51 protein-coding genes, 1 pseudogene and 1 riboswitch (2 of these 53 running past the window's edge) are annotated in these 57671 nt (G+C 46.5%); of the genes and pseudogenes, 11 read left to right on the top strand and 41 right to left on the bottom strand.

Annotated features, from left to right (window positions below; translation table 11 throughout):
- The 3 genes in view from EIZ58_RS20235 to EIZ58_RS20225 are tightly spaced (at most 51 nt apart) and all read right to left on the bottom strand, a layout consistent with a single transcriptional unit that may run on beyond the window.
- A protein-coding gene (locus EIZ58_RS20235) for a glycosyltransferase family 2 protein (RefSeq protein ID WP_134702923.1) crosses the window boundary here: on the bottom strand, positions 1-713 show its 5' portion. Its footprint begins 688 nt before the window's first position; 713 of the gene's 1401 nt are visible here — the first part of the coding sequence; it begins with the start codon at positions 711-713; its stop codon lies off the left edge, out of view.
- A gap of 51 nt (positions 714-764) precedes the next feature.
- The gene (locus tag EIZ58_RS20230; RefSeq protein WP_134702670.1) at positions 765-1913 is read right to left on the bottom strand and encodes a HEAT repeat domain-containing protein; all 1149 of its coding nucleotides are present in this window, start codon (positions 1911-1913) and stop codon (positions 765-767) included.
- A gap of 18 nt (positions 1914-1931) precedes the next feature.
- On the bottom strand, positions 1932-4088 hold the full coding sequence (locus EIZ58_RS20225) for a hypothetical protein (protein ID WP_134702921.1): 2157 nt from the start codon (positions 4086-4088) through the stop codon (positions 1932-1934).
- A gap of 330 nt (positions 4089-4418) precedes the next feature.
- On the opposite strand from EIZ58_RS20225, the gene EIZ58_RS33590 reads away from it, so the two are divergent.
- Positions 4419-4565, top strand: a complete 147-nt coding sequence (locus EIZ58_RS33590) for a hypothetical protein (RefSeq protein WP_167577822.1) — start codon at positions 4419-4421, stop codon at positions 4563-4565.
- Between the two features lie 21 nt (positions 4566-4586).
- Here the strand turns inward: EIZ58_RS33590 and EIZ58_RS20220 are convergent, their stop codons facing one another.
- The 7 genes from EIZ58_RS20220 to EIZ58_RS20190 all read right to left on the bottom strand — a co-directional run bounded on the left by EIZ58_RS20220 (position 4587) and on the right by EIZ58_RS20190 (position 16661).
- On the bottom strand, positions 4587-4895 hold the full coding sequence (locus EIZ58_RS20220) for a hypothetical protein (RefSeq protein ID WP_134702669.1): 309 nt from the start codon (positions 4893-4895) through the stop codon (positions 4587-4589).
- A gap of 135 nt (positions 4896-5030) precedes the next feature.
- Positions 5031-7622, bottom strand: coding sequence for a right-handed parallel beta-helix repeat-containing protein (locus tag EIZ58_RS20215; protein ID WP_134702668.1), 2592 nt, complete (start codon positions 7620-7622; stop codon positions 5031-5033).
- A 158-nt stretch (positions 7623-7780) separates the two neighbouring features.
- Positions 7781-9211: a sigma-54 interaction domain-containing protein gene (locus EIZ58_RS20210; protein WP_134702667.1), complete on the bottom strand. Its 1431-nt coding sequence runs from the start codon at positions 9209-9211 to the stop codon at positions 7781-7783.
- A 280-nt stretch (positions 9212-9491) separates the two neighbouring features.
- On the bottom strand, positions 9492-12671 hold the full coding sequence (locus EIZ58_RS20205; RefSeq protein WP_134702666.1) for a hypothetical protein: 3180 nt from the start codon (positions 12669-12671) through the stop codon (positions 9492-9494).
- Positions 12672-12686: 15 nt separating this feature from the next.
- On the bottom strand, positions 12687-14132 hold the full coding sequence (locus EIZ58_RS20200) for a glycosyltransferase family 2 protein (protein WP_134702665.1): 1446 nt from the start codon (positions 14130-14132) through the stop codon (positions 12687-12689).
- Positions 14125-15180: a hypothetical protein gene (locus EIZ58_RS20195; RefSeq protein WP_134702664.1), complete on the bottom strand. Its 1056-nt coding sequence runs from the start codon at positions 15178-15180 to the stop codon at positions 14125-14127. Before EIZ58_RS20195 ends, EIZ58_RS20200 begins: the two co-directional genes overlap by 8 nt.
- On the bottom strand, positions 15177-16661 hold the full coding sequence (locus tag EIZ58_RS20190) for a response regulator (RefSeq protein WP_167577821.1): 1485 nt from the start codon (positions 16659-16661) through the stop codon (positions 15177-15179). Before EIZ58_RS20190 ends, EIZ58_RS20195 begins: the two co-directional genes overlap by 4 nt.
- Positions 16662-16912: 251 nt before the next feature.
- Between EIZ58_RS20190 and EIZ58_RS20185 the strand changes: the two genes are divergently transcribed.
- Positions 16913-18010, top strand: a complete 1098-nt coding sequence (locus EIZ58_RS20185) for a type II asparaginase (protein ID WP_134702662.1) — start codon at positions 16913-16915, stop codon at positions 18008-18010.
- A gap of 65 nt (positions 18011-18075) precedes the next feature.
- Here the strand turns inward: EIZ58_RS20185 and EIZ58_RS20180 are convergent, their stop codons facing one another.
- The 6 genes from EIZ58_RS20180 to EIZ58_RS20155 all read right to left on the bottom strand — a co-directional run bounded on the left by EIZ58_RS20180 (position 18076) and on the right by EIZ58_RS20155 (position 24465).
- The gene (locus EIZ58_RS20180; protein WP_134702661.1) at positions 18076-18696 is read right to left on the bottom strand and encodes an HAD hydrolase-like protein; all 621 of its coding nucleotides are present in this window, start codon (positions 18694-18696) and stop codon (positions 18076-18078) included.
- A gap of 592 nt (positions 18697-19288) precedes the next feature.
- Positions 19289-20554 carry a peptidase gene (locus EIZ58_RS20175; protein WP_134702919.1) on the bottom strand — a complete coding sequence of 422 codons (1266 nt, stop codon included), beginning with the start codon at positions 20552-20554 and terminating at the stop codon, positions 19289-19291.
- Between the two features lies 1 nt (position 20555).
- Positions 20556-21737: a thiolase family protein gene (locus EIZ58_RS20170; RefSeq protein WP_134702660.1), complete on the bottom strand. Its 1182-nt coding sequence runs from the start codon at positions 21735-21737 to the stop codon at positions 20556-20558.
- Between the two features lie 18 nt (positions 21738-21755).
- Positions 21756-22418 carry a 3-oxoacid CoA-transferase subunit B gene (locus EIZ58_RS20165; RefSeq protein ID WP_134702659.1) on the bottom strand — a complete coding sequence of 221 codons (663 nt, stop codon included), beginning with the start codon at positions 22416-22418 and terminating at the stop codon, positions 21756-21758.
- A complete protein-coding gene (locus tag EIZ58_RS20160; protein ID WP_134702658.1) occupies positions 22403-23080 on the bottom strand; it encodes a CoA transferase subunit A in 678 nt (225 codons plus the stop codon). The genes EIZ58_RS20165 and EIZ58_RS20160 overlap by 16 nt, the downstream gene beginning before the upstream one ends.
- Positions 23081-23091: 11 nt before the next feature.
- Positions 23092-24465, bottom strand: coding sequence for an aspartate aminotransferase family protein (locus tag EIZ58_RS20155; protein ID WP_134702657.1), 1374 nt, complete (start codon positions 24463-24465; stop codon positions 23092-23094).
- Positions 24466-24675: 210 nt separating this feature from the next.
- On the opposite strand from EIZ58_RS20155, the gene EIZ58_RS20150 reads away from it, so the two are divergent.
- Positions 24676-25197, top strand: a complete 522-nt coding sequence (locus EIZ58_RS20150) for a hypothetical protein (protein ID WP_134702656.1) — start codon at positions 24676-24678, stop codon at positions 25195-25197.
- Between the two features lie 70 nt (positions 25198-25267).
- Positions 25268-26797 (top strand): PucR family transcriptional regulator, encoded by a 1530-nt coding sequence (locus EIZ58_RS20145; protein ID WP_134702655.1) that lies wholly within the window; start codon positions 25268-25270, stop codon positions 26795-26797.
- Here the strand turns inward: EIZ58_RS20145 and EIZ58_RS20140 are convergent.
- The 6 genes from EIZ58_RS20140 to EIZ58_RS20125 form a co-directional block, all read right to left on the bottom strand.
- A complete protein-coding gene (locus tag EIZ58_RS20140) occupies positions 26763-27725 on the bottom strand; it encodes a nuclease-related domain-containing protein (RefSeq protein ID WP_167577820.1) in 963 nt (320 codons plus the stop codon). The genes EIZ58_RS20145 and EIZ58_RS20140 overlap by 35 nt on opposite strands.
- A complete protein-coding gene (locus tag EIZ58_RS33585) occupies positions 27722-27934 on the bottom strand; it encodes a hypothetical protein (RefSeq protein WP_167577819.1) in 213 nt (70 codons plus the stop codon). The genes EIZ58_RS20140 and EIZ58_RS33585 overlap by 4 nt, the downstream gene beginning before the upstream one ends.
- Before the next feature lie 224 nt (positions 27935-28158).
- Positions 28159-28326 carry a hypothetical protein gene (locus tag EIZ58_RS33580; protein WP_167577818.1) on the bottom strand — a complete coding sequence of 56 codons (168 nt, stop codon included), beginning with the start codon at positions 28324-28326 and terminating at the stop codon, positions 28159-28161.
- 96 nt (positions 28327-28422) lie between these two features.
- Positions 28423-29145: an amino acid ABC transporter ATP-binding protein gene (locus tag EIZ58_RS20135; protein WP_134702653.1), complete on the bottom strand. Its 723-nt coding sequence runs from the start codon at positions 29143-29145 to the stop codon at positions 28423-28425.
- Positions 29142-29798 (bottom strand): amino acid ABC transporter permease, encoded by a 657-nt coding sequence (locus EIZ58_RS20130; RefSeq protein ID WP_134702652.1) that lies wholly within the window; start codon positions 29796-29798, stop codon positions 29142-29144. The genes EIZ58_RS20135 and EIZ58_RS20130 overlap by 4 nt, the downstream gene beginning before the upstream one ends.
- 67 nt (positions 29799-29865) lie before the next feature.
- A complete protein-coding gene (locus EIZ58_RS20125) occupies positions 29866-30666 on the bottom strand; it encodes a basic amino acid ABC transporter substrate-binding protein (protein WP_134702651.1) in 801 nt (266 codons plus the stop codon).
- 194 nt (positions 30667-30860) lie between these two features.
- Between EIZ58_RS20125 and EIZ58_RS20120 the strand changes: the two genes are divergently transcribed.
- Positions 30861-31505 carry a hypothetical protein gene (locus EIZ58_RS20120; RefSeq protein ID WP_134702650.1) on the top strand — a complete coding sequence of 215 codons (645 nt, stop codon included), beginning with the start codon at positions 30861-30863 and terminating at the stop codon, positions 31503-31505.
- A 114-nt stretch (positions 31506-31619) separates the two neighbouring features.
- The gene (locus tag EIZ58_RS33575) at positions 31620-31778 is read left to right on the top strand and encodes a hypothetical protein (protein ID WP_167577817.1); all 159 of its coding nucleotides are present in this window, start codon (positions 31620-31622) and stop codon (positions 31776-31778) included.
- A 20-nt stretch (positions 31779-31798) separates the two neighbouring features.
- Here EIZ58_RS33575 and EIZ58_RS20115 read toward each other — a convergent pair whose 3' ends face one another.
- Positions 31799-32272 carry a CBO0543 family protein gene (locus EIZ58_RS20115; RefSeq protein ID WP_134702649.1) on the bottom strand — a complete coding sequence of 158 codons (474 nt, stop codon included), beginning with the start codon at positions 32270-32272 and terminating at the stop codon, positions 31799-31801.
- 72 nt (positions 32273-32344) lie between these two features.
- Positions 32345-32659, bottom strand: a complete 315-nt coding sequence (locus EIZ58_RS20110; protein ID WP_134702648.1) for an IDEAL domain-containing protein — start codon at positions 32657-32659, stop codon at positions 32345-32347.
- Between the two features lie 328 nt (positions 32660-32987).
- Between EIZ58_RS20110 and EIZ58_RS20105 the strand changes: the two genes are divergently transcribed.
- Complete coding sequence (locus EIZ58_RS20105; protein WP_134702647.1) at positions 32988-33779, top strand: sulfite exporter TauE/SafE family protein; 792 nt, start codon at positions 32988-32990, stop codon at positions 33777-33779.
- A 142-nt stretch (positions 33780-33921) separates the two neighbouring features.
- On the opposite strand, the gene EIZ58_RS20100 is transcribed toward EIZ58_RS20105, so the two are convergent.
- The 9 genes from EIZ58_RS20100 to EIZ58_RS20065 form a co-directional block, all read right to left on the bottom strand.
- Complete coding sequence (locus tag EIZ58_RS20100; protein ID WP_134702646.1) at positions 33922-34056, bottom strand: anti-repressor SinI family protein; 135 nt, start codon at positions 34054-34056, stop codon at positions 33922-33924.
- 60 nt (positions 34057-34116) lie between these two features.
- A complete protein-coding gene (locus EIZ58_RS20095; protein WP_134702645.1) occupies positions 34117-34245 on the bottom strand; it encodes an anti-repressor SinI family protein in 129 nt (42 codons plus the stop codon).
- 16 nt (positions 34246-34261) lie between these two features.
- The gene (locus tag EIZ58_RS33570) at positions 34262-34435 is read right to left on the bottom strand and encodes a hypothetical protein (protein ID WP_167577816.1); all 174 of its coding nucleotides are present in this window, start codon (positions 34433-34435) and stop codon (positions 34262-34264) included.
- A 120-nt stretch (positions 34436-34555) separates the two neighbouring features.
- On the bottom strand, positions 34556-35323 hold the full coding sequence (locus tag EIZ58_RS20090) for an alpha/beta fold hydrolase (RefSeq protein WP_167577815.1): 768 nt from the start codon (positions 35321-35323) through the stop codon (positions 34556-34558).
- A gap of 20 nt (positions 35324-35343) precedes the next feature.
- Complete coding sequence (locus EIZ58_RS20085) at positions 35344-36348, bottom strand: branched-chain amino acid ABC transporter permease (protein WP_134702643.1); 1005 nt, start codon at positions 36346-36348, stop codon at positions 35344-35346.
- A gap of 7 nt (positions 36349-36355) precedes the next feature.
- A complete protein-coding gene (locus EIZ58_RS20080; RefSeq protein WP_134702642.1) occupies positions 36356-37216 on the bottom strand; it encodes a branched-chain amino acid ABC transporter permease in 861 nt (286 codons plus the stop codon).
- 15 nt (positions 37217-37231) lie between these two features.
- A complete protein-coding gene (locus EIZ58_RS20075; RefSeq protein WP_134702641.1) occupies positions 37232-37939 on the bottom strand; it encodes an ABC transporter ATP-binding protein in 708 nt (235 codons plus the stop codon).
- A complete protein-coding gene (locus EIZ58_RS20070; protein WP_134702640.1) occupies positions 37923-38690 on the bottom strand; it encodes an ABC transporter ATP-binding protein in 768 nt (255 codons plus the stop codon). The genes EIZ58_RS20075 and EIZ58_RS20070 overlap by 17 nt, the downstream gene beginning before the upstream one ends.
- Positions 38691-38791: 101 nt before the next feature.
- Positions 38792-42001: an AfsR/SARP family transcriptional regulator gene (locus EIZ58_RS20065; RefSeq protein ID WP_134702639.1), complete on the bottom strand. Its 3210-nt coding sequence runs from the start codon at positions 41999-42001 to the stop codon at positions 38792-38794.
- Positions 42002-42097: 96 nt separating this feature from the next.
- Here EIZ58_RS20065 and EIZ58_RS20060 point away from each other — a divergent pair, with 96 nt between their 5' ends.
- Positions 42098-43078 (top strand): phosphotransferase, encoded by a 981-nt coding sequence (locus EIZ58_RS20060; RefSeq protein ID WP_134702638.1) that lies wholly within the window; start codon positions 42098-42100, stop codon positions 43076-43078.
- 463 nt (positions 43079-43541) lie between these two features.
- Here the strand turns inward: EIZ58_RS20060 and EIZ58_RS20055 are convergent, their stop codons facing one another.
- The 6 genes from EIZ58_RS20055 to EIZ58_RS20030 all read right to left on the bottom strand — a co-directional run bounded on the left by EIZ58_RS20055 (position 43542) and on the right by EIZ58_RS20030 (position 50911).
- Positions 43542-44813 carry a substrate-binding domain-containing protein gene (locus tag EIZ58_RS20055; RefSeq protein ID WP_240689219.1) on the bottom strand — a complete coding sequence of 424 codons (1272 nt, stop codon included), beginning with the start codon at positions 44811-44813 and terminating at the stop codon, positions 43542-43544.
- 63 nt (positions 44814-44876) lie between these two features.
- Positions 44877-46349 carry a class I adenylate-forming enzyme family protein gene (locus EIZ58_RS20050; protein WP_134702637.1) on the bottom strand — a complete coding sequence of 491 codons (1473 nt, stop codon included), beginning with the start codon at positions 46347-46349 and terminating at the stop codon, positions 44877-44879.
- Between the two features lie 245 nt (positions 46350-46594).
- A complete protein-coding gene (locus EIZ58_RS20045; protein WP_167577814.1) occupies positions 46595-47224 on the bottom strand; it encodes a stalk domain-containing protein in 630 nt (209 codons plus the stop codon).
- A gap of 78 nt (positions 47225-47302) precedes the next feature.
- The gene (locus EIZ58_RS20040; RefSeq protein ID WP_134702635.1) at positions 47303-48283 is read right to left on the bottom strand and encodes an ABC transporter permease; all 981 of its coding nucleotides are present in this window, start codon (positions 48281-48283) and stop codon (positions 47303-47305) included.
- Between the two features lies 1 nt (position 48284).
- Positions 48285-49775, bottom strand: coding sequence for a sugar ABC transporter ATP-binding protein (locus EIZ58_RS20035; RefSeq protein ID WP_134702634.1), 1491 nt, complete (start codon positions 49773-49775; stop codon positions 48285-48287).
- Positions 49776-49843: 68 nt separating this feature from the next.
- Positions 49844-50911 carry a sugar ABC transporter substrate-binding protein gene (locus tag EIZ58_RS20030; protein WP_134702633.1) on the bottom strand — a complete coding sequence of 356 codons (1068 nt, stop codon included), beginning with the start codon at positions 50909-50911 and terminating at the stop codon, positions 49844-49846.
- Positions 50912-51179: 268 nt separating this feature from the next.
- A riboswitch (SAM riboswitch) is annotated at positions 51180-51289 on the bottom strand.
- 112 nt (positions 51290-51401) lie between these two features.
- Between EIZ58_RS20030 and EIZ58_RS20025 the strand changes: the two genes are divergently transcribed.
- Genes EIZ58_RS20025 through EIZ58_RS20015 form a run of 3 tightly spaced genes read left to right on the top strand, consistent with a single transcriptional unit; the run spans position 51402 to position 55023 of the window.
- Complete coding sequence (locus EIZ58_RS20025) at positions 51402-53099, top strand: acyl-CoA dehydrogenase family protein (protein ID WP_167577813.1); 1698 nt, start codon at positions 51402-51404, stop codon at positions 53097-53099.
- Between the two features lie 5 nt (positions 53100-53104).
- Positions 53105-54268 (top strand): SAM-dependent methyltransferase, encoded by a 1164-nt coding sequence (locus tag EIZ58_RS20020; protein WP_134702631.1) that lies wholly within the window; start codon positions 53105-53107, stop codon positions 54266-54268.
- Between the two features lie 56 nt (positions 54269-54324).
- On the top strand, positions 54325-55023 hold the full coding sequence (locus EIZ58_RS20015) for a hypothetical protein (protein ID WP_134702630.1): 699 nt from the start codon (positions 54325-54327) through the stop codon (positions 55021-55023).
- Between the two features lie 50 nt (positions 55024-55073).
- Here the strand turns inward: EIZ58_RS20015 and EIZ58_RS34510 are convergent, their stop codons facing one another.
- Together EIZ58_RS34510 and ggt are read right to left on the bottom strand one after the other, a co-directional pair.
- Positions 55074-55931, bottom strand: coding sequence for a cohesin domain-containing protein (locus EIZ58_RS34510; RefSeq protein WP_255438365.1), 858 nt, complete (start codon positions 55929-55931; stop codon positions 55074-55076).
- Positions 55932-55982: 51 nt separating this feature from the next.
- Positions 55983-57671 (bottom strand): annotated as a pseudogene (gene ggt / locus EIZ58_RS34505) (gamma-glutamyltransferase) (its annotated part continues 60 nt past the right edge of the window); the annotation flags it as partial.

The raw sequence follows: 57671 nt of genomic DNA, 5'->3' as shown, positions 1-57671 counted from the left end.
ATGCGTCCTCCCAAAAAGGCTTTGATGTACTCGACATTTTGCAGGGCAGGAAATAACTGTTTCGGAAATCGGACATCCTTGACGATACCGTCCTCGACGGTGCAACTATTAACGATCCGCACATTTCCTCCTACCGCTACCGTTTCTTCCGGGTTTTCCATATACACTCTAGCCATTCGGGTTAAAGCATCCTTCTCTAGCAGCGAGTCGGCATCAATCGTAGAGATTAAAGAATAGTGCGAAAGATTAATGCCGGCATTCAAAGAGTCGGCCTTCCCTCCATTCTCCTTATCAATGAAATAAAGCGTTGGGTAATCTGGATTGTGATAAATTCCTCTAACCTTCCCGGTTTTAATATGCTTGGATACAATCGGGTCGATCTTTTTCAAGTTGAATTCGTCCACCATCACCTTGAAGGTATCATCCTTCGAGCCATCATTTATCACAATCACCTCATACTCCGGATAGTTCAGGGCCAGAAGGGATCGAACATTCTCAATGATGGTCAACTCCTCGTTATACGCAGGAACTAATAAGGATACCGGAGGAACATGCCCGGATCCGGAAAGCTTAGGGATTCGGTTATACTGAATTCCTCTTTTAATAGGGAACGCATGGCGGATCGATAGGCTAAAGATGACAAAGTAAATCACGGTAATGGCCATAACGTAATAGATGGCAAAGGTGCCGTAGGCGAGTAAAAAGTCTCGCAAGGTATTGATGATCATATCTTTTTGAAGGTAGTACTCTATGATTCTCATATTTTACACCACACGATAGATTCGTTTATTTGTTGTCGTAAAGGTCTTCTCATACGTATACTTTAGGGCGTTATAGCGAGCTAAGCTGTCTAAATCGTGCAGCTGGGTAGACAATCGGTCGATTTCTTGCTGAATCCAGCTTTGTAAGCTTTCCCCCGCCCCCTCGCAAAGCGCCGAAACGCCAGCTTGTCCCATATGGGTCAAGCCAATCGCACTTGCATGGACCACCCTAGGTTCCCGGTCCTGCAAGGATTTTTTCAAAAAAGAGACGTACGTGCTGTTCTTGAACTCCGTGATCGTTGCAACGGTTTGAAGGCGGATGTCGGCATCGTCATGCTCAAGCAGTCTGGCCGCCACGTTCTTCGGCAAGAAGTGAGCCCCTTTCAGATACACTTCCGCTGCTTTCTTTTGAATTTCTTGATGATGAGCGTTCAACAAACGATAAACAGCAGAGGTGACCTTGGGATTCGTATACTCCTTGAGCCCGGTGAGCCCAATCCGGATAAAATCCGGATTTCGTTCTTGGATAAATTGCGCAAACAGCTCCGTCTGGTTAATCGGGGCTTCTTCCACCATGTCAACGATTAAATCGTAGAAGCCCTTCCCATGCTGCAACAGGATGTGAACCATTTCCTTTATATCCCGCTCATGACGAGCACACTTGGCCACCGCCCGAGCGATGACGAAAAGAGAGGAATCTAGTTTATGCTGGCGCAGCATGTCTAACATCCCAGGTATGGCTTCCGTTACCCTCATGCACCCTAGATGATAGGCCGCGTCGAGCTTGATCCGATAGGAACCGTTTTTCAATCGACTCATATGATCGGAAACGAAACCAAGGGCAACACACAACTCCATCAGTTTCTTTCTTTGCTCCCCGGTAAAAGACTCGATCATATCGTTTAATCGTTCCTGCAGGGCCTCCCGCTCCACCGGATTCATAGGGATGGGGGGCACCCGCAGCGGTTCCTCGCTGTCGAGATTCACTTGGATGTACGTGAGATAATCCTTGAACTTGAGTTGGAACTGGTTCCGTATGGCTGCTTTCCTAATATGGATCATCTTCAATCCGTAAATCACGAGAGCAAAGATGAGATTACTAGCCACGAGTCCTACTAAAAAATACTTGGCTATGTCAAGATTGATATACACACATGTAAGCTCCTTCCCTTACTCCACTTCTTGCATCGCTTCCTGCATAATAAAGTAGCTTTGCTTCAGCCGCTCCACATACTTTACATCGACGTCCTCCCATCCTTCCCAGGTATAGATCGGCAATTGGGATACAGGATATGGCGCTTCTCCCTCCATCCCTAGGACCACGCCCTGCTGGACCATCCAAGGAACAATTCTCACACCCTCCACCCGCGTTTTGTCAAACGAGTCATAGCTGATCACACTTCGCGAGCTGGGATCGCTGAACCCAAGCAGCATCCAAGGAATTCGGATTTCGAGGATATTTCCTTCAGCTTGCCACATCGTCTTCGAATGATAATCCGGATGATCCGGATTGCTGTTCCCGCGGAGCAAGTCCCCTACAACCACATCTCCAAAAGGATGATCGAACTTGGAATCCGGATGCTCCAGCTGATAGTTGACGACCAACTTCCAAGGAAGAAATGCCTCGGGTTCGGCCGGCGGCAGCCCTGCTTCACGAAACTTGCGGGTGTGAAAGTCATAGTCGGAGGCGATCATGATGCTGCTTTTGTTTTCATCCGCCAGTTCAATCAAGGTTTCCAGACCTTCATCCAAAATGATCCCTGGCAGCTGCGGCGCCTGGCGGCTCCCGCCTTTTAACGTATCCGCCCCTAGATAAATCTCCTGTTTCGCAGGATCAAATGGTTCTGTAAGCTTGGCCATCAGGTAAAGATACCCTTCATCATGAGCGGCCCATAGCTCCTCAAAACCATGGACAGGCGCCTCCAACTTCTGCTTTTGATCATTGCTTAGCTCGTCCCAATCCGAAGCGTCTCCATCAATGAAGAGGACATCATCTTTACTCGGAAACATCCCCAGCACCCCAAAAAACGATTCATTGGTCAACGTGTTGTACCAATAAGCCCGCCGGTCTGGGACATCATAGTGCAGCGTGTTCCAGGTCTTCTTGAACCACTCATCCTGCCATGTAAAGAGAATGGCGCCGGAATAGTCGGCTTCACGGATTTGCCGGAACATATCGGCATTGATTTCTCCTTGCTGCTTTTCATCATGCCCGCCTTGATGTCGCCCGAGCTGCCCTGTATGGGCAATTCCCTGCGACGCGGGAACTCCGAACTCCGTAATCATGATCGGGATCTCCTTGTGATATTCTTTTAGATCATGCAGATAGGTTTTATAGCTATCGATTTCTCCTCTATCATTGCTCATCCGTTGAAAGGTTTTATCATAAGTAAAGAAATCCGGATAGTAGGGATAAACATGATAAGAAGCAAAGGTCCCCGCTTCCCAACGGACGGGTTCCACATGCTGTGAATCTACACTGACCAGATCCTCCTCATAAAGCGGCTCACCAGGATGCTCCAATGGGTCTGTGGTCACCCAGTTGGAAAACGCAATTGGATGCTGCCAGCCATGCTTCGCCTCTTCTTCTGCCGTAATATCTAGCATTTCCGCTAACCACTTTTCAAAAGGGCTTGCCCCCGGCTTACTGCGAAAATAGTTTCCCTGGTAATCCGCTGTATGAGGATATTTATCGTTGGTTGCTTTGACCATCTTCGGATCCCATTCGGTGCCAATAATCCATCCCATTAGATACGGCCCGGCATTATAAAGGTAGGTTCCGCTTGCTTTACCGGAATGAGGTTCAGCCTCCAGCTTCGCCTGACCGTAAACGGCTCCCACGGCATCTCGTATTTCTTGCTGGAATCGCTGCTGGACTTCGGGGTCGAACGCATCCTGACCCTCAATCAATTCCTCTTCCGGACTCCACACCCCTTGGATAAAGAACAAGGGATCTTCCGGTCGCTTGGCATTATATTTCACAAGGGCTTCATAGAATTCAGGCTGTAAAATCGTATACACCCGAATGACATTGGCTCCCATTTCTTGAATCATTCCAAACCATCTTTCATAGTCTCCCTTCGAGATGGCCAACTCCCCCGGAAAATGCCCCGGCAAGGCCGCACCCATATTCACCCCTTTTGCAAAATAAGGCTTCCAGCCCTGGTTGTGACCGGCATACACTTCCATCTGGTTCCCATTGGCTCTGAACTTCACCTGCATCCCCTCGTCGAGCTCCGCGCTCTCTACTTTTGGCGTAGGAGGAGATAGCCAGTAAGCAACCCCACCGATGGTAACGGCTGCCGCTAAACTGATTTTCAGGAACATCTTCACCCTGCCCGCCCTCCTTTGAAAGCTATGATACGAAAAGAAAGGGTGGTTTGTCTGTTTTTAAACTTTTAACATTTATGATCGAAAGATGAATATTGTGAGGAATTTTAGACAAATATGAGGAATTTGCGACAAATATTAAAATTTGAGGAAAAAGCTGGACAGATAATATGACAATTGTTCCCAATCAAAGCCCCCATACCTGTATAGTAATACTCATCGAGGATGATGTTTTCCTCCACCTTCCTATTCCTTAGCCACCTTCTTTTCCGAAGGTGGTCTTTTTTTGGCAAGCAATGACCACACTACAAGTGGGAGGTGTTTATCATGCTAGAAAATGCTCATGCCGATAAAACGAAAGAAAGCCTCATGCTTGGGATTGCCGAGTCCCTCAAAATCATGGAACAAGCGCAAACCCTAGATGAGGCCAAGCAAAAGGTCAAAAACTTACTCCACAAAATTGAACAACAATAAAGGGTGCCCCAAGGACACCCTTTAACCAATCTTCTTCATGCTTGTCTGATTCACGAGCTGATATTCCAAATCATTTAATGCATTGCTCAAATTGCCTCGCATCCATCGGTAAGTTTGGCTTTGATAAAAGTACCGGAGGCTCATCACTAAATCTATTCTTTCATCGGTGGATAGATGGAGGATAGCAAATTGATCCACACTCGGTAATTGTTCAATCAAGTGATTCACACTGTTCGTCTGATATTCCGTCAAGTCAGCAAAGGAAACTTCAATCGCAATTCTCAAGGCAATCTTCAAGGAAACCGGGTCTGTGATTCGAACTTCAAACATCTGCTGACCTCCTTCATACTGGTTTGACAATATTCTATCATATTTTCCGACTATTTTGAACAAAAGCCTTTTGACACATCTTTACATAAATCGACGAAAAGAAACCGGAAGCAACGCCCCCGGTCCCTCAACCTTCTACTTTACTTTCTTGGTCAATCCAGGCGCAACATTTCGCACATGCAGATCATATTCCACCGTTAACCCTTGATAACGGACGGTAATCACCGTCTCCCCGCTCTTCACAGCTTGAACAAGACCCGCCGAATCCACTGTTGCTGTCTTCTCAAGGCTGCTGGAATACGAAACGCCAACGTTCACCACTTTTACTGATCCATCACTGTAGGAAGCTTTCACCGTCAACTGCCCGGATTCTCCTTCTTTAAGTGATTGGGCTCCATCCACCTCGATGGACTCCAACGCCGGAAGTGCTCCAGCAAAGCCACCCCCCACTGACCTCAAGACACTATCTGCAGAGATTCGGAGAAACTCGCCCCAAGCAATTTCGCCGTTTGGCTCTCTCTCAAATGAGGCTGGCATGTCCACACTAACAAAATCGCTAACAGTAACCTCCACGCCTTGGTTGTTTACGGTTTTTTCTCCATCAAAGAAGAAGTTGGTTTCATCTACATTTCCTGAGATGAAATCCTTCACCGTGCTATCTGTACGCGTTTTTAAGGAAACATTATTCTTAAAGACCCCTTGCTCGTCTGCCGTAAAGTAAGGATTGAGCCTAAAGATATAGTTGAATCGCTTATTGTTAAATGAAACATTGTTCTCAACGACAAGTTGTCCCGGGTTGAAATTATCCGTAAACCCATCCATATTGTTGTCAAAAGCGATATTGTTGCGAAGAATATGGGCTACAGGCAAGCCTTCGCCGCCAACCTTGAATCCATTTCCTGTGTTACCATCCTTATTAAAGCCATTGCTCAGCTTTCCGTTCGAATAGGCGATATTGCCCTCAAGGGTTACCGGCATATTTGCCCCTTCATTGGTGCGGTTGTATAGATCCCAACCATCATCAATATTATGATGGGCAATGTTGCCTCTAAAGACATTCCCAACCCCAACACCTAGCTTAGCCGCAAATCCGTCCGCATTGATATTGGAGTCATCTCGGTTATCATGAGATTCGCAATGTTGAATTAAATTATACTTTGGCCATAAATTCGGATCAGAACCACTTCCAGCAATGTGCAGCCCCGTATCCTTGTTATAGTTGAAGACCATCAGCTCGACGATATTGTGGTCTCCGTTCAATCGCATTCCCGTGGACGCAGCCTTTGTAATTTCTAATCCGACCACATGCCAGTAATCTGCATTCAGCTGAAGAACATTGCTTAACTTTTCTTGTCCGTCAATGATGACCTTCTCGCCGTTATAAGCGGCCAATGTCTTCATTCGGCCTGGTTCACCACTGTACTCCTTCTTAATATTAATCATAGAAGAAGGCTCGTACGTACCGCCGCGCATAAAAATGGTTTCTCCAGGCAGTACATATTGAATAGCCATCTCTAGATTCATTGGATCCTCAATGGTACCTGCTGCGGAAGTTGTCCCATTTGGAGATACATAAAGTCCTGCTCCGCTGTTGTAAATCTTTTTGGTCACATTTAACGTCTTTGTAATCGGTGTAGTTGTTGGCCCGCTATTTGGAGTATAAGTTACAGAGAAATCCGTAGTATCCCTTTCTAAAGTAGTCTTAAAGGAATACACCTCTCCCGCTTTCACTGCAGCATCATTGACAACCGATGCTCCATCCTGGGATACGGAGACAACGCCATCATAATTAGCCAACGCTTTCAATGTATAGTCGGATGAACCAGAAGTCGATGCCGACACTACATTCATGACCGCATCAGCTGACTTCACTTCAACTGGAGTTCTAGGAACCGTATTCGCTTCAGTGAGCGTAAGCTCTGCATTTTCGATGGCGATTTTTGCATTTCTCGCTGCATAAAACCCTACATGCATCTTAGTCGGATCAATGGATTGAACCCAATCGGCACCATCGACTTTTTTCTCAAAGGTTTTAGGCTCGCCCGCGTGAGTAAACGTCGCAGACATGATAAATTCCGTATCCGTTCTTTCTAACTTTACCCGTACTGGAGTGCCTATTGGCAACGTGTACGTCTTATCCGTAGTAAAAGCTGAAGCATTCAACTGGCTTCCCAAATTCCCCCACGGATACTCCACTCCTGTCCGATAAATCGGGCTGATTCCATGGCGCATCATACCAACACCAAAAATATTAGAGGCAGCTGGTACCTCCTCATACCCTAACATCATCGGATCTTGGCGGGCACCTCCATTCACGTCACGAACCATGATCCCTGCGCTGTCCTGTGAATTCGACGCCGCCCCTGTTTCCGGACCAAACTGCTCGACAATCAAGTCTGCCTCCAAAACAAAGTTATGCATTCTAGGATCTAGCGTCGTATAATAAAACGTTAATCCATCATGCCCCGGCGCTAGCTTTCCTCCGCGGCTTTCTACGACAATTCTCCCATCAATTGTTCCCGGAAACTCTGGAGCTACATAGTTCGTCCCCACCTTTTCTGGTAGAACATTAGAGGCAAAGTTCAAATCTGTAGACTGCCCGAAGGTGACTGACTCCCAGACTAAATTCGGAGCAGACTCTTCCTCTGCCAAGACGGCAAAAGAAAAAGAATTCATCACTAATAATAAAGAAAGAACTAAGACCATAGACCTAGTGAACGCTTTCAATAGTTCTCATCTCCTATTCCTAATATTTAGAACACATTGAATATTATAAGGAATAAAACCATGAAAGGGATTACATTATTTTTATGATTTAGTTTAAAATTTTTTCAGAAATAAAAATAACCGGATTTCTCCGGTTACTTTTAAAAAGCGGTCCCCACCTACTCCTTCTTAGCCAATCCATACTTATGCAGCTTATACTGCAAAGCCTGCCTCTTGAGCCCGAGGGCTTCGGCTGTTTTGCTAATATTACCCTTACACTCTTCGAGTACATTGACGATCGTATCTCGTTCGAACTCCTCGAGCATGTTGGGGAGGTCGATATTCCCTTTCGGGCGCTGGAGTCGATTAATCGCTGGCACTTCCTGTGGTCTGCCGTCCAATAAATGATGGGGAAGATGCTGGAGCTCGATCGTTTCAAATCCGATATCCATCATGTTAAAAGCCGATTCTATCGCGTGCCCTAATTCTCGGATGTTTCCGGGCCAACTATAATGCAGTAAACGCTCATATACTTGATCACTTACACCTTGGACATGTGAGCCAAATAAGGAGTTAAACTTTTGGATAAAATGGTCGACGAGGAGCGGGACATCCTCTTTGCGCTCTTGCAAGGAGGGCAGCTCGACCTGCACGACATTTAACCGGAAGAAAAGGTCGGAGCGAAGGATGTTTTGCTCTAATGCTTCATGAGCTGGAATATTCATCGCTGCCATTACCCGAACATCAATCTCCTGCTCGGAGGACGCACCGATTCGGCGGATCCTTCCTTCTTGTAGGACACGAAGGAGCTTCGCCTGCAAGGAAAGGTCCAGACTGTTCAGCTCATCCAAAAACAGCGTTCCGCCATTGGCTTGCTCAAAAATCCCCGGACGATCAATCGCACCGGTAAAAGCCCCCTTTGTCGTTCCAAAAAGAAGACCTTCCATCAGCTCCCTAGGCACTGCCGCACAGTTCTGTGCGATAAAAGGCTCGTCTCGGCGAATGCTGGCATTGTGGATGCTTTGTGCGACCAGCTCTTTTCCCGTTCCAGTAGGACCGCAAATCATGACGGGCGAATGTGTCCTGGCTGCTTTTTTCGCAATGGAAATAGCCTGCTGAAAAGCTGGGCTTTCCCCGATCATGTCACTAAAATGATAATTCGCCGTTCCGGAAAACGCCCGATTCTTTTTCCGCGATTCCATGAGCTGCTGGCGCAAATCGAGAATTTGGTCATACATGCTCATGACGTTGGTAATATCTTTGGCAATCTCGACAGCTCCGATAATCTCGTCCTCCTCGTAAAGAGGATACGTGCTGTTAATGGATGTGACCGTTTTTCCTTGAATATTGACATACGTTTGGATCGTCTCGGCGGTCTCCACTCCTTTATCCAAGGCTAGATGAAGTGTACTAGTTTCATCGGTCAGAGACGGATAAAGTTGAAAAATATTCCTCCCCAATACTTCCTCTCTTCTGAGCCCATCGATCCCCGCCATGGTTTCATTGTAGAACACCGTTTCACCCTGGCGGTCCACTACGTGCACCCCTACATTGATAATATTTAAAATCCACTCAAATTGAGTCGTCCATTGCTTCCAACCTAACTCCATGAGATCACCCTAATCTAGTATTATCTCTATTATAACGGAATGCGTTACCCCCTTGAGCGCAAAATATTTGGCAGCTTTTTCTGTATCTTCGGATAGACAAGGCGATCCGACTCCACTTTCGGGCGTCTCCCCCTCCGAATTGGGCGAACCTCCCTTAATCGAGATCGCGCTCCCCCTGATTGAAGCCATTACCGGCTTGGAAGAAATTTCCTTAGTTTCGTGAGCAGCCGCCTACGCAGTAAAAAGGACCACAACGAATCCCTCGTTGCGGCCCTCCCCTTTACGGTAGCGTCCCAAAATACTCTTGGATATAAGGATAGCTTTCCTTCAATCTTTCCCGATACCTCGGTATCCCCCACTCGTTCCATTGATAAGGCTGCGGCTCCTCAGCAGGAAAGACCTCTAGCACATCCGAATTATCGTTTAGCCAAATCGCTGATATGCGAATTCCTTCTGTCTTCTCCGTTCGCAGTTCATCTCTTTCCAGATCCCCGCCCAGCTCCGCTAAACTTCGGCTGTCATTGAGCACCTGTAAAGAGGTTGGATCGGTCACATTGATCCGTCCCCATGGCAGGCGTAGCTGAATTTTTTCGGCCGTCGCATTCCAGTGATAATAGTTGCCTACAAAAGATCCATATCGAAGCGTACTACCATCCGCGTAATGCTCGCCATACCTTGTTCCATCCTTGCGGACACCTGCTTTATTGATGAGTCGCCGTATCTCTTCAAACTGACCATCGCTGCCTATGGAAGAGGTAAAGCTTCCCTTGGCTATGTTGTAGCTAGGAATGACTAAAAGCTTAGCCTCTTGTTCGCTCTTGAGCTCGATGAGAAATTCCATCCCTGATGGAGAAATTACAGGGAGATCAGGTCGATAACGGAACTCTCCCTTTGTCCTATCAAATGTATCCAAACCAATTAAAATTTCATCCTTCGACCAATCTACCGGCCGGCTTGTGGTGATATCAATATGAAGAAAAGCCTCATCTGCGCTCATTTCGAGCTTACGGATCAATCCTTTTCCCTCTTGAACATAATCCGATACCAAACGCTTCTTAGGTTCCATAGCCAAAATTCCATAGTTCTGCTCTGGATCGATCGCATTGTGCCACATCACATGTCTTTCATAAGGGACCATAAAAGGTTCGGTGATCCAGGTTTTCTTGGCCCATTCATCCATCCATTCGAAAACTAAGCCGCCTGCGTACCCTTCCCTATGGATCGCCTTGGTCATGCGAACCACGCCTTTGCCTTGCTCTTCTTCGGACATCCCACCATGGTGGTACCCATCCGGACTGTGGTGGGCGTTGCCCATTCCCGTGGCCAGACCGTATTCGGCTACCACGGCTGGGAAGCCTTGATGAATCGCCATAAACTGCTGAAGATAGCCGCCGTAGCGAAGTCTTCCTTCCTCATCCTGATACTCATCATAGCTTGGTTCATTGTTCATAAAGTCTGGATAGTTGGGGTAAATATGGTAGGCTCCAAATAGACCTGCTTTCATCTTGGGACCGAATGAAAAGTTTCGTATATCCACAGTCGCCTTATCATTATATAGCTTAGATGGATCGCCTTCTTCATTCCACTCCGCATCATGCTTCAAGGCATCCAGCGTCGGCCAGCTCACAATGGCTACGGGATGCTGCCATCCGTAGGTCTTTTCCTCATAAGCCAAGACATAGTCACAGCTCCAAGCGAGCCAATTTTCAGAAGGGTTTCCTCCTTTAGCGGAAAGATATTCCCCCTCAATAGCGAACCCCGGATGGCGTCGATCGGTTTCCAACACTTCCTCAGGCTCTAGCTCCCGCCCTACTAAATATCCAGCTACATAAGCGGAGACATCGGCGGTATATTCCCCGTATGCTCGCCCCTTGCGCTCGGGAATCTTGGCCTTGCCATGAATGGCATCTATCACATATTCGATTTCTTGATGGAAGGTATCGTTATATTCTTTACCCAAGAAGTCATGGTTCTCCGGATGTTCTTCCGGCCAGATCTCTTGCATTAACCACAAAGGAGCTTCAGAGTGAACTTGATTATAGGCGGCTAATGCCCGGTAGAAAGAAGGCTCCATTAACGTGTAAACACGTATCGTGTTGCTATTCATTTCCCCGATCATCGTTAGCCATCTCAGATAGTCGGCTTCATCCTTAGGAAATTCGGTGAACCACTTGCCTGGGAGAGCCATGCCCATGTTCACCCCCTTGGCAAAGAAGGTTTCCCACTTTCCGTTTTGATAGATTTGCAAATCCATCCCCTGCGTGCGTGCCACCAGGTGTGTTCCTTCTTGGGTCGAAATCTCCGGCTGCTTGGCCTCGGGACGGTTTTCTTTTTCCTTTACGATGTCGGCCAAAATCCTCTCCATCATGGGCAAATAAATTCGCCAGAAAAAAGGCTCCAAGCTTTCGCGAGAGTCCCAGGAAATCCACGAGATGAACCGATCGAACCCTAAAAATTGAAAAAAGGAAGGGAGCTCATTGCTATCGGCATAATCTCCAGCAAAGTAATACGAGGTATAAACGCCTGTTGTATTTTTAATAACAGCCGGGAAGACGGATGGAATCCCGTGTTCATCCAGCTTTTTCTTTCCCTCTTCAGTTACATCCAGATGATACTCGGCCAGCACTGACGTTGAGTTTCCTGCTTCTACGATATCAAACCAATAGTTATAGCGCGTATCCCTAAGCGGACCAAAGAGAGCTTCTCCCTCTTGCGTCAGAGAAAATTTACTTCCTCCTTTGCCCGCCTCGGTTCCGGCTTCCAAGACAATGATGTCATCCTGCTCGTTCACAAAAATAAAGCCATACCCTTGAAAGCTCCACGCCGTTCCGTACTTTTTTTCATAGTTGGATACAGCCCACGCGGGAACCTCCTTCCCTTTAGAAAGATCCGCAAACGATCGGCCGATCCAACCCGTCCATTCGAGTCCCAAAATTTTATAGAGCGATTGCCTTACCGCTTCATCGGTAGGACTGCCGAAGGTATTAAATTCGGCAATGAGGGTTTTTCCATGATAGATCTCGGCTTTGATTTTCTCCAGGTCCAGGGGCCCAAAGCCTCCGTAGATCTTATCCGAGCGAACACCAAGACTATTGGAAGTATGGCCGTAGTAGTCTTCTTCATATACTCCATACGTGTCCGTCACATAGATGAGATCAGATTCGTTAGGCGCTATCTGTAGTTCTTTGACTTCATATTTCTCCTCTGTACGGGGAATGAAGCCGTAATAATCCTCTTGCACAGAATACTGGGCTTGATCTTGGCTTTTCACATATTTAAAGTGATTAAGCAGCCATACCAAACCCTTATGTTCTCGATAATCCTGAGTAGGAACGGTATTGTCGAGGATAACCACATCTAGCATTTGTTTATCTTTATATAACCAACTAAAATAGGGGAGTAGAAAAATACAAGCAAAAAGGAAAACGACCATCCCCCACTTTATCCAACCCTCTCGCAAAACTCTTCCTCCTGTCTAGGCAGAAATGCCCTTGCGCTTCATCTCTCCCCATCCATGCTGCTTTCCCCTAAGAATCTGCAGGAAAGCGATCACTCGCCAAAAAGTAAGTAATGGCCGATACCAGAAGGTCTCTGTCAACGCAAAGAAAATTAACCAATTCAATTCTTTTAAGGTTTGATGCTTGCCTAGCCTCCATTCCTCCAAGAGAACGGCTCCCATTGATAAAAAAGACCCATAAATCACCATCAGCATCATCAGCGCGATCGAATATTGTACATTAAGGCTGTCCATGAAAAAACCAAAAACCACCACGATGTACCCTAATAGCTCAATCACGGGGCCCAATAGTTCAACAAACAAAAAATAAGGCATAGCCACGAGGCCGATTCGCTTATACTTCGGATTAAACAGCATCGCCTTGTGGGTCCATAAGCTTTCAAATAAGCCTCGATGCCACCTTACTCTTTGCGTCCTTAGCACGGATAAGTCCTCCGGGGCTTCCGTATAGCAGATAGGATCAGCTACATAAACGATTTTGGCTCCCCATTGCTCCTCCAAATTTCTCTTATGAAGACGGACAACAAGCTCCATATCCTCTCCGATGGTGCCAACCTTATACCCACCTACCCGGATCACTCGTTCCGTCTTGAAGACTCCAAACGCTCCTGAGATAATCAGCAAAAGATTTTCTCGACTGAGTCCAATTCTTCCCGTTAAAAAAGCACGCATGTATTCGATCGTTTGCATGATGATCAGGGGGTTTCGAGATAATTTAAACTCCTTCAATTGCCCATGGGCAATAGTGCTCCCATTCGCTAATAGCACATTTCCCCCTGTAGCCAGAATCTCCTCATCGGTGTTTTCAATAATGGGCTTCATGATCTTCAGAAAAGAATCCGGCTCTAACACCGTATCCCCATCGATCGTAGCAAAATAAGGATATTTGCAGAAGTTGATGCCTGCATTTAAAGCGTCCGACTTTCCTCCATTGGCCTTATCAATGAGAAAGAGGTAGGGATAAGTTTCGGATTGGTAAATGGCCCTGATGGGTTGGGTAAAGATACCGTTCTTATGGCGGATCACTTTATTTTTTAAGGGAACCATCTTAAATCTGTGAATCACTTTTTCAAGCGTCGCATCTGTAGAGCCGTCATTCACCACAATCACTTCAAACTCCGGATAATCCAGCCGTCCGCTCCCTGTGACTAGCGATAGGATACTCCCGATGACACCTGCCTCTTCATTATAGGCAGGAACAATCACGGAAAGAGGAACCGTATAGGCCGATCTTTGCAGGCTCTTATAGGGCTCAATGTGATGAAGTCCCTTTTCCTTCTTTACTCGGCTATAGGCGAACAAGAACAAAGAGAGGTAAAAAAGGCAGACCACCACTAAGTAGAAAAAGACAAACTCGTTCACCACAATAAAGAGAAAGTTCAGGATGTCGGTTCCTTTATTCATATTCCACCCTCCGCTCCAACCACTCCCTCGCAATGGCCCGTGCAAAGGCATCTGAATGATTGGCGGCAATCCAGTTAAGCCTCTCGTTGCCGTTTCTGTATGTTTTCATAGATTTTGCCGCTTCGGCTCTTACCAGATAGCTTTCATCGCTCATGAACTGCTCCAGATACGGAATAAATCGGTCCTTTTTAATGCTCCCCATCAACCTGGCAAGCATCATTCTCTCTTCCGCAGCTAGGTTCTGCTTAACCAATGCCGTCACCATCTCGGGATCGGTAATATAGCCAAGGGTGGAAAGAGTCTTCATGGCCCTAATTCGTACTTCTCGGTTTGAACCATCGTCTTGCAATAAACCTTCCAGCAGATCTTGAACTTCCCCTGTCCTCAAGTTTTTCTCGCGTATGATATCTAGGATACTTAACTGCAAAGGCTCTGGGTGCTTAAAGAAAGTCTCTACATACCGATAAATGGTCTGTTCATGGATAACCCTGCCAAGCAGTTGATTTAATAAGTAAGGAGAAAGATCTTTCTCCTCTTTGATGTAATTCTCAATCCCAACGTATCCAAACTCCGCTAATAGAATGTAGACTTGATAAGCTTCTTCCGGCGTGCAGTTCCGGTGTTCCAGTAATCGGAGCAAATCTTCCTGCATCTCTTCAAGCTTGAACAGATCAATGAAATAAAGAGCGTTCATCCTTACGCTCCATTTTCGATGGAAGAGTTTTTGTCGATAACGCGGCACGAAGTGTTTTACTATAAATCTCTTAATGTGTTCAACTTGGCTGTCCATCTTGTAAAGGCTGAGATATTCACTAAAAAAATCCTCGAGCGCTTCAAATTGGTATTCACGTTCTGGAATAAAGGCTGCGGAATGATCACTGGTCACGATATAGTTCTTGATCTCTTCCCGATGTTGGTGTAGCCAAGCTTCTTTCCTTTTCGCCCATAAGGCGTTGGACATCTTACACCAGACCAAATACAGGTAAAGCATAAGAAGCGTTGCCGTGATCATCCCTGTAAGAAATAAGACAAAAGCGGTATTGATCATCGTATCCCCTGCACCAGTCGCTTCATTCTTACCGTTAATTCTTTTAAGCTAAAGGGCTTTGTCATATAATCATTCGCACCTCTTTGGATCGCCAACGTAATATCGCCTTCTTGATCCTTACTCGATAACATTAGAACTTGGTAGCGTCTTCTGTCGTACTCCTTGCGAATTTTCTGTAATACTTCTAACCCATCCATCTTGGGCATGATTCGATCTAGAATAAGAAGATACCGGCAGTTTTCCCGATGCCATGGATCCTGGAAAAACTCATCTCCGTCCGCGTAGCTTCGAAGTTCAATTTCATAGTTTTCTAAAACCATATTTCCAAGCTGATCTTTCAAAAACTCTCTTTGCATCCGGTTATCGTCAATAACAGCAATGCGTAACTTCGGCATAGCGCTCTGCTGCTTCTCCATGGAACCGTCGAGGACTGCAGCAACTTTCTTTTCCTGCTTACCAAGGGACAAGTAGGCCAAGCATTCTTCTAAGGTTTCTTTCGGATCCTTATATTCCATCACCTTCGCACAGAAGCTCATCTTCCATTCCTGCTCACGGAAATTGCCCAATAGCCTGTTCATAAGCTTCATGGCATCTTCTTTGTAGGTTTTCGGGAGAACAAGCACAAACTTATCTCCATGAAGTCGGGCCAAGGTATCCATAGGACGAATACTTCTCTGGATAAAGCTTACTAGCCCCTTCATCAATCCATCTCCCGCCGAATAACCATGGCAACGGTTAAAGCCAGCAAGATCGTTAATATCTACTAAAACTAAACAAAACGGTTCATGGGTCCTTTTCATCTCTTGGATCTGCCGGTTCACTTCCAATTTGAGATATGGATTATTGAAAGCCGCTGTCACTGGATCTCTCAGTAAGAGCTCTTCTATCCCTCTGCGTTTGGCCAGATGCTTGTCGATTCGCGAAAGTAAGAACCCCGGTTCTGCTGACATGAGCAAGACCTCATCAGCAAATGCCAAATCACTCGAGCATGCCTGATCCTGAAAAACAAGCATAGGAATCAAATCGTCCTTGCACTTCTCCTTCAATTCTTCTATACAGCTAAGGCTCCCCAAGCGGGCATGAAGGAGGACCGCACATGGATTAGCTTGGTAAAAATTTCCCAGCAGATTTGGGCTAGTCGAAGAGCTCGAAACCAATGTATAATCTTTATCTTTCAATAAGCGATGCAAATACGAATGAAAGTGAGGGGTATCATCCACAATCAAAAGACGCTCACTTTCCGTATTCGTGTCTATATGATTTTCCATAATAGAGTAAATAGGCATAAGAAGGTTTAATACCCCTCTGCCTAACCAAGTTCTGGTCCCGTTTGGCTGAAACTGCTCTAGTAATGTGGATACTTCCGCACATAAAGGGTCCAATCCCTTTTGGCCAGCAATACTCAGACAGTCGAGCAACCATTGGTACACCTGACTTTCCGTATAGTTTTCTTCAGGCAAAATATCGTAGCGTTGCCTCATCTTCCACCTCTCCGACTGACCTCCGTCATTCGACATAAAATGAGTTTAGTAGTTCTATTCTACTATACAGACCCGGTATATGGTGGTTTATCAACAAGATTTTAGAGTAACTTTAGGTAGTAAATATAACCACCTCCATTTCATTTTCAAGACAAAACTATGTCAGGTTTCCTTACACTTTCCAACATTTACATAAACTCTTCTAGTAGAATTTGTTATACAAAAACTAAACACCAAGGAGAGAAACCAAAATGAACATCAAAAAAATTCTAGCAGCTACTCTACTCACTAGTTCCCTACTAAGCGGAGCTTACATCGCCCCTGTTGGCGGTTTAGTCCCAGCAGCTCATGCTGAACAAGTCAAGCTTCCAAACGTCAAGATCCTCGCAACGGGAGGAACCATTGCCGGTTCAGCCGCATCTAATACGGCTACGACAGGATACACAGCTGGCGCTTTAGGAATCGATATTCTAATCAATGCCGTACCTGAGATGAAGGAGATTGCCAATGTTACGGGCGAACAAATTGCGAGTGTAGGCAGTCCCAACGTCAATAATGAAATTCTCTTAAAGCTAGGAAAAAGAGTGAATGAATTGCTCGCTTCCGACGAGGTAGATGGCATCGTAATTACCCATGGAACCGATACCCTTGAGGAAACAGCATACTTTTTGAATTTGGTCGTCAAAAGTGATAAGCCTGTCGTAGTGGTAGGAGCTATGAGACCCGCAACCGCCATTAGTGCGGACGGTCCTTTCAACTTATATAACGCGGTGAAATTAGCTGGAGACCCTGCTGCCAAAGGCAAAGGAACCATGATGCTGTTAAATGACCGCATTGGAGCGGCCCGTTTTACTAGCAAAACCAATACCACCATGTTAGATACCTTCAAGGCTCCAGAAGACGGATACATTGGGGCGATTGCTGGAGGGAAAAATTATTTCTATAGCGAAGTCATTCGTAAACATACGACCAAATCGGTGTTCGACATTTCCAAATTAAGCGAACTTCCTCAAGTAGACATCCTCTATGGCTATCAAAATGATAGTAGACTTCTATATGATGCCCTCGTGGCTGCAGGATCTAAAGGAATTGTTGTAGCCGGCTCTGGAAATGGATCTCTTTCTGGACAAGCTAGGGAAGGGGCAATCGATGCAGCTAAGAAAGGCGTTGCGGTCGTTCGTTCTTCTCGTGTGGGAAGTGGGATTGTCACCCGCTCAGCCACTGACGATACCAACAACTTTGTCGCTTCCGATTCCTTGAATCCACAAAAAGCCCGCATCCTTCTGATGCTAGCCTTAACCCAAACCAACGATCCAAAGAAGATTCAAGCGTTCTTTAACGAATATTAAAAAAGAAGAAGAGGGTGTCCTAGAAGCATAGGACGCCCTCTTTTCGTATCGTTTAATCACTAGCCCTACACGAGGGCTAGCAAATCATTTGGCGTGTGGGCCAGATGGTTCGGTGTGGCTTTTTCCAGAAGCTCTATTGAATCGTATCCCCAAGTCACGGCAACCACAGGGACCTTTGCTTCCTGACAGGCCACGATATCCCGATGCTCGTCCCCCACATATAAAACATCGCGAGGGCGAAGCCCATGCTTCTTCAAATAGCGCTCCAGCACTTTCGCCTTGCCAAAGATGCCTCTCGTCGTCTGCACGTCATGAAAAAGGGTCAGGCCGTGCAGATTCAGGAAGCTTTGGATGTTTTCCTTAGAATTAGAGGAAAGCACCGCAAGCGTATATCCCTGGTCTCTCAGCTCCTGGAGCACTCGCAGGATATCAGGAAAAGGCTTCATCTGATGGATGGACTGTCCCAGACCCTTCTTCACGTCCAAAGCAATAAACGGAAGCTTATAAAGCGGGATGCCCAAGTGGTTCAGCCTTTGCTTCATGGTCATATCCCTGAGCTCGGCGATCATCGCTGTCGACACCGGCGGGTAACCATGTTTTTTTCCTACCTGATTGAGTAAATCTATTAGAAAGTGAGATGAATCAGCGATGGTACCGTCAAAGTCAAACACGATATGCTTAGTCATGGTCCTCTCCTTCCGGTCGGTTTCTACTAGTACAGTATAGGAAAACTAGTGTTCTAGTTCAAGGAAGGAGAGGGGGGGAGGGGGCACCAAGTGGTTTCTAATTTCAATAGTCACTTAAATACTTTTAACCTGACTAACTAGATCCCCCGCCTCTAAGCTTGTAAAGTTAGTATTTTCCACGAAGTTGCCAGTATTTCAAGGTAAGTCGCCGGTTACACCTCCCAAGTTGCCGGTAGCGACCCAAAAGTCGCCAGAAGCTAAGCTACTTCAAAGTGCCGTTTGAATGAGAGCCCCACCTAGGGTGGTGGCAGGTCAGTAGATAATCGTAGATTTACGCTTAATCCACAAGAAGCGGAAATGGTGTAGTATTTAAGCGTAGATTTACGGCTCATCCCACTTAAATCCTCAAAAGATGACCCTGAGCACATCATTAACCGGATATCTACGACTATTCAGCTCCTCCCAAGGCCTCTTATCAAAAATAACCGGATTTCTCCGGTTATTTCTCTCGCCCACAATCAAGAGGACTAGGGCAGCCCACGGCCCCCTAGTCCCCTGACCCATGCCAACTACTAGCCTCCGCCCCGAGACTTCACTCCGCCGCCCCACACCAATCCATCAAGGTGAGCGCAATGATCTCCGCGGTTTCAAACACGCGGTCCAGCACTATATATTCATTCGGATAATGGGCCACCTCCGTCACTCCGGGCCCAAACACAATCGACGGCGTCTCTCCCACTTGGGTGAGAAGCCCCCCATCTGTTCCCCATGGCGAAGCTTCGATTATCGGCTGAGTGCCTGTCACTCCCCGAAATTTGTCGACGAGCACCTTCATCAGTTCATGCTCCGTATCGATCGACCCTGGCACCCAGCGCGCTCCGAACCACTCCAACGTGACCGGATGACTCTTGAACCATGGGTCAACATCCCCCAGCTTAGCGAGCCAATCCTTCATCTCGGACTTAGCCGCCTCCATCGTTTCCTCCGGAGATACGCCCATGCGCCCTTCCAACTTTACCAAGTCAGGTACCGAAGAAGGCCACGTTCCTCCTTCAATCGAACCCACATTAATGGGAATTGGAATCGGCGTACCCGCATACAACGGATCCACCACCCGCGCATTTCGCACCTCTTCTAGCTTCAACAGATGTTGTACGACCACCATCGATTTCTCGATCGCACTCACCCCTTGATAACGAGTCCCTCCATGCGCCGAGCGCCCCTTCACAAGCACCCGGAACCACATCGAGCCCTGCTGCTTGGGGAAAATCCGCATATTCGTCGGCTCCGGAATCAACGCCGCATCGGCCCGGTAGCCCCTCAAAATCGTCGCTAGCGTTCCCGCCCCGCCACTTTCCTCCTCAATCACACTTTGAAAAATCACATCGCCCTTCAACCGGACACCCAGCCCCTGCAAGGCCTCCATCGCTAGCAAGAGCGACACGTTTCCACCCTTCATATCCGTCACACCGCGGCCATACATCTTTCCATCCACGATGCGACCGCTGAACGGATCATCGTCCCACTGCGCCCGATCCCCATCTGGCACGACGTCAATATGACCATTCAGGATGATCGACCGAGAACCCTCTCCACCAGCACCCTTCATCACCCCAACCACATTCGGACTGCCCGAAAACTCCTTGCGCGGCGAATAAAAGTACTCATGCTTTTGCAGCTCTTCACCATCGGGCTCCCACACATCAATATCCAGGCCCATCTGCTCGAGCTTCTGGACCACCAGCTTTTGCACGCCCGCCTCATTCGTTTGCGTACTCCGCTCCTGCACCAACCTCTGCAGAAACGCGACACCTTCCTCCCGATGCTCCTCTAGCCAGCGATGAATCTGCTCCTTCATGCTATTCACCTACCCTCTCGTAAATCACCGACAGACCCATTCCTCCGGCCATGCAAAGCGTCACCATCCCGTACTTCACACCGGTTCGAAGCATTTCGTGCATCAGCGTTACCGTTAATTTTGCTCCCGTCGCTCCCACCGGATGCCCTAACGCAATCGCTCCTCCATTGACATTCACCCGATCCGGGTCGAGTCCTAGCTCCTTCACAACTGCCAAAGCCTGAGCCGCAAACGCCTCGTTCAATTCAATTAACCCGATGTCATCCAATGTTAACCCAGCCTTCTCTAAAGCTTTCCGCGTCGCCGGCACCGGTCCGATCCCCATCACACCAGGCTCCACTCCGGCACTCGCGAACGCTTTCACCTTTAGTAGCGGCCTCATTCCACACTGTTCTGCCTTTTCCCGTGACATCATCAACACCGCAGCCGCCCCATCATTCATCGGACAGGCGTTGCCCGCCGTGATGGTGCCGCCTTTTTGAAACACTGCGGATAACCGGGCAAGCTCCTCTAAACTTACGTCCGCACGAATCCCCTCATCCACGGAAAACACTTGGCGACCTTTTCGATCTTGCCATTCCAGCGGAATAATCTCCGACTCAAACTTTCCGGCCAGGTGTGCATCCAGGGCTTTACGATGACTATCCATTGCATACTGATCCTGCTCCTCGCGGGAAATGCCGTACTGTGCAGCAAGCCGTTCTGCTGTTACCCCCATATGCTCGTTGCCGAGAGAACAGATTAACCCATCCGCTAACAGGGCATCCTCCATCTCCAGGTTTCCGAACCGGCTTCCCCATCGATTTTTTACTATATAAGGAGCATTGCTCATGCTTTCCACGCCGCCCGCGACAATTACGTCCTCTTCTCCCGCACCGATGGCTAGAGCACCGCTCGTAATTGCTTTTAACCCAGAGCCGCACGCTTTAATAATGATATGACCGGGCACTGTCTGAGGAAACCCAGCCAACTGCGAACAAATTCGCGCCGAGTTCAAGCCTCCCCCATGGACATAGCCATGACCGAAGATCACTTCGCCCACTTCTTCTTTGCTCACCGCAGACCTTGTCATCAGCCCCTCAAGCACTTGACGCCCCATTTCTACCGCCGTAAGCCGGCGCAAAGACTTTCCAAAAGACCCCACTGCCGTCCTCACACCGCCTACAATGACCACTTCACGCACGTATCGTTCCTCCTCCCTCTACTCTATACGTCCCACAACCGAAGGTATTCGCAACGGAGCTTCCGTATGCGCGACCACCTCTTCCACTGTAAAAGGAGCCATGACCTCCTTCAAAAGCAATCCTTCTTCCGTCACTTCAATCACGGCCATCTCCGTAATAATCAAGTCCACACAAGCCTTTGCGGTCAAAGGAAGTGCACACTCTCGCAAAATCTTCGACTCGCCCTGCTTATTCACATGATTCATGAGCACGATGACCTTCTTTGCTTTTTGCGCCAGTTCCATCGCTCCGCCCATGCCTGGCACGCGTTTGCCGGGTACGATCCAATTGGCTAGATCCCCCTTTTCACTGACCTCCAAAGCTCCGAGAATTGTGATATCAAGATATCCCCGACGGATCATCCCAAACGCCAACGCACTGTCAAAGTAAGACGCACCCGGAATAATCGTCACGGGAAAGCCCCCTGCGTTACAGAGCGCTGGATCTTCCTCCCCCTTCTCCGGGCTTGGTCCGGTTCCCAGTATGCCGTTTTCCGCATGGAACATGACGTGAAGATCATCCGAAAGATGGTTGGCCACGAGCGTGGGAATGCCGATTCCCAAGTTGACAATCATGCCGTCCTTGACTTCCTGAGCCGCTCGCTTCGCAATGCGATTGCGGATATCTACTCCCATGCCCATTTCCAATTCACTCCTTCGCTCGCTATGATCATATCCACGAATATCCCTGGCGTCACAATACACTCCGGATCAAGTGTACCAGCGGGTACGATTTCATCGACTTCCGCAATCGTAAAGGTACCCGCCATCGCTACCAAAGGATTAAAATTCCTCGCACTCTTGTCATACACCAGGTTGCCAAGGGTGTCTGCTTTTTTCGCTTGGACAATGCTGACATCCGCGGTCAAAGCCGTTTCGACCAAATATTCCTTGCCCGCGATCATGATCTTCTCTTTACCTTCCTCCGCAATCGTGCCTAACCCCACATCGACAAAGATTCCGCCTAATCCAACACCACCCGCCCGAACACGTTCCGCCAAGGTTCCCTGAGGAGAAAACTCCACCTCCAGCTTTCCCTCGGTCATCAACCTTCCCGCATTGGGGTTGGACCCGATGTGGGAAGCGATCACTTTTCGGGCTCGGCCCGCAGTCACGAGACGGCCAATGCCGATGTCCGGAAAACCCGTATCATTGGCGATCAGAACGAGGTCCTTCACCCCTTTATCCAATATCCCCTGAATTAGGGTCGGAGGGTTGCCTACTCCTCCGAACCCTCCCACCATCAGCGTACACCCATCGTTAATTCGTTCCAGCGCCTTCTCTAGAGTAGAAATTTTATTCATCCTCTTTCCTCCTAAACCGCTTGGCTATGATCGAGCAATCCTTCCGCTTCCAGCTCCCGCTGGATCTCTAGGATGGTTTCTTCTAAAATAGAGACCAATCGGTCAATCTCTTCCTTTTTAATGGTAAGCGGAGGAGCCACAATAATCGCATCCCCAGCCACCCCATCGATCCCGCCCGTCGCAGGATAGACCAAGAGCCCTTTTGCAAAAGCACGCTCAATGATTCTCGAAGTAATCCCTTGAGATAAAAGGAAAGGGGCTTTCGTGAACGAATTTTTAACCAACTCCATCCCCAGAAGCAGCCCCTTGCCGCGGACGTCGCCGATAATGGAGTAAGACGGGGCCATATTGGCTAGTTGTTCATATAGATATGCTCCACTTTCTTCCGCATTCTTCACGAGCTGATGTCTTTCGATAAATTCAAGCACAGCTAACGAAACCGCTGCCGATTGAGGATTCGCACTGTAGGTGTGACCGGCCATGACCGACTTCGAGCCATTCAGAATCGGCTCCATGACCCGATCGGATACCAAGGTGGCGGCCATCGGCGTATAGCCTGCACTCATTCCTTTGCCTAAAGCAATAATGTCCGGCACGACATCCCAATGATCAACGCCAAACATTTTGCCGGTACGCCCGATACCTGTCATCACTTCATCCGCTATAAACAGAATCTCGTATTTATCGCAAATCTCTCGGATTTTTTGATAGTATCCATCTGGCGGGGTCACCGCTCCCCCCGAGGCTCCGATGATGGGCTCAACAATAAAGGCGGCTATATTTTCTGGACCTGTTCTTCGAATCGCCGTTTCCAGCTCATTCGCACAGGCTAACTGACAACTAGGATAGCTACTATTAAATGGGCAACGGTAGCAGTATGGAGCAGAGACCGCTGGAAAATCCTCCAGTAAAGGAATAAAACGCTTCCGGCGCAACACATGCCCCGACATGGACAAGGCCCCTAAGGTAATCCCGTGATAACTCATCCAGCGGGAGAGAATCCGGTTTTTGCCCTTGTACCCTTTTTCCTGCCAATGCTGAATCGCAATTTTCATGGCCGTCTCCGTCGCTTCCGATCCGCTGTTGACGAAAAACGACCAATTGAGGTCCCCTGGAGCCAGCTCTGCCAGCTTCTTGGCCAGCTTCTCCGCAGGTTCACTCGTAAATTGGGAACGATAGGCAAAGGATACTTTACCCGCCTGCTCCATCATCGCCTCAGCAATTTCCGGGACGCCGTGTCCAATAGAAGCCGTCACCGCACCCGATGCCCCATCAATATACTGCTTACCCTCCACATCGTATAAATATATTCCCTTTCCGTAAGAAATCACCGGATAGGAATGTTCTAGAACGGGCTTGATTAAGTGATCTCTTTTCTGTTCCATAAGCATTAACCCCCTTTGCTGCAATTCTTGTTATTACCATCATATTACACACCCTCCCCCGCGTGATATTGTCCCGTTCAACCGAAAATGGTGAGGGTCTTTTTGTACACCGTGTATAAGGCGGCTGTCCCTTTTCGTACACCAAAGGGTAGAGACATGCATATGATAGATTAATAGAATAAATTCTAATAGATTGGGGGGAGATATCCCATGAGTGAAGAGTATCTAGATAAAAGATCAATCAAACGAATTGAGAAATGGATCTCCAAAGTAAAAAAACGCGGGTATAGCACCAACAACTCCGATGCTTCCTTGGCGAGAAGGAAATTGAAATTATACTACCCCTTTATCGATGCAGGAAAAAATCGAATTGTATACGATATCAGCGACGACAAGGTGCTAAAGATCGCCATCTCCGTTAAAGGGATTGAAGACAACAACCAGGAAGCAAAGATTTATAAATCGGTCTCCTCTACCTTGAAAAGAAGGCTAGCTAAAGTCTATGAATCAGGCCACGGTTGGGTTATTATGGAGAAATTGGACAAAAAAGTACCTGAAACGAAGTCCTATGAGAAAAAGGTCATTAAGCTCCACAAAAAATTCAAGAAAAAACATATTGATCCAGGGGATATTGTCAAAGAAAGAAAAAGGTTAAAAGCAAAATGGAAAAACGTCCGCTTGAAAAAAGGAAAAATTCTAGTCATTGACTATGGAAACTTTAAGATCGATTAATGAAAAACCGTTGTCCCCAGAGGCGCTTTCATGATACAACTACTACAAAGAACCGAAAGGAGCGGTCAAGATGGGGATTACCATTCATGAAGCACTCCGTCTCCCCGTCATGGCGCAAACGAGGCTCATTGCCGGACAAGACGGCTTAGACAACGAGGTCAAATGGGTTACGATCGTAGAAGTCATCGATGACATTAGCCGTTTTCAGGAAGGAGAATTCCTCATCACCACAGGATTCGGGCTCCTTGACCAAGAACAAAAGCGAAAGCAATTTCAGTACTTACTCGCCAATAAACGATTGTCCGGCGTAGCCATCTATACAGGCTTTTATCTGCAGGAGATTCCCCCGAGCTTTATTGAGATCGCCAACGAAGCCAGCTTGCCCATGATCGAAATTCCTACAGACATCAATTTCTCCGCCCTGACTCGCGCGATTCTCGAACAAATCGTGAATAAGCAGCTCAAGCTTTATGAGTACTCCCTTAACATACACAAGGAATTTAATCGGCTGGTTCTAGGCAATCAAGGTTTAATGCCAATTACGCGTACACTATCCGAACTGATTAAAGGAAGTGTTTTGCTGCTAAACGAAGAGGACGGCGCCCTTGATACTCTCGTTATTCACGATGGCCTTGATTTGGACACGCTTCAGGTGACCGACCCCCGATTACGCGCGGAGATTTACCCTATCATCGCCAATGAAACCAACTATGGTTCCATCCTTGCCGTCAAGGAAACGGGAGCTTGGACCGATCTCGATGTCATTGCCATCGAGCACGCTGCAACCGTATACGCCATTGAGTTTTTAAAGCAAAAAGCGGTTGAGGACACCGAATTGCGCTTACAAGGTGACTTCTTGGACGAGATTCTTAACCAGAATTTCCAAAGTGCAGCCCATGCCAAGGAACGAGCAAAACGCCTAGGCTACGACCTCACACTTAACCAAGCGGTCATGCATATGCGAGTCGAGTTTGGTGAAGAAGAACGGCTTTATGCCCTCGTCCAGCACATCATGCGTCAACGTGGCCTACAATTTATTGTACGTTATAAATTTGACGGACTGATCGTGCTCACAGAGGTCGCAGAAAGCTCGCCTCGAAATGATTTAATAGAATTGGGCAAGGAAATGGAACGGGAGTGGAAATCGTCAGGAGACCTTCGTATTGGAATCGGACGAACTTACAAGGACATTCATCTCCTAGCTAACAGCGCTAAAGAAGCCCAGCACGCCGTTACCTTTGCCAAGCTCCTGTTGAAACCCAAAACCGTTGTCCACTACGATGATCTGGGTATGTATCATCTTCTCATTCAAATGAAAGAATTAGGTGTTGACCTTAGGGAATTTTACGAGAAGCATCTGGGGGAGTTACTGTACATGAAACGACAGGCGATGGACTTGATCCTCACCCTTGAAACCTACTTACAGAACAATCAAAGCATCCATACCACCGCAGCCGAGTTGTATATTCACCGACATACCTTAAAGTATCGTTTAAATCAGATCGAGAAAAAAACAGGTCTCGACCTCCAGTCCGCGGACGATCGAATGAAGCTGCAGCTCGCGATTATGGCTTATAAGCTGTTAAATGTGGGGGAGTAGCATAGGTGCGGCCTTTGGTGTTGTTTTGGGTGGGGAGGTTCATGTTGGCTAGAATGCGTTTCGCTTTATAGCGGCAATCGAGGAGAAGAAAATCGCGACATTGTTGGTTGGTTAAAGTGGAGTTGAATAAAAGGAAATAGTCCTCGATTGCTTGAACGTGAGCTTCCTTTGAGAGAGCCTTGCATTTCAGGCAATGCCACCCCCTTTGTTTCTTTAACATCGAAAAATGGCTACAAACTGGACACTGCAAGCCTTTGATTATTTCATTTGGACTAATGTTATATTTTTCATGCATAGTCGAGGGTTCCGGTTGGTGTCTTTCCCGGAGAAGCTCCGTTAACTTTTCTTGAAAGGAAGGCGTGATAAACCTTTCTTTATACTTAGCTTCCAATAGTTGAATTCGTTTGGGGAGATGGACAACGTGAATAAGATTGCTCTGAGGAGTGGAGGACTGTACTATGGTGGAGGGATTGGAGATGGCAACTAGAAACTCTATTGGGCCTGGTTTGATATTATTAAACTCGAGCCAACGTCGAAGTTGTCTGCATTGAATATCAGCTTGTTCGATAGGGTCGATGTATCCCGTTTCTTTTTCGTCCTTGATTCTCGTACACTGTGTTGGCGACTGGCTGAACTTCAAAATTCCACTAATGTTTTTCGATTCAATATTAAGCATGAAGGTAGGAGTAATGAGAAGGGTGTCAATCTGAAAGGTAGTATTGTGAAGCGGAAGGCGGAGAGCTTGTAAAAGAGTGTAGCTATTACTTTCAGGGAGCAGTTGAAGATAATAGTCTACTTGCGTCTCACCATGATAGCCTGCTAGCAGGTTATCTCGGTAGGTTGCAATCTCCTCTCTTTTAGGATGATCGAGAGGAATGCGACGCAACAAAGCCTCTAGCGCAAGAATTTTACGCGATTTTTTTCTCACTGGAACATGCATAGAATCACTCCTTTTATGGTATTAATGGATTCATTCGATACGATGATGGAGAATTCCTGCATGGTGGCCAAGTGGATTGGGCGACCGATTCCCACTTTTGGTCGTTCCCTAAGTGAGGGCGTTCGCACCCCACTTTTGGGCGTTCCCCACCATTTTTCGGGCGAGCCGACCTCCCTTTCGGGCGACCCACTTAGCATTGGGCGTTCGCACCCCACTTTTGGGCGATCCCCGCCATTTTTCGGGCGAGCCGACCTCCCTTTTGGGCGACCCACATAACATTGGGCGTTCGCACCCTACTTTTGGGCGATCCCCAACACTTTTCGGGCGAGCCGACTTCCCTTTTGGGCGACCCACTTAGCATTGGGCGTTTGCACCCCACTTTTGGGCGATCCCCGCCACTTTTCGGGCGAGCCAACAACCTTTACTTCCTCCACAACAACCGAAGGATATATACAATATACACGCCCAGCACCGCAAGGGCGAAAATATCCAAGAACCGGTTCTCCATGATTCTCATGGCATAACGCGTCACTTCTACGCCAATCAGGATACAAATAGCTCCTACAATGCCGATCGACCACCTGCTCATAGGCAATATCACTCCTTGCTTCATTTATATCGCTAAACAAGCAGTCGTATGTACAAAAAAAAGCAGCCTCCCACAAAGGAGACTGCTTCCACTTACTTATAGAACTTTGGACAAAAAAGCTTTCGTCCGTTCATGCTTAGGGTTATCGAAGATTTCCTTCGGCTCGGCTTCTTCCACAATATAGCCCCCGTCCATGAAAATCACGCGATCGCCTACTTCTCGGGCAAATCCCATTTCATGCGTGACCACGACCATCGTCATGCCTTCCTGAGCCAATTGCTTCATTACCGCAAGTACCTCGCCTACCATTTCCGGATCGAGCGCGGAGGTCGGCTCATCAAACAGCATGATCTTCGGTTCCATCGCCAACGCGCGCGCAATCGCGACACGCTGAGCCTGTCCACCGGATAAGGAATCAGGATAAACATGGGCCTTATCCCTCAACCCGACCTTCTCCAGAAGCTCCATCGCTTTCTTCTTTGCTTTGTCCGCCGGCCATTTACGAACCTTTATAGGAGAAAGCGTAATGTTGTCCAGCACGGTCATATGAGGGAAGAGGTTAAAGCGCTGAAACACCATCCCTACTTCCGTACGCACTTTATTGATATCCGTGTTTTTATCGGTTAAGTCAACCCCATCGATTAACACCTCTCCACCCGTAACCTCTTCTAGCAGGTTCAAGCAACGGAGAAACGTAGATTTTCCCGAACCAGAGGGACCAATCACCACCACGACTTCTTTTTCTTTAACATGTGCGTTGATGTTTTTTAGCACCTCAAGTTGACCAAACGACTTTTTCAGGTTTCTCACTTCGATCATTGCGTCGAGTACCTCTTTTCTAAGTAATTGAGCAGCTTACTAAGAGAAAGTGTCAGTACAAGGTAGAGAACAGCAACGGTTAAATAAGGTTCCCATACTCGGTAGTATTGTCCTTGTGCCGCCCGGCCCCAGTACATCAGCTCTGGTGCGGCAATAACGGCAGCCAGCGACGAGTCTTTAATTAACACAATAAATTCATTCCCAAATGGTGGAATCATCCGTTTGAGAGCTTGCGGTAAAATAATATTCCACATGGCTTGTGCATGAGTCATACCTAAGGAGCGTGCCGCTTCCATCTGACCTTTATCGATGGATTGAATTCCTGCGCGGAATATCTCCGCGATATACGCTGCAGCATTTAAAGAAAGAGAAACGGCAGCAGAAACAATGGGGTTAGGTTGTGTGGTGAATAAGGGAATTAAACCAAAGTGAATCAAGAGGATTTGCACAAAAAGCGGTGTTCCTCGAAAAAAATTGATATACCATTCAAACGGCATTCGGATCCACTTGTTGAGCGACATCTTTCCTAGACCAATCGCAAGTCCAAGTATAGAACCGACTACAATCGCAATGAGCGATAAGCCGATCGTCCACATGATTCCCTTTAAGAAAAAAGGAGCATATTCGACGACGATATCAAAACGAAAATCCACCTAAATCACTCCTCTATGTAAAATTGCGCAACGGACATTGATGCCCGTTACGCAACTCTTTTTCCTATTATTGCTTTAATGCCTCTACATTAGGCTCGACTCCAAACCACTTTTTGTAGATTTCCGTATATTTCCCGCTTTCGATCACTTTTTGTAATCCTGCATCCATTTGCGCCCTTAACTCACTGTCTTTGGGGAACAACATGCCATAGAACTCAGATTCAAAGACTTGCGTATCTTCAATCCCTTTAACCTTCTGGTTTGGATTGTTCTTCAAGTATTCATTAACTACAGTATTATCTGTAACCACTGCTTCTACTCCACCATTCAAAAGTTCCATTATCGCTACCACGTTATCTTCGAACTTTTTGATGTTTGGATTTTCCGCTCCAATCAGACCTTCTACAGCTGCTTGTCCTGTCGTGCCGTTCTGAACCCCAATCTTCTTATCTAATAGATCGTTGGCATTCGCAATCGTGCTACCCTCAGGAACAAGAATCATATGGGTAGATTCAAAGTATGGGCTGGAGAAATCATAGGTTTCCTTACGCTTTTCATTAATGGTAACCGCAGCGATCGCCATGTCTACTTCCTTCCCTTGAACAGCAGCAAGCATAGGATCCCATCCCATGTTTTTCACTTCATGCTCAAGTCCGGCTTCTTTCATGACTTCAGCCAACAAATCAATATCAAAACCAACGATTTGTCCTTTATCCATAAACTCAAATGGAGCAAAAGCCGCATTCGTACCTACTATAATTTTCTTTGCTGGTTGTGCTCCGGTTTCCGCCGGTTGGCTACCGCCTCCACAAGCCGTTATAGTTAGTGCAAGTGCACATATAATGCCCAATACAGAGAACTTTTTCATTTAGTTTAACCCCCTTATTTTTCTGATAATTCTTATCGAATAATGTCGAATACAATTCACTTTTTTGATAGTAACAGGGAATAAATATTTATGCAACTGTTTAATTGAATTATTTATTGGTAAACTTTATTTTATTTTCTCACAATGTGTTAAAATAGTGGGATAAACCCTTAATTAAGAAAGGTTGTAGAGTTGTGATAAAAAGCAAATGGCTTCTGGCCAGCACAGCGTTTCTGCTCCTGGCTGTGGTTTCTTATTCATTCCTATCTCCTGTAAAAAAGCCACAAGAGACGCCCCCCCCAGAGCAACCCTTAGTATTTTCCGAAGACAATGCCAATTTGGATTGGTTGGATAACCCGGAGATTCCAGCCGAGGTAGAAATTGAAGGAACTCAGACCGAAGAGATGGATTCTAAACCAGAGGTTCCCAAGGATTCCTCTCCGATACCTTCAGAACCACAACAACCTAAACCCCAAGAAGAGCGGCCAGCAGTGACTACTATCGTCGATAAATACAAACAAAAATTTCAGACACTAGAGAGATCGTACCAAGGAAAGCTAAAGGGTTTAATTCAGCAAGCGAAACAGGACTATCAAGCGGTCAAAAGTGGAGCCTCGGATCAGTCTGCCTTTGGTCTTGCTTCTGCCTATCTATCGAAAGTGAACCAAATGGAATCCCACGCGGACAAACAGTTTTATCAGCTACTTGGGAAAATGGAGCAGGAGCTTCTTGCTTCGGGACATCCTACGGACATCGTAAAGCAAGTAGAAAACGAGTATAAAGCGAGGAAAAAAACACAACGGTCGGCCCTGATGCAAAAGTTTACGGAAAAGTTATAAAGCAGCCTTCTTGGCTGCTTTATTTTTGTCTAGATTTTGATATAATTCGACTTAATACGACAAACCGTACGACGCAAAACTATAGGGGCTTACCCCTAAGGAGGAAGAAGTTCGATGTCATTTATTACAGGCGTCTACAAATTGGTTCAAAAGAAGAGACATCCCCACGAAGTCATCCGTTTATCAGCCGCTGAGAAAAACGCCATAGCAGCGGTGATTGGTTCCTGTGTGACTATTCTCATCGTAACCGGAATCCTAGTGGTCTTGAATTAATCGTAAGGTGGCAGCCAACCTTAAGAACGCATCTTTTTAGGGTCAGGCTCTCCTAACCATTTCAATACATAACGGGTGAAAATAAGAAAAATAATAATGCTGATAAACGTATGCATGAGATTCCAGCGATGGTAGACAATGAGCTCTGTCCGTTTCAAAAACCAAAACTCTGCTGCAGTAAGCAGCAAACTGTACAGGACCGCTTGTCCCATCGCCCTTTCTATCGTAGATCCAAACGTCGTGTAATTGTACAAAACACAGATGATCGGAAAAAAGACGAACTCATATAGAACGTTGGTGGAGAAGTACTCTGGCAAAAAGCGAACAGGAAAAGCAAACGACTTTTCTTCCACAAATATAACGGCAATAAAAATGGAAAAATAGCCAGTGGAGAAGAACACTAAAGCCCAATCCCGAAAAGGCGGGTGCTTAATCCAGTACAAAAACACCCCCAGGGATAAAAGTAAAAATAACCATTGAATGACCCATTCCATGCCCATTTTCCTTCCTTACACCATTATGTATTTAGGCAAAAAGATAAGGCGTACTCCGCCTCATCAAGAAGACTAAAAAATTTCTTTTCTTTTGCTCACCAATTCGTCAAACCAGTCTTTATCCCTCGTGTCCAGAGCAAGATCAATTAGCGAATCCAAATCCTTCAGTTGCTCCAAAATGAATGCCGGCAGCTTGTCGATTTTCTTATATACAACCGGATATCCATCATCTTGCCGCTTAAGGAAAGTGTCTTCCGAAATAGGCTTTGGCTCCCCCCAACGACCCAGCTTTGTTAAATATTCTTGACGGTAATAAAATCGCTTATCCCTGTACATCTCGCAAATATAGATGACCTTTTTGACGTTGTTCAGATGGTGTTCACTCATTGATGATCCTCCTCTCTGAACATCTCTTTCTATTAATTTATTCTGTCATGTTAGAAGATGTGAGCGTATGCAAAAAAACAAACAGTTGAGCAGGTACAGGGATTGAATTAGAATGATAGAATGAGAATTTAACAAATAAAGATTCGGGGTCCTTTTATGTATTATCTGTATCGTTGCGAATTTTGTGGAGGACACACTCCGTATGTTTTTGTTTCTTTTTATGGAAACTATATTTGCTCCTCCTGTATTCAAGACAAAAGAAATTGCGACCGGTTTGAATCACTAGAAGAAGATCAAGACAATCTCACCTACGAAGGATAGATTTCTAATGCTGGATTACTTATTGCTGGTACTCATTGGTACCTTCGCCGGACTGGCTGGTTCCCTCGTCGGCTTGGGCGGCGGATTTATTATCATTCCTTTCCTGTTATTCTTTTTCCCTTTAAATCCTCAACTGATTGTGGGAACTTCCATGGCTGTCTTGCTCATCAATTCACTTTCTAGCACCTATGCCTATCTGCGCCAAAAACGAATTGATGTCAAAAGCGGGATCGCCTTCGCGCTTGCGATGGTACCTGGATCCATTATTGGAGCTATATTGTCCAAATTCATTCTCACAGGAGAGGTCTTTCATTTTGCCTTTGGCTTGTTTCTGCTCTGTGTATCCTTGCTTATTTTATTTAAGCCAAGCAACCCTATAGACTTGCCTCTTCGCCCATCGGTAAGCCGTGAGTTCGAGGATCAGAGCGGAATGTCGTTTTCATACTCCTATCATCAAGGATTAGGACTGACGATTAGTTTTGCTACGGGATTCCTTTCTTCGTTCTTAGGCGTGGGAGGAGGATCCATTATGGTTCCCACCATGACGATCCTGTTGCACTTTCCACCTCATATTGCGGCCGCTACCTCCATGCTTACGATCTTCGTTTCTTCCATCAGTGGTACGATTGCCCATGGGGTGATGGGCCATATCGATTGGAGCTATGTATTATTCTTAGCGCCCGGGGCTTTTATCGGTGGTCAATTAGGAGCAAAGATCGCGTCAAAACTCCCTTCTAGGGCTCTCATGTACGTCTTAGGAACCTCCCTTATTCTCGTTGCTTTTCGTTTGCTAATATAAAAGAAGCGTTCCTACCTGTAGGGACGCTTCTTCTACGTAAAAAAAACTTGAAGGTTTTATCCTCCAAGTCAAAGGGGTGTCAGTCACTTAAACAGAACAAGGAGTGTTCTTTTTAAAGAACTAATGGACATAAAAAAATCGCTTACTCTCCTCGGGCAGCCCTTTCGCTTTTCTTAAATTCGAGATACTCTCGAAACTCTTCTTTGCTCACCCCTGAAGCCATTGCCTCTTGCACAAGCCTAATGGTTTCATCGTCAAGATTGCTGGGTAGAACCATAGATACGTTAGGCTCCTTTGAATGATTTGGCTATCATTATAATTATAGCAAACTCATACCCTATTTGACTATGGTGGATTGTCCTAAAAATTCCCTTATATCTTCACAAGATAGCCCCAATTCCTTCGCTTCTAATATCAAAGCTACCCACTCCATATCTAGTCCTTCGATATTGCCCTTCGCATCCATGCCAATTCCCTCCACTTTACTTTTTCTCCACAACCGCTGGGACCTTTACCTTCCAATTGTTAACCTCGAACCCCATTTTCTCCATCAGATTTAAAAGCATGGCGGTACTTTTTAAATCTGTACAATTCCATTCCTTTAAATGCTGTTTCAAATCCACTTCGTCAAACTTTGACTTGTTTATCTTAGTCATTAAGAACCACCTAGCAGGAGTATTTTACTACCTTCATTATAGAACAAGTCTAGTTCTTTTTAAAGAACAATTTTGTTCCTTGTCGAAAAGAATAAGCACCCCACCCTGGGATGCCCTCTCTTATCTCTCTAAAAACGCGAGAGTTTCTCGCAAAAACCACTCCGGGTCCTCCACTTGCGGAGAATGCCCCACCTCATGGTGAGTGACTAACTCACCATGAGGAAAATAAGACTGCATTTTTTTCATATCCTCTAGAGAAATCAATACATCCTGTTCGCCAAACAAGATGGAAACAGGCTGCTCGATCCTCCGTGCTGCCTCCCGATAATCCATCACACCAAGAGACCGTGCATTACTTATAGCTGTATGCGTACTGCTCCATGCATCTTCTACCAAATCAGCAAACAAAGGAAGATGGGCTCCTTTTGGAACAACAGCACTTAAAGCGGCTTGTAGAAGCTCACGATCCGTCGAGTACCTCTTGATCATGTCGTATTTCTCGTCACTCGTGACGTAGCCATAGATCGGTGCCGGGTTGAGCAACAACATTTTTTCGATTCGATCCCCCGCTTTAGAGGCGAGATCAACCGCAATGGCTCCCCCCATGGAGTGGCCAATTACAGAACAGCTCCGAATTCCTTTTAAATCCATAAAAGCAAGAACATCATCCCCATACTGAGGGAGCGAATAGCCATGGTTAGGCTTTTCTGACTCACCACATCCCCGCAGGTCAACCGAATACACCGTATACCGCTGGGCCAGCTCCTCCTTCACCAAGTTCCACCAGCGTTTACTCCCTAGATTTCCATGAATGAGGAGCAGCGTGCGATTCCCGTCCCCTAGCTTTTCGTAAGCCATCTGAAACCCGTTTACGAGCTCTTTACTCATTGATTCGCCCCCTGTTCCACTCATGACTTCGCCCCTCGGGCTTTCCACTTTTCCTGAATGGTGCCCACGATTCCCTTCGGAAAGAACATGACGATGAGGATATAGATGATACCAAACAGAATAAGCCAACGTTCAAAAATCCAGTGCACTTTCGCCAGCTCTGTCAAGGACTCATGGGCATATTGAATAATAACAGAACCTAAAAGGGGTCCAAACAGGGTTCCTACTCCACCCACAATCGTCATTAACAAAGCATCTACCGTTTTATCGACCGCAAGGACTGAGGTATTTACGAATTTAATCGACAACGCATACATAACCCCGGCCAAGGAAGCCGTTACCCCGGCTACGATGTTGGCAATGATTTTGTAATGAACCACCTGGTACCCAAGTGACTCTGTACGCTGTTCATTTTCCCGGACGGCAACCAAGACCTTTCCCACCGGAGATTCGATGAAACGCTTAAGGAACAAGTACATGACCACCATAAAAATACAAGCGACATAGTAAAAGGTCACACGGTCATTCAAGAGCTTAGGGATCGAAAAGCTAAACCCGTCATTTCCAAAGGTCAAGGACCTCCACTTTTCCGCTACGATAAAGAATAACTCAGCAAACGCCAAGGTGATCATGGCATAGAAAGTCGCTTTTAACCGCAGCGAGAGAATACCGATAAACAGGCTGATCACAAAAGCTAGTGCCACGGTAATGACTACGGCGACAAGCAACACCCCAAGCGTATTATCCCATTGCTTCATGAGTATGCCCGTGGCATAGGAGCCAAGACCAAAAAACATAGCATGACCAAAAGAGATAATTCCCGTATACCCGAGCAGGATGTCGTAAGACATCGCAAAAACACCGAAAATAAACATTTGAGAAACCATAATTAATGTACTTCTTGAATCAAACACCAATGGAAAAGCAAGCAAGAGGGCGAGTATCGTTAGTTGAACGACTAACGAACTTTTCCATAATGGATTTTTCTCTAGCGTGGATTGAAACACCTTGACTTCTGTTTTCATTCTTTTCTCACCCCTTGACCCCGAATAATCCAGAAGGCTTAATCAATAACACGGCAGCCATCAACAGGACGTTAACCGCTAGCGTTCCTTCCGGGAAGTAGTAAGCCATGAAGGCTCCCGATAGTCCTACTAAAACACCAGCCAAAGCGGAGCCTTTGATGCTGCCCATCCCACCGATCACGACCACGATAAAAGCTAACAGCATGTTCTCCATCCCAATAGAAGGATTAATAGAACCGGAATAGGGTCCCATCAGGACGCCTCCTAATGCTGCCAGACCTGCACCAAACATAAAGACAAGAGCAAATATCTTTTTAATATTAATTCCTAGCGCCTGCACCATTTCTTTGTTAATAACCCCTGCCCGTACAATTAAGCCGATCTTCGTGCGATTCATGACATACTCTAATCCAATCAAAACCGCTAATCCTACCGCGATGATAAATACACGATATTTAATAATAATCAGCTCACCCACCTGCCAGCTTCCATCCAAATAGGAAGGCACAGGCGTCATATGCTGGTTCGGTCCCCAGAAGACCTTAAGCAATTCGCTTAAAACAAGCATCGCGCCCATTGTAATCAAGATTTGCTGAATATGATTGCCGTAAACCGGACGAATGACAAAACGCTCCATCAGAAACCCAACCAATACTCCGACTAAAATCCCAAGCGCAATGCCTACAATAAAGCTACCGGAAATAAGATAAAACCACGCCCCTGCATAAGCTCCCCAAGCAAACAGGGCTCCATGGGCAAAATTCAACACATCCATCAAGCCGAAAATCAGCGTTAAACCTGCCGCAAGGAGGAAAATGAGCATTCCGGTGGCTAGGCCATTTAAACCTAATGTCAATATGAGATCCATACGTTCCCCTCTCTTCTAGGCAATCCCCAAATATTGTTTCTTCAGCTTTTCATCCTGCTTCAAGTCCTTCATCGATCCTGAATGCACCGTGTGTCCATCGTCGATGATGTAGTAGCTGTCACCGACGCCGCTCGCCATAATAAAGTTCTGCTCCACTAACACCACCGTCGTTTTTTCTTTGATCTGGTTGATGGAATCCATGACCTTCTCCACCACAATCGGGGCCAAGCCTTTACTCGGTTCATCAATAAGCAACAGCTCATTATTATTAACGTAGGCTCTAGCGATGGCCAGCATCTGCTTTTGCCCGCCGCTCAAGTGACCGCCTTTCTTTTTCCAGTAGGTCTTCAAGTCAGGGAACAATTCCAAGATATAATTCAGGCTTGCCAGCGTGCGCTCATCTTCCTTTTGCATGGCCACCTTCATGTTCTCTTCTACAGTGAGGTCACCGAAGATCGATTGGTCCTCCGGAACATAGCCGATTCCTCGCTTCGCAATCGTATGAGTTGGAAAGGCGCTGATCTCTTCTCCTTTAAAGATAATGCTTCCTTTACTAATCGGATTGAGGCCCATGATGGATCTTAAGGTCGTAGTCTTCCCTGCCCCATTTCTCCCCAGGAGAACCGTAACTCCCCCCTGCTTCACCTCAAACGAAACCCCTTGCAAAATATGATATTGTCCGATATACGTTTGGATCTGGTCCACTTTAAGAAGCGTCGTCATACAATCCTCCTAGATACGCGGTTTGAACGAGTTCATTGTTCATAATGTCTTGTGGGGTTCCATCGGCTAATAACTTGCCGTTAAACAGAACCGTTAAAGTATCAGAAAGGTCGAGAACCATATCCATCTTGTGCTCGATAAGGATAATGGTCCGATCCTTTTTCTCTTTGATCTTATGGATCACTTCTAGAATGGCGGGCACTTCCTCCAGCGACATCCCGGCCGTTGGCTCATCAAACAATAGAATCTCCGACTCCAGCGCGAGCAGCATGGCGATTTCAAGCTTTCGCTTTTCGCCGTGGGCTAAGTTCTTAGCCAACTGGTCGCTTTTCTTATCTAGTAAAACTGTTTCCAATAGATGATAGGCTTTTTCCTCAAATGTCTTAAACTTCTTAAAGTGTGAGAAAAAATTATACAGAATACCCGATTGAGCTTGAACCGCCAACCGGACATTTTCTAGTACTGTGAGCTGAGGAAAGATGTTGCTGATCTGAAAAGAACGCCCAATCCCTGCTCGCGCTCGCTCTGAAGGAGATTGTGAACTGACATCCTGCCCTTTAAATAGGACTTGCCCCTTAGTTGGTTTGAGCTGGCCGCTCAACAGATTAAAGAACGTCGTCTTTCCCGCGCCGTTCGGACCGATAATCGATTTGAACTCATAAGCCGGAACCTTTAAGCTCACTTCATTAACCGCTGTATGTCCGCCGAAGGAGATCGTGAGGTCCTTCGTCTCTAAAATAATCGAACTCATGGATTCACCTGCTTTTCTATATCATTTTCGAATGGGTTATGGTCATCTTACCTAGTTAAGGTTACATATAAGTTACACCCCAAAGAAAAAAGCCTGATCACTCAGGCTATAATTTCTTCGTACAGCTGCTGGGTAGCAAGCGAAGGCTTAATGGCCAGCTCCTGCTGCAGCTTATCTAAGCATTTTTGATAGTATTTTAAGGCCATGGAACGATTATTTTTCATCACATAGCTCTGCATGATATAGCGATAAGCTTCCTCCGCGCACGGATCGGTTTGAATCATCCTCTCGCAGCAGGCGATCGCTTCATCATATTCCCCATCCTGGATGAAGAGTTGAGCTAGTTGCTCGGCTGCTCGCAGATAAAGAACGCGCAGTCTTTCCTTTTCTTCAATGGACCAATCCTCATAGCGAGCTTCCGGGAGATAGTCTCCTTTGTACAGGGATACAGCCTTTCGCAAATATTCCTTACCTCTCGCTGGATGATCCATTCCCTTTTGCACCAGCACTTCAAACTCCTCTGCGTCCAGCTTATAGCCAGACGCTAGATTCATGCCATAAGAAGATCCATTCCGCTGGATATAAAAAGGATTCGTTCGTGCTTTTCGCTGCGGCTCTAAAGCTTTATTCAAGGCGTTCAGGGCGACTTTAAAATCACGTCCCGCCACCTCCTCATCCGCCTCCCCCCAGAGCAGGTGATAAATTTCTTCCTTAGGCAACAAGTGTTTTCGGCGCGTGATGAGCAACTGGAAAAGCTGCTTCGCTTTATCCCTTTGCCATCCTTTATCATCAATTTCCTTTTCCCCAAGCCATACTCTAAATTGCCCCAGGGTTTCAATGCGGAGCGTGTAGCCCGGATGTGTGGAGATCTTATCGAGCCCCATCTCCTGCAGCAAATGATGGACATAGTTGGTCTTCACCTTTCGCTTTTGAGCCTCTAGCAGCATCGGGGCTACTTTTTGAATGTCCTTGGGACTGAACAGCGTTCGGCGCTGAAGCAAGAAGTGGTAATCCCCTGCCTGCATCCTCTCCAAAAACTGTTGAACCGAAAGCGTAAACCCAGCCCAATCCTCCGTTGAATAATCAATATAGCTTAACCACAGTAAGGAAGCCGTACAGCCAAAGGAATCCCCCACTTCTACAAAACGCTGAAACGTTTGATTTAACATCTCTTTGCCTTTATCCCATTGCTCGGCGGTAATATAAGCGACCCCCATTCCTAGCATAACGAGGGTAGAGAACCAATGATCCTCTGCCGCTTCACTTTCCTTAAAGGCTGCCTCCCCATATTTCAGGGCCAGCTCTAGATTTCCTTCCAAACCATGCAGCAAGCATAAGCCCATGAGTGGCTCCGCTTTACCCCGGGAGATTTGCACATCCTCCATGAGCGCAAGCGCATTATTGTAGCATTGCTGAATTGTCTCAACCGGATACGGGGTCGTATGAATCAAGGAAGCGTGACCTAATCGCATCCAGCCTACGGCCTCTACAAAGGGCGACTTGGCCTCTGTCCCCTGCAGCAGACCTCGCTCCGCATAACGCTTCGCCTCTTCGGCTTCTCCCAAAAACGAAGTTACAATAGAAAGAAGGAGAGACGTTTCGCGGTGAGACTTGGATAAATGCTTGTGGGAGCTGGCTTCATTCTCCAGCTTCCGTTCAAGAATGCGTTTGCAAGTTCCCAGTTGACCCGTACGCAAATAAAATCTTGCTTGAAGCTCTCCATCCTCCAAACTTCGATGAAGCCGTTCAATTTCTTTAAAGGATTGCTCCGCTTCTTCCGGACAGCCTTTGTTAATCAAATTCTCCGCCAACAAATGAAGGACTCTCACCTTTTGCTCTGATGTGGTATCCCCTAGCAACTGAAGGGCTTCCCGGAGCAAATGGTCTGCCTTCCCCGGTTGGATCGTATCTAAGTATACCTTGGCCTGACCTTCCAACCCGCGCACTTGACCGATGGTTTCCCCTTTATCCTGAGCACATTGAGAGGAGCGTTGATAACTCGCAATAGCCTCCTGATAATTGCAACGGTATCGATTCATTTCCCCTTTATAGAACCACAGGGAGAAGTACTGGTCCATCACCTCTAGTGGAATCACCTTGAGCAGTTCAGCCAAGCTCTCAAATTCTCCATTTTGCACCTTCGTTTCTCCGAACTGAGCGAGAACCTCTCCCATATCCGAATAAGCCTGGATCGTCCGATAATGGTAGAGCGCTTGGTTATAAAGGGATTTGAGCTTATAAAAGTGGGCAGCCTTGCGATGCAGCCAGTCGAACTGGTCGAATTTTTTTTGAAGCTGTTGCTGAAGAAACTCTCGAAACAGGGCATGGTATCGATATTCTCCCGCCCCTAAGTAGCTGATAAAGACATTTCGCTGGATCAACTCCTGCAGAATCTTATTTGAGTTTGGAATGTTTAAAAGAAACTGACAGATCTCCCCATTCAGCTCGGTCAAAATTGAAGTTCGTACCAAGAAGCTCTGGATCTCGGGCGTTTGCTTGGACAGAACTTCTAGAGCCATAAAGTGAAAAAGATCTTCCATCTTGCTGTGGTTTTTTAATAGAAATGATAGATCTTCTCCCTCACGCAGCTTCTGCCAAATCATATTCAAGGAGATCGCCCAGCCTTCCGTCTTCTGGAATAAGAGCTCCACTTCAGCCGGAGGAAGCTCGATCTCAAACTGATCTAGAAACAGAACCTCAATTTCATCCTGCTGGAAGGATAAATCCTTCTGGCTTAACTCAAGTATCATGTCCTTTAGCTTCATGGAATATAAAAAATCCCAGTCCGGCTTGATTCGGCTGGACAGCACAAGATGCACATGTGGGGGCAGATTCTGTATGAATAGCTTCATCCATTCGTTAACAAGGTGGGAGTGAGATAGGTAGTGGAAATCATCCAATATGATGACAAAAGGCTCCGGTGAGAGCGTAAAAAGTTCATTCAGAATCATGCGAGAGAAATAATGAATCTCGTCATAATTAAAAAACCAATCCCCCTCATTCAACTGCTGCAAGAGCTCTTCTCCAAAGGAAGGAAAACGAGTTCGAACCGAATGAAGGAAGTGAGTTAAAAACGGAAACATATCATCGTCGTGTTCTGATATACTGTACCAACAAACGGGCAGCTTGGCCTCTCGGGCAAATACACTAAGCGCGGTGCTTTTTCCGTATCCTGGTCCAGAATATAGGAAAGTCAGAGAATAATCAGGAATCATCCGCAACTTCTTCTCTAAATCTACTCTTCTTAAAATATTGGATTTCACTAGAGGCGGTGTCAACTTCGACATTAAGACCGGGCTTCTCCAATTCATGTAAGACCTCCAGGAAGATTAGGGATTATTATCCATATCATATCGAGTGGGCATTGATTTGTAAATATAGGAAATGAAGGAGGACATACTAACCCTATGAATCTTAACATTATTCAATCACAATATCCTATTTGTCCAGATGCCAAGCTCCGTATCGGCAAGAGCGGGATGAACAACTCGACTTTCTATATACAAGATGGAGTATCCTCCTATGTACTAAGGCGCTATGAAGGCCATAAAGATGTAGATAAAGTAGGGTTTGAACATACGGTTCTCTTTGCCTTAGCGAGAGAATCCCTTCCCTTCCACACTCCCGTACCTATCCTAACCTGTGATGGGGCTTCCTACATGACCACGGAAGAGGAAAAACTAGTGAGCCTGTTCCCTTTCATCCCTGGTGATAATCCCACCTTCGCGGAGCCTGGGCAACTATTAGAATTTGGCCGAGGTACGGCTGTCTTGACGAAAGTTCTGTCCAGTGTAGAAGTAGACGCTAAGCCAGCTTATCCTCCCTATTATGAAATGGAAGTGACGAAAGAAGTACTAGAGTTTTGCAGCAACCCTCCCTTTCCTGAATTAGCTGGGGAGCTAGAGGAAATGGGCCGACAACTCCTAGATTTCTCCCGTCATGTTCCTACCCTGCGCTCACTGCCTCATCAGCTTATACATGGGGATTTGAACGCTTCTAATGTCTTGTATGACTCAGCTGGGAAGCTCACTGCCATTCTAGATTTTGAGTTTGTTACTTACGATCTTAGAGTCATGGAGCTGGCAGTTTGTCTATCGGACGTAACCAAGCCAGGAATGGATGATGAACTGCGTTGGTTGAAGATTGAGGCCTATCTACAAGGGTATGGGAGTGAACTGCGGCTTTCCCCGGAGGAAATCCAAGTCATTCCCTTGCTCATTCAGTTGCGACGACTCGACGTGTTTGTTCATTTTCTCGGCCGGTACTGGGATGGGGTGGATGAAATCGGCACCGTGAAAGCACAAATTCAGAGTACACGGGCGAGGACCCAATGGCTTGAGGCGAATCGGACTAAGTTGATGGAGATGTGCTATCGGTTGTTGGGCTAAGGGAAAACTTAACGCTGTTATTCCCTTATACCGAGTAAGTATCCGGGTAAGGGGCTCCGCCTACCTGGAATCATTATTGGTTTGGGAACAAGTGGCTGGGTTTCGTGATCAAAGTGGGCTGGGTATTTGGAATTGTACCAGGTACGTGACCAAACGGCATGTCTCCGTGACCATCGTCCCCTTTTCCGTGAGCAAAATCAAAATTTCGTGAGCATCTGATCCCAGACGCCAGTTATGGGGTTCAGGAACGGACAAGGATCATAAAAAAAAGCAGAATTTCTTAAAAAGGCAGCTTAAAATCAGAGATTCTAATCCCAAAGTTAGATTGCTCTTAGAAAAAGTAGACCTAAATCACTCCCAACCTCGAAAAACCTTCGCGAGGTCTTGGAATCATACGCGGACCCGGACCAAGCCCCTTGGAAAAAGAAGAAAGGCCCCCTTCCGGAGGCCTTTGCCTTTATTCCTACTTCTTATTCTGAATCGGCGGAACCGTCTCTTCTGGAGAAAGCTCGCGAATTAACGTTGGCACCAAGTAGTCTTTTCCTTCTTGCTTCTCAAGCTTAATGGCGTAAAGGGTTTGCAACGCTTGATGATCTTCTGCGCGGAACATCATTTTGCCTTTAGGTGTCTCAAATTCCATGCCTTCCATGGCGGAAATGAGTTTATCCGCTTCCGTAGAGCCCGCTTTCTTGATACCTTCTACGACGGCAATGGCAGAAGACATACCACCCGCGGTGAATAGGTCTGGCACACTGTTATATCGTTTCTGATGCTCTTCTTTTAAGAAATCATTGACCTTGTTGTTTGGCAACTCATGATAATAAACGGTGAAGCCTTCCATACCATCTAGGTTGTTCATCGTCTTCAACCCGGCAATATCAGGGGCCCCGGTAGAAATTTTGATTCCTTTTTCCGGAAGCTTCATGTCCATTAGGGTTTTCCAAGGTGCATTGGCACCAGACCAGATCACAAACACAAAGTCAGGTTTGGCCTCGACAATTTTTTGAACGTTCGCTGTAAAGTCCGTCGCTTTAGGATCAGCAAATTCTTCTAATACGATTTCTGCACCTAGCTCTTTGGCAATCTTAACAAAAGCAGCCGTTCCATCATGGCCAAACGCATAGTCTGGGGCTAAGGTTGCAATTTTTACCCCCGGCTTCGCGATCGCTGCTGCGCCAGCCGCTGCATCTTGAGAAGAGTTGCGCGCGGTGCGGAAGATGTGGCGGTTCCACTCCGATCCTGTAATACTATCGGCTACGGCCGGTTCAACGACCATGACCTTTTCAAATTCTTCAACCAGTGGCAAGATCGCTAACGTATCGGCTGAGCTCGCACTACCAACCAGGACATCCACGTTGTCTTGCTCCAATAACTTAGTCGCTTTCTGAACCGCGATATCCGGCTTCGTCTGCGTATCCTCTACCACAATTTCGATCTTGCGGCCGTCAATTTCTCGTGTTCCTCCTGTGGCGTAATCCAGACCAATCTCAAAACCGTTTAGCATCTGGTTGCCGTAGGCTTCCAATACACCTGTTTTGGAAGTTACGATCCCGATTTTAATCGGAGACTTATTTTCTGCTGCTGGTGCGCCCTGTTCCGCCGGTTTAGCATCCGTGGAACCGCTGCCGCCACTCGTGGTTTGACTTCCGCCTCCTCCGCATGCCGTTACCATCATCATGGATGTGGCTAAAATCCCAGTTAGAAAGCGATTTCTCATTTTCGAACGGATCATCATTTTTCTACCCCCACATAGAATTTGTTTGTTCCTACAGCTTATAGAATCCAAGTTACAGCCTAGTTACAGAAGCACTTGAAGATGATAGGCCATTTCCTTGCGGTCGATCTTGCCGATTGGCGTTTTCAGCAGCTCCTCCACAAAATAAACCTTTTTGGGAACCTTGTACTTTCCTAAGTGAGCAGAAACATAGTCCAGAACCTCACGCTCCAAAAGACTCATGCCCGCTTTCACCACAATCGCAGCCGTTACGACTTCCCCCCACTTCGGGTCAGGGAGTCCCAAAACCACCACTTCATGAACCGATGGATGCTGATCAAGCAAATGCTCGATTTCTTGGGGGTATACATTTTCCCCACCGGTAATAATCATATCCTTCTTCCGTCCCACGATATAATGGTAACCATCCTCATCCCGCTTGGCTAAATCTCCCGTTCTCAGCCAACCGTCCTGCTTCGCTTCTTGGGTCTCTTCTGGTTTATTAAAGTAGTGTTCAAACACATGATGACCCTGGATATACAGCTCTCCCACTTCATGAGGAGCTGCTTCCTCTCCGTTTTCTTTTACGATCTTCACCATAGAATGGAACATGGGCTTTCCGACTGAGCCTCTTTTCTTCTTAACATCCTCAGGATGGATAAAGAAATTATTGGGGCCCGCTTCCGTTAACCCATAGCCCTCCTTAAATCGGAGTCCTCGCTTCTCAAAAGGTTCATAGATGGAATGAGGACAAGGTGCTCCACCTGAGAGAAAGGTATGTACACTCTGAAAAGACGCCTTCTTAAAATCTTCTGTCGCAATCATCATATGATACATCGTGGGTACCAATAGGATAATGGTACATTGTTCTTTTTCAATGGTTTGTACGGCTTCTTCTGCTTGAAATTTACTTCCTATCACAACTTTACCACCCATATGTAAGATCGGGAGAGATAAAGCATTTAGGCCACCCGTGTGAAACATCGGGAGATACGTGACCGTAATATCATTCTCGGCTATGCCCCAGCTCACAATGGTGTTGACCGAATTCCAGAATACATTTTTATGGGAAAGCACGACTCCCTTCGGTCTTCCAGTCGTTCCCCCTGTGTAGATAATCAAATACGGATCTTGCAGGTCAATCGTTGCTCCGCTGAAGCCCGGTTCTCCTGAAAGATACGCTTCCACACTAACTATAGGAATCTTTGCTTGGATTCCTTCTTGTAACGAAGGATGGCAGAACAACAACTTTGGCTGACAATCTTCTAAAATATAATCGAGCTCCGAAGCCCCTAATCGGGTGTTCAGAGGTACAAACACCGCCCCTAATCTTCCACAAGCAAAAAGCAGCTCTAAACATGAAATATGATTAGGTGCGAGCAGCGCAACTCGTTCTCCTTTACCAATTCCATGATCTTGCAAAAAGCGCACCGCTTGCGCCACTCGCTGATCTAGCTCCCGATACGTCCAACGTCCCCCTGAATCCATCTCGACAACCGCTTCCTTATCAGGGGTCAAACGCGCCCTGCTGGATAGCCAATCCGTCTCCCAAATCATGATAGTCTCGCCCCACTTCTGAAAAAATTCGTCTGTATGATTAGTGTAAGGGAACGGAGTTTCAAGTGAGTTACAACGAAAAAAAGCCCACCACGAATGGCAGGCAAGACGAGAGAGAGGAGTTGAGAACTAAGTAATAGTTTCAACCATCTTATTTTTTCTTTATGCAACTTTAATGCCAAGTCAGACCCCTTGATCCTGCAAGCGTTTCACAGCAGAGTCTTCCACTTCCCCGGAATTCTTTCTCAAAACATGGAATCCACTTTCCCAGAATGCAAATCGACGTAATACCATCCTCGTGTGGCCGTATGGCTCCCCATAAGATCATAGACGTGAATCCCGTACTGAGTCCCCTCGAGATGATCAAACTCGACTACCGTCTTACTGCTTGCTCCGATTCCCAGTTGCTTTCGTATCCGTTCCTCGGCTTCTTTAACCGAGATCTTCCCCGCTTCTGTGATATACACCGCTTGATCCAACCCGATCCATTCCACCTTTGCACCAAGGGCTTCCGTAATCACACGAATGGGGGCTACTGTTCGTCCCTTCTCCAACTTCACAATGGCCGGTAACCGAATCGACTTTCCGTTCACCTGCATTCGATCAGAACCCGCCTGCAACGTTAACGTGGTACTCCCTTTAACAGCCGTTACCATTCTGGTTCGCTGATTCCAACTTACCTTTGCACCGACTGCCTCGGCTACCTCTCTTACAGGAGCCCATGCGATTCCGTCCTTCACATAGGCAACCTGTCCCGTTTCCAAAGATTTTCCGTTCCATTTTATATCCACTTGATGCGTCTCAGCTTGTCCAGCGAAAGAGACGAGCAGCCAAACCACGAATCCGATTACGAATGAAGTGCAGGTTTTATTCATATTGGTTGCCTCCGTTCTCATGTTCTATTAATAAATACCTATGCTAGAAATGAGAGACGTAGAACCCTTGTACTAGGTTTATGCTTTTCTTCTCCGCAACTGATAGTAAGTGACGGCCAAAGCCAAGACTAATACGGTTCCTTTGACAATATCATGCGCATAATAGGGAAGATTGAGCATGGTCATGCCATTTAATAGAACCCCGATTAATACAGCACCGAAAAAAGTACCAATGACATTTGGTTTACCTGCCCCGAACACGGAGTACCCAACGAAAGCAGCAGCCACAGCATCCATCAAGAGCGGCGCTCCTCCATCGACCTGTCCGGTTCCAATTCGGGCAGCCAGTAAAATTCCAGCCAAACCGCAGAATAACCCTGATAAGAGATAAGCCAGCGTACGATAACGTTCTACAGGAACACCGGATAAGCGTGCCGCCTCTGCGTTTCCGCCGGTAATATAAAGCAAGCGACCCTGGCGCGTGTAATTCAGGTAGACATGAACCACGATTACGGCCAATAACATCAACAACACCGGAACCGGGATCGAGGCCATTTGCCCTTGTCCTAGCCAAAGAAAGGATTCATTGAATTTTCCTGGAGCCGTTGATCCATCCGTCATGGGCATATTGGCATAAATGGAATACCCTTTGGTATAAGTTAAATGAATTCCCTTCACAATGTACAGAGTCGCTAGCGTGGCTAACAAATCTGGAATGCGAATCTTTACGATTAATAAAGAGTTGATCCATCCAATTAGCACGCTGAGCAGAATCGGCACCATGAGCGTGACCAACAACCCCTGTTCATACCAAATCATCATGGAGGAGGACACCACCGTGGCAAACGATACGATAGAGCCAACAGATAGGTCAAAGCCGTTTACAATCAAGGAAAACGTAACCCCAATCGCTACCAGCGTCACGATCGAGATAGAACGGAGAATATCCGCTAAGTTTCCGTAGGTAAAAAAGTACGGGTTTAACACACTAAAAAATACAATAACGAGTCCAATAACCGCTAACGTTCCATACTTGTAAATCCAATCCATCACCTTCATGCTATTTTCCTCCACTTGCATAATACATAATGTTTTCCTGGGTCGCTTTCTCGCGCGTCAACTCTTTGACAATCTGACCATCACACATCACTAAGATCCGATCCGCAATGCCCAAGATTTCTTGAAGCTCACTAGACAAATAGAGGATTCCTTTCCGCTGCTCAGCCAACTCGCCGATGAGCTTAAAGATATCCGTCTTCGCCCCGATGTCTACCCCTTTTGTCGGTTCATCAAACATGAAGACCTGGGCATCGGTATCCAACCACTTGCCAATGACCACTTTTTGCTGGTTTCCTCCGCTCAAATTGCCAACCAACTGGTGAATGCTTGGCGTTTTAATTCCTAATCGATCCACAAGTAGTCCCGATTTCGCCGCTTCCGAGCTCTGACGGACAAATCCGAACGAAGTAAACTGACGGAGACTAGCTAAGGTCAAATTGTTTCGTACAGACTCCTCCACCAGGATCCCTTCTTTTCGCCGCTCTTCCGGAACGAGCACTACGCCTTCCCGTACCGCGTCTGTGGGCTGGTGAATCGAAAGGCTTTTGCCGCGCAAAATCATCTCTCCTTCATCCCGTGGGTCCGCACCAAATAGCACCCTCGCTAATTCCGTTTTCCCCGCGCCAACCAGACCCGCAACAGCCACAATTTCTCCTTCTCGAATATGCAGATCGACTCCGCGGACTTTTTTACCGCTCTTGATTCCACGAACCTCAAACAGGGTGTCACCGACAGGAACGTGCTTTTTGGGGAACTCCTCCGAGAAAGATCTTCCTAACATATCAGCAATCACTTGATTGATACTCGTATCCCCCTTGGCTTTTGTTAAAACATGTTGGCCGTCTCGCATGACCGTTATGCGATCACAGACTTGAAAAATTTCTGGTAGGCGGTGAGAAATAAAGATCATGCCGACCTGCTGCTTTTTCAGTTGCTGCATCAAGGCAAATAGCTGATCCGCTTCCTTGACACTTAAAGGAGCCGTTGGCTCGTCAAAGATCACGTATTTCACGTCCTGAGCAATCGCCCGGGCGATGAGGACAATTTGCTTTTCGGAAAGAGTAAGCTCTTCTGCTTTTTTCCGAACCGGTATCTTAAACCCTAATCTAGCTAGAATTCCTTCCGCATCTCGGTAAAGGCTTGACCACTTGAAAAAGGAACCCTTACGATTAACCTGGCGGTCCAGCATAATATTTTCGGCTACGCTTAAGTAGGGAACAAGAGCAACATCCACTTCCTGATACACACACTGAATGCCATACTTCTTGGCATCTGCTGGAGTCGCTATTTCCACTTTGGACCCATCAACCAAGATGTCTCCCTCATCAGATGTATAAGCACCCGTTAAAATTTTCATTAACGTACTTTTCCCTGCCCCATTCGCTCCGAGCAAGGCGTGAATCTCTCCCGCCCGCAATTCAAAGTCCACGCCACGAAGAGCCGGAACACCTGAAAAGGATTTTTGGATTTGCTTCATCTCCAATTTGGCCATGCTCCATCCCTCCTTCATAAATAGAAGATTCCCGTTGATCACCTGCGATCGACGGGAATTCCCTTTTCTTATTTCTGGTTTTGAGCTTCAAGCTCTTTCATCCACTCTTCATATCCTTGTGTGCTTTCTCCCCAGCCCTTGATGTGCTTGGACAGATCCCCCATGGTTACTTTTTCCTTTGGCAATTCGTCGCGAGTGACCAAAATCGGATCAAGGGTTACTAGCTGTGGAGTTTCTTCCCCTTTGATCTTCTTATAAAGGAAGCGCACTTGAACGCGTCCAATGTCGGATGGATCTACCGCAGCTGAAGCTACCCACGGAGAGTTCGGATCTTGAATCATTTGTAAGTCTTCATCGCTTAAATCAATTCCATAAACCTTAATTTCTGTACGTCCGGCTTGCTGGATCGCACGAACGGCTCCTTTAGCAAATTCATCCCAAGAAGCCCAAACCGCTGTGATATCGCCTGGGTTCGGATACTTTTTCAAGATCGCTTCCATTTGCGCTTGCGTGTCTAACGCCGTATTCGCAGACGCACTTCCAAAAGCAGCTACTTCTTTAATCTCCGGGTACTTTTCTTGGAAAGCCTTATAAGCCACTTGACGACGCTCCATTGGAGCAAAACCAGCTACCCAAATTTTCACGATATTTCCTTTACCGCCAGCATCCGCTGCTAGCTTCTCTAGCGTGGATTCCGCCATTTTCACATCGCCTTGCTCCAACACGGTCACACCAGGGATATCCAAAGCGGCATCAAAAACGATGACTGGAATATTCTGCTCAACCGCTTTTTTCACGCCAGGAGTAAGAGCTTCCGGTGTACCATGGTCAATTAAAATTCCATCAAAACGCTGATTCACAGCAGCATCTAAATGAGAAGCCATCTTCGATAAATCATTATCTGCATTAAAGACGGTTACTTCCCCGCCAAACTTCTCCACTTGCTCTTTTACACCTGCCACATACTGCGAAGAGAAAGTTCCAATATTGAACTGCATGATTAAAGCCACTCGCTTTTTCGCTTCACCGCTGTTTGAACCCGCTTCCTGTGGCTTCGCACCGCCGCCGCAAGCCGTAACCACTAACGACAAGATCAAAACTAAAGATAAAAACAATGAAAACTTAGTCTTTTTCACTTGATGAACCCCCTAATTATTTATTTATGTAGAAATACCTGGTAGATCAGGTATAACTTAACGATGTTTTCACATCAACATACTATGAATTACAAAATCGAAAAGTTTGAAAAATCTCTATAGATTAGTCTATCTTCAAGATTCCGATTATTCAACTGGGTATTGATTCCTGAACGCCTCAGAACAAGGTGCCTCACCCCCCCCGCCCTAAACAAACAAAAAAACTTCTTCAATAAGAAGAAGTTTCATGGACATAGCATTCACCTTCATCTTATCTGCCAGAATCAGTTGATTCTGCTGGAATTGGCACCTTTTCATGCACGCATGAACGGTTGCCGGGTTTCACAGGGCCAGTCCCTCCACCTCTCTGGATAAGAAGTATTCAGTTCGTTGGTTAGATCTTACTAGAAAACATTTTTTCCGTCAATACTATTTTTTTTCTATCTTCCACATAAGATGTAATAATTTGTAGCTTACGGAGGATGCTATGTTGAATTACCAAAAATGGGGGTCAGGAAACGAGGTCAACTGGTTTAACGAAGATCCTCTCTTATTGCGATACACCAAACGCTACCTCTCGGATACGGTCTATTCCTTTGCTGAACCCAGGTTTCAGCAGACAGGAGCTTGGGCATCCGCAAGAATGGATCCCAGAGCGGCTTACACCGACCGCGACGGTGCTCCTAAGCTCATTCGATATAATCGCAGCGGTGAAGAAGTAAACCAGATTTGGTATAACGAGGGGTATCTTCAGACCGTAAGGGAAGGATATGGGACCGGAGTCGTATCTCTTCGCTATGATCGGAACGCCCCTCAACCCATACCTTTTATGGTAAACTCCACCTTGTTTTTTCTGCTTTCGCAAGCGGAAACCGGCTTTACCTGTCCTGTGATTCTCACCCAATCCGTTGCTTTCGTTCTAGAAAAGTTCGGAAGTGAGCAACAAAGGCAACAGTATCTGCACCGGCTTGGCAGCCATGATCCCAATCTGCTTATTCAAGGAGGAACCTTCCTTACCGAAATACAGGGAGGATCTGATGTCGGAGCTACCCAAACAATAGCTCGTAAGGAAAAAGATCATTACCTGTTAACCGGTGAAAAATGGTTTGCAAGCAATTGTGATGCAGAGGTCAGCTTGGTGCTGGCTCGTGTGAACCAGCGACCTGGCACAGGCGGTTTAGGACTCTTCCTTGTCCCGCGTGAACTTCCCGATGGAAAAAGAAACAACATATCTATCCGGCGTCTGAAGGATAAATTAGGCGTTCGGGCAGTTGCCAGCGGGGAACTGATTCTGCATGATGCCGTGGGTTATCTGATCGGAAAAGCAGAACACGGCTTCAAGTACATGGCTGAAGCCCTCAATGTTTCACGTTTGGGAACCGCCCTTGGAGGGTTAGCCATTGCACGACGAGCTTTCCTGGAAGCCTGCCTTTACACCGCCCAGCGCCGAGCTTTTGGCCAGACCGTCTTTCATTTTCCCTTAGTAAGAGAAGCGTTAGCTGATCTGATTACCCAAATAGAAGCAGGCTGGTCCGTTATCGCTCAAGCCATCACTCTTTTCGATGAGGTTCATACCTTTGGTCGATGCACCAGAGAAAAGCAGACCCTTTTACGTCTCTTGCTTTCTCTAGCGAAATACCGCTGCAGTGAGTTAGGGGTCACCACGGCCAAAGAAGCCCTCGAATTGCATGGGGGAAACGGCTATATAGAGGAATATGTCACCCCTCGCCTCCTGCGAGATGCAATTGTAAACCCGATTTGGGAAGGAACCTCCAACATCCAAGCTCTTGAAATCTTAAAGATCCTGCAAAAAGAAGGGTCTGGTTTCTTCATCCAACATCTGCACGAGACGCTGGACTCCATTACCATCGATCGACCACAGGCAGATCAACTCCGCACTCAAGTCAATCAACTGGATCAAGACCTCCTTCACATCCTAAAACAAGATCCCCTTACTCAAAACACCTGGTCCAAACATGCAGCTAACCAAATGTATGACCTTTTTGCCTCCGTACACCTGCTAGAAGAAGCCCAGTTTGATATAGTGACAACGAATGATTACCGTAGAACCTTAGTCCTTCATCGTTGGCTGAATCGAAAAACCCATTATCCACAGCCTCTCTCTGAAGAAGAATACCAAAGTCTTGTCTGCTTTGCGTGTTTTCATCCAAAAAGAAGGGTGGACTAAATCTTATGCAAAAACACCTGTTTCATCATTTTTTTAACCAATTGAAGCACGCATCGTTCAGCGTCCACTACTGGGATGGAACGGCGGATCACTATGGGGAAAAGCCAGCTAAATTTGAGATCCATTTCCTTGAGAAGCTTCCATTTGCAGAAATCCTGGCCAATCCCTCTGTTACCTTAGGGGAAGCGTATATGAATCGTAAAATGGAGATCAAAGGAAACCTTTACGAAGCCATGCTCTTGCTAGCCAAGAATGAAGCCGCCTTTCTGCCCTCATCCCTTACTCCGCTAAAAAAAATGGCAAGCAAATGGAGTCAGAAGAAAGAAGTCCAGTATCATTATGATCTAGGCAATTCCTTTTACTCGCTTTGGTTAGATCCTACGATGAGCTATTCTTGCGCATACTTTCACCATCCCGCTGATTCACTGGAAAAAGCCCAATTACAAAAAATCGATCACGTGTTGAAAAAGCTACAACTCAAACCCGGAGAAAAACTATTAGATATCGGTTGCGGATGGGGTTGGCTCATTATTCGCGCAGCCCAACAATACGGTGTTCAATCCATGGGAATCACACTGAGCAAAGAGCAGCATAAAAAAGTTCAAGAAAGAATTCGAGAGCTGGGGTTGGAAAAACAAGTGGAGGTCGCCCTCGTTGATTATCGAGATTTGGCGACGTCTGGGCGGCAATTTGACAAGATTTCCAGCGTAGGGATGTTCGAGCATGTCGGCCAAGCGCAATATCCCACTTTTATGCAAGCTGTTGGAAAACTGCTTAAAAACCAAGGCTTGATGCTTCTTCACACCATCACCAAGCCCTTGGAACACGCAAGTAATCCATGGATTACCAAACACATCTTCCCTGGGGGATACATTCCTTCCTTTCGAGAAGTGATCGCTCTTCTTCCCGAACACCATTTCCATCCCCTCGACGCCGAAAGCTTGCGCATCCATTACGCCATGACCATTGATCACTGGATTGAAGGTTTTGAAAAACAGATTGTACCCATCCGCAACCAATATGGTGAACGATTCATCCGGATGTGGCGACTTTACCTATACTCCTGTGCGGCCTCTTTTCGGGCAAGTGGACTTGATCTTCACCAGATTTTGTTTTCCAAAGGCTTAAATAATGATCTCCCTCTCACCAGGGCGCATCTTTACAAATAAATTTAGTTCTTGTCACTAGTCCCTCTCCCCCTTACAATCAGGAGGGGAGGGATATCATGCCGAAACTTCGACAAATTCAAACACCTTTAAACTATATTAAAATCCGATTACTACAAGATGAAACGACTAACAAATACTACATTAAATTTCCATTCCAGAGCGGGCGAGGCTCCCGGCTGCGGAACTTTGTCTTGCTATTATCCCTGATGGTGGCGGGAGGAGTGGGGACCGTATCCTATCAGTACGGCATGCAGTACGCCTCGGATAAAATGATCGATCAACTCGCCAAGCAAGTCTTAACCCAGGAAGAAGTAACCACCTTGTTGGAAGATCCAGAGGTAAAAAAGCTCGTTCAGGAGCAGCTTGCTCTCCAGGGCGTTACACCAGCTCCTCAAGCCGCTCCTACGGCACAGTCAACAACCGCAGAGCCAGCTCAACCTGTAAAGCCTAATCCCGTTTCACCTTCAGTGGAAAAACCAACCCCCGACCAAGCGGCCAAACCACAGGAGGCTGCACCTCAACGCGTTGGCTTTACTACCAAAGAAGAAGCTCTTCAATTTCTATTAACGAAGTTCTCAATGACAGAGCTCCGGCAGTTTGCTTCTCTCGCCCAGGGCGGACTTACAGGGGAGGAAAAAGAACAGATCAAGTCCACCCTTTTATCCAGGCTCACTCCGAATGAGTTCCATGCCTTGAAGGTTCTCGGGCTAGTCGAGCTGAGCAAGAATCCTCAGTATGCGGCACAGCTTAAATAATGAAAAAAAAGGGAACCTGGCATAGCGCCGAGTTCCCTTTTTCCCTTATCCTATTGATCGATACGATCCCATGCTACCTTACCGAAGTTCTTAGCAACAGGTACTAAATCAAACAGATCAATCTCATCGCCTTTCTTATTGACATCAAAGATTTCGTTGCTTGCTGTTACAGGCTTCTCAAATTCCTTGGCCATCAGGGTAATATCGACAATATCAATGGCTCCATCTTGATTGAAGTCCCCAACATAAAGGGCCAAAGATGGCATTTCAGCTTGTTCGCCAGATACAGCCACTTGAGCTCCCGCACGCAAGTATCCATCTTTAGCAATGGCCAATACATAGCTTCCAGCTGTTGTTGCCGAAAGACTATAGTCACCGTTACGGTCAGTAATGGTTTGCCCCAACACTTGCTGACCATTCATTAAGCGGACCGTAAACCCACTTAAATCGCTAAGCCCCTGGAAGGCAGGAGTTTGGATCTTCCCTTGGATCGATACCCCTCGAGTGATCTCAATAATCACAGGCTCGGCTTCAAATTCAATGCTTTCATTATTACTATTCAGCAATTGAATTTCTTCCACAATGGGCTGCAACTCTGCATTTCCTGTTACTCCTTCTTTCACTTGAAAACGAATCGTAGCCAATACGCCTTCGCCGTTTACCCCTTCAACATCCCCTACTTGTGCTGCCGTAAAAGAAATCAACCCTTGGTTTTGGTCCACTTCATTTTTTAACTGAATTCCTTTCAGCCAATCTCCCGGCAACACTTGAACCCCTTCTGTGTTTGGATCCATATCCACCGCCTCGAGCTTAGAAGCATCATATTGAAGGCGAACGGCAGCTCCGTATAAATCTTTCATATTCTGTAAAGAGATCCCTACATCAAAGGTACCTTGCGTCGATACAATACTTGGAGCATTTAGTCTTAACGTAGGAGCTAAGACGGGAGCGCTCGCCTTAATTCCTATAGCTGCTCCTTCACGTCGAGAATCGGCTGCACCATAAAAAATTCCCTTTTCATGATCAATTAGAATGCTTTGTACATTACCAACTACTTGAGCATTGGATTCGAACTTATGGCCTTTTGCGGTTAAAGCATTTCTCACATCGGCAGGCACGGCAAGCTCCCAACGGACATCTGAGGTATGAGTGTTGTAAATGCGAGGCTCTTCAATGGCTTGCTTCAATTCCATATCATGATCCAAGACATTTAAAATCACTTGAGTTACCGATGCCATAATCGTTGCACCGCCTGGTGATCCTACTGTCAGAATAGGCTTGCCGTCTCTAAACATGATCGTCGGAGACATACTGCTTAATGGTCTTTTGTTTGGCTCAACTTGATTGGCTCCGCCTGGTGTAGCATCAAAATCCGTGAGCTCATTATTCAACATTATTCCATAGCCAGGTACCATGATCCCTGTACCAAAAACTTGTTCTATCGTTGTTGTGTAAGCAACAACATTTCCCCATTTATCAGCTACAGTAAAATGGGTAGTCTGCCCAATTGGGTTTTCTTCTTGAGCTACAATGTCCATGGGCTGCGTGGCATTTTCATAAGGCCAAGGGTCTCCAGCCACACCCGTCTTAATCACATCATTCAGATTGATCAAAGCCTGACGCTGTTGAATATACTCAGGGTGCAGCATGCCCTTCATAGGTACATCAACATATTGGGGATCACCAATATAAGCTGCACGGTCTGCATAAGCAAGACGCATGGCATTTATTAATAAATGATATTTCTCTTCAGATCGAGGCCCATAATGACCAATATTAAATCCATCCAATAACTTTAGCAGCTGTAATACGGCAAGCCCTCCGGAACTTGGAGGAGGCATGGCAGCCACTCGTAATCCACGGTATTCATCCCATAATGGCTCATCTTCAGTAATGCTATAGTTTGCAAGGTCTTGGGCCGTCATGCTTCCGCCGTACTGCTGCACAACCTGAGCCATGGCTTGCCCAATTTCCCCCTTATAGAGGACATCCGATCCCTGTTGCTGAATAAGTTTCAAAGTCTTGGCTAAATCCTGCTGAATCAGCCAATCTCCTTTTTGGATCGTCACGCCATTGGGTACAAATACATTTTTAGCAACAGATTTTTCCAACTTTGTTTTATGGTCTCTAACGGCGTTGGCCAATTGATTATCCACTTCGAATCCTTCTTCCGCTAGTTTAATAGCAGGAGCAATCAATTCTGATAGCGGTTTAGTCCCCCACTTTTCAACTGCTCTTTCCAATCCTTTCAAAGTTCCCGGAACCCCTACCGCATTCCCATGCTGGGAACGCGTCGCAAACGGAATAATTCCTCCCGTTGGAGTTAGAAACATATCTGGCCTAGCCCCAGCTGGGGCTCGCTCACGGCTATTAAGGATGGATACATCATCGGCACTTTTATCGTATACCATCATAAAACCGCCGCCGCCAATTCCTGACATCATAGGCTCCACTACATTTAAGGCAAGCTGAACAGCAACAGCGGCATCCATCGCATTACCGCCTTGCCTTAATATCTCAGCTCCCACTTGGGTAGCCAGCGGCTGCGAGGTCACGACCATCCCTTCCGTTCCCGTATCTACCTCACTAAACTGGTCGTAAACGGAACCAGCAGCTTTTACGGAAAAAGAGTGCAGCGGGGTTAAAGA

The organism is Ammoniphilus sp. YIM 78166, from assembly GCF_004522215.1.
Lineage (GTDB): Bacteria > Bacillota > Bacilli > Aneurinibacillales > RAOX-1 > YIM-78166.
Note: the sequence above shows the minus strand (reverse complement) of the source record. Positions and strands in the feature narration are given on the sequence as shown.

Excerpts from the sequence above, each read along its gene's own strand:
- EIZ58_RS20225 (WP_134702921.1), bottom strand. The coding sequence starts at position 4,088 with ATGTTCCTGAAAATCAGTTTAGCGGCAGCCGTTACCATCGGTGGGGTT.
- EIZ58_RS33590 (WP_167577822.1), top strand. The coding sequence starts at position 4,419 with ATGCTAGAAAATGCTCATGCCGATAAAACGAAAGAAAGCCTCATGCTT.
- EIZ58_RS20220 (WP_134702669.1), bottom strand. The coding sequence starts at position 4,895 with ATGTTTGAAGTTCGAATCACAGACCCGGTTTCCTTGAAGATTGCCTTG.
- EIZ58_RS20210 (WP_134702667.1), bottom strand. The coding sequence starts at position 9,211 with ATGGAGTTAGGTTGGAAGCAATGGACGACTCAATTTGAGTGGATTTTA.
- EIZ58_RS20200 (WP_134702665.1), bottom strand. The coding sequence starts at position 14,132 with ATGAATAAAGGAACCGACATCCTGAACTTTCTCTTTATTGTGGTGAAC.
- EIZ58_RS20195 (WP_134702664.1), bottom strand. The coding sequence starts at position 15,180 with ATGATCAATACCGCTTTTGTCTTATTTCTTACAGGGATGATCACGGCA.
- EIZ58_RS20190 (WP_167577821.1), bottom strand. The coding sequence starts at position 16,661 with ATGAGGCAACGCTACGATATTTTGCCTGAAGAAAACTATACGGAAAGT.
- EIZ58_RS20185 (WP_134702662.1), top strand. The coding sequence starts at position 16,913 with ATGAACATCAAAAAAATTCTAGCAGCTACTCTACTCACTAGTTCCCTA.
- EIZ58_RS20180 (WP_134702661.1), bottom strand. The coding sequence starts at position 18,696 with ATGACTAAGCATATCGTGTTTGACTTTGACGGTACCATCGCTGATTCA.
- EIZ58_RS20175 (WP_134702919.1), bottom strand. The coding sequence starts at position 20,554 with ATGAAGGAGCAGATTCATCGCTGGCTAGAGGAGCATCGGGAGGAAGGT.
- EIZ58_RS20165 (WP_134702659.1), bottom strand. The coding sequence starts at position 22,418 with ATGGGCATGGGAGTAGATATCCGCAATCGCATTGCGAAGCGAGCGGCT.
- EIZ58_RS20160 (WP_134702658.1), bottom strand. The coding sequence starts at position 23,080 with ATGAATAAAATTTCTACTCTAGAGAAGGCGCTGGAACGAATTAACGAT.
- EIZ58_RS20155 (WP_134702657.1), bottom strand. The coding sequence starts at position 24,465 with ATGGAACAGAAAAGAGATCACTTAATCAAGCCCGTTCTAGAACATTCC.
- EIZ58_RS20150 (WP_134702656.1), top strand. The coding sequence starts at position 24,676 with ATGAGTGAAGAGTATCTAGATAAAAGATCAATCAAACGAATTGAGAAA.
- EIZ58_RS20145 (WP_134702655.1), top strand. The coding sequence starts at position 25,268 with ATGGGGATTACCATTCATGAAGCACTCCGTCTCCCCGTCATGGCGCAA.
- EIZ58_RS33585 (WP_167577819.1), bottom strand. The coding sequence starts at position 27,934 with ATGCTAAGTGGGTCGCCCGAAAGGGAGGTCGGCTCGCCCGAAAAATGG.
- EIZ58_RS33580 (WP_167577818.1), bottom strand. The coding sequence starts at position 28,326 with ATGAGCAGGTGGTCGATCGGCATTGTAGGAGCTATTTGTATCCTGATT.
- EIZ58_RS20135 (WP_134702653.1), bottom strand. The coding sequence starts at position 29,145 with ATGATCGAAGTGAGAAACCTGAAAAAGTCGTTTGGTCAACTTGAGGTG.
- EIZ58_RS20125 (WP_134702651.1), bottom strand. The coding sequence starts at position 30,666 with ATGAAAAAGTTCTCTGTATTGGGCATTATATGTGCACTTGCACTAACT.
- EIZ58_RS33575 (WP_167577817.1), top strand. The coding sequence starts at position 31,620 with ATGTCATTTATTACAGGCGTCTACAAATTGGTTCAAAAGAAGAGACAT.
- EIZ58_RS20115 (WP_134702649.1), bottom strand. The coding sequence starts at position 32,272 with ATGGAATGGGTCATTCAATGGTTATTTTTACTTTTATCCCTGGGGGTG.
- EIZ58_RS20110 (WP_134702648.1), bottom strand. The coding sequence starts at position 32,659 with ATGAGTGAACACCATCTGAACAACGTCAAAAAGGTCATCTATATTTGC.
- EIZ58_RS20105 (WP_134702647.1), top strand. The coding sequence starts at position 32,988 with ATGCTGGATTACTTATTGCTGGTACTCATTGGTACCTTCGCCGGACTG.
- EIZ58_RS20100 (WP_134702646.1), bottom strand. The coding sequence starts at position 34,056 with ATGGTTCTACCCAGCAATCTTGACGATGAAACCATTAGGCTTGTGCAA.
- EIZ58_RS20095 (WP_134702645.1), bottom strand. The coding sequence starts at position 34,245 with ATGGATGCGAAGGGCAATATCGAAGGACTAGATATGGAGTGGGTAGCT.
- EIZ58_RS33570 (WP_167577816.1), bottom strand. The coding sequence starts at position 34,435 with ATGACTAAGATAAACAAGTCAAAGTTTGACGAAGTGGATTTGAAACAG.
- EIZ58_RS20090 (WP_167577815.1), bottom strand. The coding sequence starts at position 35,323 with ATGAGTAAAGAGCTCGTAAACGGGTTTCAGATGGCTTACGAAAAGCTA.
- EIZ58_RS20085 (WP_134702643.1), bottom strand. The coding sequence starts at position 36,348 with ATGAAAACAGAAGTCAAGGTGTTTCAATCCACGCTAGAGAAAAATCCA.
- EIZ58_RS20080 (WP_134702642.1), bottom strand. The coding sequence starts at position 37,216 with ATGGATCTCATATTGACATTAGGTTTAAATGGCCTAGCCACCGGAATG.
- EIZ58_RS20075 (WP_134702641.1), bottom strand. The coding sequence starts at position 37,939 with ATGACGACGCTTCTTAAAGTGGACCAGATCCAAACGTATATCGGACAA.
- EIZ58_RS20070 (WP_134702640.1), bottom strand. The coding sequence starts at position 38,690 with ATGAGTTCGATTATTTTAGAGACGAAGGACCTCACGATCTCCTTCGGC.
- EIZ58_RS20065 (WP_134702639.1), bottom strand. The coding sequence starts at position 42,001 with ATGAATTGGAGAAGCCCGGTCTTAATGTCGAAGTTGACACCGCCTCTA.
- EIZ58_RS20060 (WP_134702638.1), top strand. The coding sequence starts at position 42,098 with ATGAATCTTAACATTATTCAATCACAATATCCTATTTGTCCAGATGCC.
- EIZ58_RS20055 (WP_240689219.1), bottom strand. The coding sequence starts at position 44,813 with ATGATGATCCGTTCGAAAATGAGAAATCGCTTTCTAACTGGGATTTTA.
- EIZ58_RS20050 (WP_134702637.1), bottom strand. The coding sequence starts at position 46,349 with ATGATTTGGGAGACGGATTGGCTATCCAGCAGGGCGCGTTTGACCCCT.
- EIZ58_RS20045 (WP_167577814.1), bottom strand. The coding sequence starts at position 47,224 with ATGAATAAAACCTGCACTTCATTCGTAATCGGATTCGTGGTTTGGCTG.
- EIZ58_RS20040 (WP_134702635.1), bottom strand. The coding sequence starts at position 48,283 with ATGAAGGTGATGGATTGGATTTACAAGTATGGAACGTTAGCGGTTATT.
- EIZ58_RS20035 (WP_134702634.1), bottom strand. The coding sequence starts at position 49,775 with ATGGCCAAATTGGAGATGAAGCAAATCCAAAAATCCTTTTCAGGTGTT.
- EIZ58_RS20020 (WP_134702631.1), top strand. The coding sequence starts at position 53,105 with ATGCAAAAACACCTGTTTCATCATTTTTTTAACCAATTGAAGCACGCA.
- EIZ58_RS20015 (WP_134702630.1), top strand. The coding sequence starts at position 54,325 with ATGCCGAAACTTCGACAAATTCAAACACCTTTAAACTATATTAAAATC.